The sequence below is a fragment of the Polyangium fumosum genome (assembly GCF_005144585.1).
Lineage (GTDB): Bacteria > Myxococcota_A > Polyangia > Polyangiales > Polyangiaceae > Polyangium > Polyangium fumosum.
Genome location: NZ_SSMQ01000003.1, coordinates 1 through 57,355, shown reverse-complemented (window position 1 = coordinate 57,355; position 57,355 = coordinate 1). Strand labels below are relative to the sequence as shown.

At 66.8% G+C, this 57,355-nt stretch carries 53 protein-coding genes and 1 pseudogene; 35 read left to right on the top strand and 19 right to left on the bottom strand.

Annotation, left to right across the window (positions count from 1 at the left end):
• The first annotated feature begins 134 nt into the window (after positions 1-134).
• A protein-coding gene (locus E8A74_RS04075) for an IS5 family transposase (protein WP_211365283.1) occupies positions 135-916 on the top strand; the annotation gives its coding sequence in 2 pieces (ribosomal slippage) (positions 135-480 and positions 480-916; 783 coding nt in all).
• Positions 917-924: 8 nt separating this feature from the next.
• Here the strand turns inward: E8A74_RS04075 and E8A74_RS04070 are convergent.
• A complete protein-coding gene (locus tag E8A74_RS04070; protein WP_136927587.1) occupies positions 925-2,268 on the bottom strand; it encodes a hypothetical protein in 1,344 nt (447 codons plus the stop codon).
• A 206-nt stretch (positions 2,269-2,474) separates the two neighbouring features.
• On the opposite strand from E8A74_RS04070, the gene tnpA reads away from it, so the two are divergent.
• The 4 genes and pseudogenes from tnpA to E8A74_RS55935 all read left to right on the top strand — a co-directional run bounded on the left by tnpA (position 2,475) and on the right by E8A74_RS55935 (position 4,251).
• Positions 2,475-2,807, top strand: a complete 333-nt coding sequence (gene tnpA, locus E8A74_RS55940; RefSeq protein WP_420814202.1) for an IS66 family insertion sequence element accessory protein TnpA — start codon at positions 2,475-2,477, stop codon at positions 2,805-2,807.
• Positions 2,807-3,181, top strand: coding sequence for an IS66 family insertion sequence element accessory protein TnpB (tnpB, locus tag E8A74_RS04065; protein ID WP_136927586.1), 375 nt, complete (start codon positions 2,807-2,809; stop codon positions 3,179-3,181). The genes tnpA and tnpB overlap by 1 nt, the downstream gene beginning before the upstream one ends.
• Before the next feature lie 124 nt (positions 3,182-3,305).
• Positions 3,306-4,020: pseudogene (locus E8A74_RS51860) on the top strand (IS66 family transposase); the annotation flags it as partial.
• An 81-nt stretch (positions 4,021-4,101) separates the two neighbouring features.
• Entirely contained in the window at positions 4,102-4,251 is a 150-nt protein-coding gene (locus E8A74_RS55935; RefSeq protein WP_420814201.1) for a transposase domain-containing protein, read from the top strand.
• A gap of 258 nt (positions 4,252-4,509) precedes the next feature.
• Here E8A74_RS55935 and E8A74_RS51850 read toward each other — a convergent pair whose 3' ends face one another.
• From E8A74_RS51850 to E8A74_RS04045, 3 genes are all read right to left on the bottom strand, one after another.
• Positions 4,510-4,929 (bottom strand): hypothetical protein, encoded by a 420-nt coding sequence (locus E8A74_RS51850; protein ID WP_170228844.1) that lies wholly within the window; start codon positions 4,927-4,929, stop codon positions 4,510-4,512.
• Between the two features lie 323 nt (positions 4,930-5,252).
• Complete coding sequence (locus tag E8A74_RS04050; RefSeq protein ID WP_136927584.1) at positions 5,253-5,612, bottom strand: glutaredoxin domain-containing protein; 360 nt, start codon at positions 5,610-5,612, stop codon at positions 5,253-5,255.
• A gap of 85 nt (positions 5,613-5,697) precedes the next feature.
• Positions 5,698-6,051 (bottom strand): helix-turn-helix domain-containing protein, encoded by a 354-nt coding sequence (locus tag E8A74_RS04045; RefSeq protein WP_136927583.1) that lies wholly within the window; start codon positions 6,049-6,051, stop codon positions 5,698-5,700.
• Between the two features lie 435 nt (positions 6,052-6,486).
• Between E8A74_RS04045 and E8A74_RS04040 the strand changes: the two genes are divergently transcribed.
• On the top strand, positions 6,487-7,377 hold the full coding sequence (locus E8A74_RS04040; protein ID WP_136927582.1) for a hypothetical protein: 891 nt from the start codon (positions 6,487-6,489) through the stop codon (positions 7,375-7,377).
• A 6-nt stretch (positions 7,378-7,383) separates the two neighbouring features.
• Here the strand turns inward: E8A74_RS04040 and E8A74_RS04035 are convergent, their stop codons facing one another.
• Positions 7,384-8,334 (bottom strand): hypothetical protein, encoded by a 951-nt coding sequence (locus E8A74_RS04035; protein WP_136927581.1) that lies wholly within the window; start codon positions 8,332-8,334, stop codon positions 7,384-7,386.
• 171 nt (positions 8,335-8,505) lie between these two features.
• Here E8A74_RS04035 and E8A74_RS04030 point away from each other — a divergent pair, with 171 nt between their 5' ends.
• Positions 8,506-9,579 carry an RNA polymerase sigma factor gene (locus E8A74_RS04030; RefSeq protein ID WP_136927580.1) on the top strand — a complete coding sequence of 358 codons (1,074 nt, stop codon included), beginning with the start codon at positions 8,506-8,508 and terminating at the stop codon, positions 9,577-9,579.
• A 102-nt stretch (positions 9,580-9,681) separates the two neighbouring features.
• Here the strand turns inward: E8A74_RS04030 and E8A74_RS04025 are convergent, their stop codons facing one another.
• Entirely contained in the window at positions 9,682-10,152 is a 471-nt protein-coding gene (locus E8A74_RS04025; RefSeq protein ID WP_136927579.1) for a hypothetical protein, read from the bottom strand.
• A 251-nt stretch (positions 10,153-10,403) separates the two neighbouring features.
• On the opposite strand from E8A74_RS04025, the gene E8A74_RS04020 reads away from it, so the two are divergent.
• Positions 10,404-10,865: a hypothetical protein gene (locus tag E8A74_RS04020; protein ID WP_136927578.1), complete on the top strand. Its 462-nt coding sequence runs from the start codon at positions 10,404-10,406 to the stop codon at positions 10,863-10,865.
• Between the two features lie 212 nt (positions 10,866-11,077).
• On the opposite strand, the gene E8A74_RS04015 is transcribed toward E8A74_RS04020, so the two are convergent.
• The 7 genes from E8A74_RS04015 to E8A74_RS03985 all read right to left on the bottom strand — a co-directional run bounded on the left by E8A74_RS04015 (position 11,078) and on the right by E8A74_RS03985 (position 17,843).
• Positions 11,078-11,398: an Ig-like domain-containing protein gene (locus tag E8A74_RS04015; protein WP_211365282.1), complete on the bottom strand. Its 321-nt coding sequence runs from the start codon at positions 11,396-11,398 to the stop codon at positions 11,078-11,080.
• Between the two features lie 641 nt (positions 11,399-12,039).
• Complete coding sequence (locus E8A74_RS04010) at positions 12,040-12,942, bottom strand: hypothetical protein (RefSeq protein ID WP_136927577.1); 903 nt, start codon at positions 12,940-12,942, stop codon at positions 12,040-12,042.
• Entirely contained in the window at positions 12,830-13,105 is a 276-nt protein-coding gene (locus E8A74_RS55930) for a hypothetical protein (RefSeq protein WP_420814200.1), read from the bottom strand. Before E8A74_RS55930 ends, E8A74_RS04010 begins: the two co-directional genes overlap by 113 nt.
• A 160-nt stretch (positions 13,106-13,265) precedes the next feature.
• Complete coding sequence (locus E8A74_RS04000) at positions 13,266-13,940, bottom strand: START domain-containing protein (RefSeq protein ID WP_136927575.1); 675 nt, start codon at positions 13,938-13,940, stop codon at positions 13,266-13,268.
• 285 nt (positions 13,941-14,225) lie between these two features.
• Positions 14,226-15,611 carry a PEGA domain-containing protein gene (locus E8A74_RS03995; protein ID WP_170228842.1) on the bottom strand — a complete coding sequence of 462 codons (1,386 nt, stop codon included), beginning with the start codon at positions 15,609-15,611 and terminating at the stop codon, positions 14,226-14,228.
• Positions 15,601-17,154 (bottom strand): serine/threonine-protein kinase, encoded by a 1,554-nt coding sequence (locus tag E8A74_RS03990; protein WP_170228841.1) that lies wholly within the window; start codon positions 17,152-17,154, stop codon positions 15,601-15,603. The genes E8A74_RS03995 and E8A74_RS03990 overlap by 11 nt, the downstream gene beginning before the upstream one ends.
• A gap of 272 nt (positions 17,155-17,426) precedes the next feature.
• Positions 17,427-17,843 carry a hypothetical protein gene (locus E8A74_RS03985; protein WP_136927572.1) on the bottom strand — a complete coding sequence of 139 codons (417 nt, stop codon included), beginning with the start codon at positions 17,841-17,843 and terminating at the stop codon, positions 17,427-17,429.
• A 469-nt stretch (positions 17,844-18,312) separates the two neighbouring features.
• On the opposite strand from E8A74_RS03985, the gene E8A74_RS03980 reads away from it, so the two are divergent.
• The 15 genes from E8A74_RS03980 to E8A74_RS03910 all read left to right on the top strand — a co-directional run bounded on the left by E8A74_RS03980 (position 18,313) and on the right by E8A74_RS03910 (position 35,062).
• Complete coding sequence (locus E8A74_RS03980; protein WP_136927571.1) at positions 18,313-19,203, top strand: hypothetical protein; 891 nt, start codon at positions 18,313-18,315, stop codon at positions 19,201-19,203.
• Complete coding sequence (locus tag E8A74_RS03975; RefSeq protein WP_136927570.1) at positions 19,200-19,781, top strand: RNA polymerase sigma factor; 582 nt, start codon at positions 19,200-19,202, stop codon at positions 19,779-19,781. Before E8A74_RS03980 ends, E8A74_RS03975 begins: the two co-directional genes overlap by 4 nt.
• The gene (gene bamD / locus E8A74_RS03970) at positions 19,778-20,986 is read left to right on the top strand and encodes an outer membrane protein assembly factor BamD (protein WP_136927569.1); all 1,209 of its coding nucleotides are present in this window, start codon (positions 19,778-19,780) and stop codon (positions 20,984-20,986) included. The genes E8A74_RS03975 and bamD overlap by 4 nt, the downstream gene beginning before the upstream one ends.
• 319 nt (positions 20,987-21,305) lie before the next feature.
• Positions 21,306-22,622: an inositol-3-phosphate synthase gene (locus tag E8A74_RS03965; RefSeq protein ID WP_211365281.1), complete on the top strand. Its 1,317-nt coding sequence runs from the start codon at positions 21,306-21,308 to the stop codon at positions 22,620-22,622.
• Between the two features lie 28 nt (positions 22,623-22,650).
• Positions 22,651-23,580, top strand: a complete 930-nt coding sequence (locus E8A74_RS03960) for a phosphatase PAP2 family protein (RefSeq protein ID WP_136927568.1) — start codon at positions 22,651-22,653, stop codon at positions 23,578-23,580.
• On the top strand, positions 23,577-24,845 hold the full coding sequence (locus tag E8A74_RS03955) for a CDP-alcohol phosphatidyltransferase family protein (protein ID WP_136927567.1): 1,269 nt from the start codon (positions 23,577-23,579) through the stop codon (positions 24,843-24,845). Before E8A74_RS03960 ends, E8A74_RS03955 begins: the two co-directional genes overlap by 4 nt.
• Positions 24,829-27,330, top strand: coding sequence for an efflux RND transporter permease subunit (locus tag E8A74_RS03950; RefSeq protein WP_136927566.1), 2,502 nt, complete (start codon positions 24,829-24,831; stop codon positions 27,328-27,330). Before E8A74_RS03955 ends, E8A74_RS03950 begins: the two co-directional genes overlap by 17 nt.
• 250 nt (positions 27,331-27,580) lie before the next feature.
• Entirely contained in the window at positions 27,581-28,768 is a 1,188-nt protein-coding gene (locus E8A74_RS03945) for a sensor histidine kinase (RefSeq protein WP_136927565.1), read from the top strand.
• Positions 28,765-29,565 (top strand): LytR/AlgR family response regulator transcription factor, encoded by an 801-nt coding sequence (locus tag E8A74_RS03940; RefSeq protein WP_170228840.1) that lies wholly within the window; start codon positions 28,765-28,767, stop codon positions 29,563-29,565. The genes E8A74_RS03945 and E8A74_RS03940 overlap by 4 nt, the downstream gene beginning before the upstream one ends.
• Before the next feature lie 159 nt (positions 29,566-29,724).
• Entirely contained in the window at positions 29,725-30,927 is a 1,203-nt protein-coding gene (locus E8A74_RS03935; protein WP_136927563.1) for an FAD-dependent monooxygenase, read from the top strand.
• Positions 30,928-30,976: 49 nt separating this feature from the next.
• Positions 30,977-31,642, top strand: coding sequence for a TetR/AcrR family transcriptional regulator (locus E8A74_RS03930; protein WP_136927562.1), 666 nt, complete (start codon positions 30,977-30,979; stop codon positions 31,640-31,642).
• Between the two features lie 118 nt (positions 31,643-31,760).
• Positions 31,761-32,975 (top strand): cytochrome P450, encoded by a 1,215-nt coding sequence (locus E8A74_RS03925; protein WP_136927561.1) that lies wholly within the window; start codon positions 31,761-31,763, stop codon positions 32,973-32,975.
• Between the two features lie 17 nt (positions 32,976-32,992).
• Complete coding sequence (locus E8A74_RS03920; protein WP_232379364.1) at positions 32,993-33,628, top strand: TetR/AcrR family transcriptional regulator; 636 nt, start codon at positions 32,993-32,995, stop codon at positions 33,626-33,628.
• A gap of 19 nt (positions 33,629-33,647) precedes the next feature.
• Positions 33,648-33,863 (top strand): ferredoxin, encoded by a 216-nt coding sequence (locus E8A74_RS03915; protein WP_136927559.1) that lies wholly within the window; start codon positions 33,648-33,650, stop codon positions 33,861-33,863.
• Positions 33,863-35,062: an NAD(P)/FAD-dependent oxidoreductase gene (locus E8A74_RS03910; protein ID WP_136927558.1), complete on the top strand. Its 1,200-nt coding sequence runs from the start codon at positions 33,863-33,865 to the stop codon at positions 35,060-35,062. The genes E8A74_RS03915 and E8A74_RS03910 overlap by 1 nt, the downstream gene beginning before the upstream one ends.
• A gap of 34 nt (positions 35,063-35,096) precedes the next feature.
• On the opposite strand, the gene E8A74_RS03905 is transcribed toward E8A74_RS03910, so the two are convergent.
• Positions 35,097-36,299: a cytochrome P450 gene (locus E8A74_RS03905; protein WP_170228839.1), complete on the bottom strand. Its 1,203-nt coding sequence runs from the start codon at positions 36,297-36,299 to the stop codon at positions 35,097-35,099.
• Between the two features lie 501 nt (positions 36,300-36,800).
• Here E8A74_RS03905 and E8A74_RS03900 point away from each other — a divergent pair.
• Complete coding sequence (locus tag E8A74_RS03900; RefSeq protein WP_232379363.1) at positions 36,801-37,361, top strand: hypothetical protein; 561 nt, start codon at positions 36,801-36,803, stop codon at positions 37,359-37,361.
• Positions 37,362-37,382: 21 nt separating this feature from the next.
• On the opposite strand, the gene E8A74_RS03895 is transcribed toward E8A74_RS03900, so the two are convergent.
• Positions 37,383-37,586: a hypothetical protein gene (locus E8A74_RS03895; RefSeq protein WP_136927556.1), complete on the bottom strand. Its 204-nt coding sequence runs from the start codon at positions 37,584-37,586 to the stop codon at positions 37,383-37,385.
• Between the two features lie 105 nt (positions 37,587-37,691).
• Here E8A74_RS03895 and E8A74_RS03890 point away from each other — a divergent pair, with 105 nt between their 5' ends.
• Complete coding sequence (locus E8A74_RS03890) at positions 37,692-38,519, top strand: endonuclease/exonuclease/phosphatase family protein (RefSeq protein ID WP_136927555.1); 828 nt, start codon at positions 37,692-37,694, stop codon at positions 38,517-38,519.
• Positions 38,520-38,538: 19 nt separating this feature from the next.
• Here E8A74_RS03890 and E8A74_RS03885 read toward each other — a convergent pair whose 3' ends face one another.
• Both E8A74_RS03885 and E8A74_RS03880 read right to left on the bottom strand, forming a co-directional pair.
• On the bottom strand, positions 38,539-38,988 hold the full coding sequence (locus tag E8A74_RS03885) for a hypothetical protein (protein WP_136927554.1): 450 nt from the start codon (positions 38,986-38,988) through the stop codon (positions 38,539-38,541).
• A 9-nt stretch (positions 38,989-38,997) separates the two neighbouring features.
• Positions 38,998-40,389, bottom strand: coding sequence for a hypothetical protein (locus tag E8A74_RS03880; RefSeq protein ID WP_170228838.1), 1,392 nt, complete (start codon positions 40,387-40,389; stop codon positions 38,998-39,000).
• Between the two features lie 144 nt (positions 40,390-40,533).
• On the opposite strand from E8A74_RS03880, the gene E8A74_RS03875 reads away from it, so the two are divergent.
• From E8A74_RS03875 to E8A74_RS03835, 9 genes are read left to right on the top strand one after another with little or no spacing between them, the layout of a single operon-like run.
• Positions 40,534-42,732, top strand: a complete 2,199-nt coding sequence (locus tag E8A74_RS03875; protein WP_170228837.1) for a type VI secretion system Vgr family protein — start codon at positions 40,534-40,536, stop codon at positions 42,730-42,732.
• A 1-nt stretch (position 42,733) separates the two neighbouring features.
• A complete protein-coding gene (locus E8A74_RS03870; RefSeq protein WP_136927551.1) occupies positions 42,734-44,905 on the top strand; it encodes a type VI secretion system Vgr family protein in 2,172 nt (723 codons plus the stop codon).
• Complete coding sequence (locus E8A74_RS03865; protein WP_136927550.1) at positions 44,871-45,383, top strand: hypothetical protein; 513 nt, start codon at positions 44,871-44,873, stop codon at positions 45,381-45,383. Before E8A74_RS03870 ends, E8A74_RS03865 begins: the two co-directional genes overlap by 35 nt.
• Positions 45,384-45,399: 16 nt before the next feature.
• On the top strand, positions 45,400-49,368 hold the full coding sequence (locus E8A74_RS03860; RefSeq protein ID WP_136927549.1) for an RHS repeat-associated core domain-containing protein: 3,969 nt from the start codon (positions 45,400-45,402) through the stop codon (positions 49,366-49,368).
• A gap of 9 nt (positions 49,369-49,377) precedes the next feature.
• Positions 49,378-49,980 carry an SMI1/KNR4 family protein gene (locus E8A74_RS03855; protein ID WP_136927548.1) on the top strand — a complete coding sequence of 201 codons (603 nt, stop codon included), beginning with the start codon at positions 49,378-49,380 and terminating at the stop codon, positions 49,978-49,980.
• A 3-nt stretch (positions 49,981-49,983) separates the two neighbouring features.
• Positions 49,984-50,682, top strand: a complete 699-nt coding sequence (locus E8A74_RS03850) for an SMI1/KNR4 family protein (protein WP_136927547.1) — start codon at positions 49,984-49,986, stop codon at positions 50,680-50,682.
• Positions 50,683-50,685: 3 nt separating this feature from the next.
• Positions 50,686-53,229 carry a type VI secretion system Vgr family protein gene (locus E8A74_RS03845; RefSeq protein WP_136927546.1) on the top strand — a complete coding sequence of 848 codons (2,544 nt, stop codon included), beginning with the start codon at positions 50,686-50,688 and terminating at the stop codon, positions 53,227-53,229.
• Entirely contained in the window at positions 53,226-54,233 is a 1,008-nt protein-coding gene (locus E8A74_RS03840; protein ID WP_136927545.1) for a hypothetical protein, read from the top strand. Before E8A74_RS03845 ends, E8A74_RS03840 begins: the two co-directional genes overlap by 4 nt.
• Complete coding sequence (locus tag E8A74_RS03835; protein ID WP_136927544.1) at positions 54,230-55,990, top strand: hypothetical protein; 1,761 nt, start codon at positions 54,230-54,232, stop codon at positions 55,988-55,990. Before E8A74_RS03840 ends, E8A74_RS03835 begins: the two co-directional genes overlap by 4 nt.
• A 16-nt stretch (positions 55,991-56,006) precedes the next feature.
• Here the strand turns inward: E8A74_RS03835 and E8A74_RS03830 are convergent, their stop codons facing one another.
• Positions 56,007-56,999 carry a DUF2169 family type VI secretion system accessory protein gene (locus E8A74_RS03830; RefSeq protein WP_136927543.1) on the bottom strand — a complete coding sequence of 331 codons (993 nt, stop codon included), beginning with the start codon at positions 56,997-56,999 and terminating at the stop codon, positions 56,007-56,009.
• A 36-nt stretch (positions 57,000-57,035) separates the two neighbouring features.
• Positions 57,036-57,254, bottom strand: a complete 219-nt coding sequence (locus E8A74_RS55925; RefSeq protein WP_420814199.1) for a L,D-transpeptidase family protein — start codon at positions 57,252-57,254, stop codon at positions 57,036-57,038.
• On the opposite strand from E8A74_RS55925, the gene E8A74_RS55920 reads away from it, so the two are divergent.
• Positions 57,212-57,355 (top strand): IS4/Tn5 family transposase DNA-binding protein (locus E8A74_RS55920; protein WP_136927542.1); only part of this gene is annotated, 144 nt, incomplete at its 3' end. The genes E8A74_RS55925 and E8A74_RS55920 overlap by 43 nt on opposite strands.

The following is a 57,355-nucleotide window of genomic DNA, read 5'->3' as shown; positions in this document are numbered from 1 at the left end:
TTTGCCAGACTAGAACTCATCTCATAAACCGTCCAGTAGGTTCGTCAGCTCCAATATCCCACTTGGTAGGATCAATCGAACGATCCTCGGTCCAGCCATCGGTACATTTTTGATTGCTGGCGACATATGCATGTGTGGACCTGACAGACCCTCAGTGGGCGCTCCTCGAGCCTCTTATCCCAGCTCCGCGCGTGCGCGCCGATCGTCGCGGGAGGCCGTGGAAGGATGCGCGCGAGGTACTCAACGGCATCTTGTGGATCATGCGCACCGGCGCTCGATGGGCCGACTTGCCCGAGAGATATCCGCCCTACCAGACGTGCCATCGGCGGTTCCAGCAGTGGTCGAAGGACGGCACGCTCGAACGGATCCTGTACGCGTTGGCCGGGGACTTACGTGACCGAGGGCAGCTCGACTTGAGTGAGGCGTTCATCGACGGCACGTTCGTGAGCGCCAAAAAGGGGGGCCCTGCGTCGGGAAGACGAAGCGCGGCAAGGGGACCAAGATCATGGCCATTGCAGACGGCTCTGGTCTTCCTCTCGCCGTCTGCATCGCAAGTGCTTCGCCGCATGAAGTCACGCTCGTCGACCGAACGCTCGATAGGTGCTTCCTCGCCCAGCTCCCCACGCGCCTCATCGGCGACAAGGCCTACGACAGCGACGCGCTCGACGTGCGGCTCGCGGAGGCGCGGGGGATCGAGATGATTGCGCCCAATCGCTCGAATCGCAAACGCCTCACCCAAGACCTCCGCCCCCTCCGCCGATACAAGCGCCGCTGGAAGGTAGAGCGCCTCTTCGCTTGGCTCCAGAGCTTCCGCCGCATCGTCGTTCGGTACGAGCGCCACACCGAAAACTTCCGCGGCTTCGTCCACCTCGGATGCATCGTCCTGTTCCTCAGGAGGCTGCTGGACGGTTTATGAGATGACTTCTAGTCGGAGTCGCTGTCCGTGTCGTGCTTCATGGTTGGTTTCTTCGTCGTCTTCTCCAGGGTGACGTAGGTCACCGGGGCCTTCCCGTTTTCCTCGAAGTGCTTGATGATCTCGTCTCTGGAATACCCCCGGAGCGCCGATTGGGAAGGCCAAAGGGGCCCGGATCTTGCGGTGCCGAGGAGTCCGAGGGCGATCGTACACACCGCGCAAGGCCGCTTTACCCCGCCCAGGTACCTCATGTCGAGGTTGTCCTTCCCCTTCACATGGGCCATGATGCGGCGCTCGGCGTGGAGACCGTCTCGACTCGCTTCCACCGGGTCTGGGATTTCAAATTCGAATTTTTTGATCGCCTTGAGTACATCATTCATCTCGTCATCTTTGATCGCCTTGAGTACATCATTCATCTCGTCATCTTTGAGTTTTTTCTTTGGTGCGTAGAGTTCCTCGAGCTTGTTCAGCAGCTTGCCCACGTGCCGCTTCTGGCGTTCTGTCTTGAGATCGCTACTGTTTATTTTCAGCACCGTTTTATTTTTTATGTCTCGAAAAATAGCAGCGTTCACGCTGTTGTTGTTCGACGAGACCACCACGGTCTTGGTCTTTGTGTTGTAATAGCTCTGTATTTCCTCTCCTTTGCGGTACTTGGCGAAGAGCAGCGTCGAAAGCCAGCGCAGGACCTGTTTTGGCCGATCTGGCGAGAATGAACGTTCGCTTCGTACGTGCTTATCGTCCCAATACAGTTTGTGTAATTTTGATTTTTTCTTGCTCGATTGCCATTCCTTACCTACCCGGTGCCATGTCTCACTCTGATTGGCTCCGTATTTCACCCATTCCAACTTTTGCACAGGAGTGACGGGCAATTTCTCCTCCTCTTCCTCCTCTTCCTCCTCTTCTCCCGAATCTACTCGGCTCATCATGCGCTGCACCACAAGGGCGGAGTGAGGCGCAAGCTTGGGCTGAACCATGGTGGCTGGGTGCGGAGGCGGCTCGAGCGCGGGCCCAATGGCTGGGGCTGGGTGGGGGCAGAGAGGCGCGGGGGCGAGGCGCACGCTGCGTTGGATGACCGTTGCCGGATGCGGCGGCATGGACCGCTGCACCGTCGCCGGATGCGGCGACATGGACCGTTGCACTGTCGCTGGATGCGGCGACATGGATCGCTGCACCGTCGCCGGATGCGGTGGAGGGCGCTGGATCGTGCGGTGTTGGAATACGGCCCGGGGTGCCGGCGCGGGGTTCATCACCCCCGGATGGGCCAGAGCTGGGGCGCCTATGGTCGCCGGATGGGGCGGCAGGGGTTTTGCGGGACTGTGCGGGCCGCGACCTCGCCGCGCGTGGTCATTCGCCATGCGGCGGAGGTTACTCCGGAGACGTCGGGGCGACCAAATCTCAGCGTGGATCTCGCGCCTGGGGGCGAGGGACCGCGTCGGCGCTCGTCGAGCGGCGGTAAGCGCCCGGCCAACTACATCTTGGAGCCCCTGCGCCAGCCGTTCACTCTGCCCTCGACGCATCTGGAGGACGGATGGCACGGAGGACGGCGAAGCAGTGAGCTCGGCTGGTCGCGCGCTGGAAGCGCAGCGGCCTGAGTGCGGGGGAGTTTGGCGCGAAGGTAGGGGTCGACGCGCACAGCCTGCATTGGTGGCGCTGGTCGCTGCGTAAACGCGAAGCAATCGAGGACGCGCCGACCGCGCCCACCGAGTCGGTTCCGGCATTCCTGCCCGTTCACCTCGTCGAAGCCGTGTTGCCCCGTGAGCAGGCCGCGCCTCTGGCCCGCAGCGGCGTGGAGATCGTCGTCGACGAGCGACACGCAGTGCGCGTCAGCCCGGGATTCGACGAGGAAACGCTACTGCGCGTCCTCGGCTTGCTGCGTGATTGGGAGTCGCGCTGATGTTCACGCTCCCGCCCGCGTTGCGTATCTACGTGGCCACGACGCCCGCGGCCATGCGTAAGAGCTTCGATGGCCTGTCGGCTGCCGTGGCGCAGATCATCGGCCAGGATCCCACCTCGGGCCACCTCTTCGTGTTCCGGAATCGTCGCGGGGATCAGATCCGCGTGCTGTTCTGGGACCGCACCGGCTATTGCATCATCGCCAAGAGGCTCGCACGTGGACGCTTCCATCTCCCCATGCCTGCGTCGCCTGCGGCCCGCCACCTCGAGGTCGACGCCGCCGAGCTGGGCCTGCTCCTCGAAGGCATCGATCTGAGCGACGCCCAGCGCCGCAAGCGGTTTCGGCTCCTCCCGCAGCCGCGGCACCACGCGTGAGGGTTCGTCCTCCGTAGCCGCCGTAGGTTCGCCCGGGGCTCTTCGGGCAAACCAGGGTGCGACGTTTTTGCTTGATATTCAGGCGCGCGAGGCACTCTATCGGCAAGCCAAGGAGTACGAGCGCATGGGCGTCCGGCTGTCGCCCTCGACGCTCGGCGATTGGTTGGCGTTCGCGGTGGACGTGCTCGAGTCGATCTGGCGCCGTATCGCGAAGGCCGTGCTCGATTCGAGCTACGTGCGATGCGACGACACGGGCCTGCGCGTGCTCGATCGAGACCATCCCCAGGGCGTCAAGAGGGGGCATGTCTGGGCCTATGTGGGCGCGAGTCACGTCGTGTTCCACTACACGCCGAATTGGAGTGCCGAGGGGCCGGCCGCGTTCCTGAAGTCGTTTCGAGGCTACCTGCAGGGGGACGGCTACGCGGGGTACGACAAGATCCTCGCGGGACAGGTGGGTGGCGACGGTGAAAACGATGGTATGGCGCTGGTATCCACGGAGCGTCGCCTCGGGTGCGGGATGCACATCCGGCGAAAGTTCGAGGAGGCGTCCAAGCTGGGCGACGCAAGGGGCGCCGTCGCCCTTGCGTCGATACGGCGAATCTACGAGCTCGAGCGAGACTGCAAGGAGCGCGGTCTATCGGCCGAGGAGCGGCTCGCGGAGAGAAGCGCGCGGAGCGTGCCGATCCTATCGGTGGGTCCACGAGATTCACACGCAGCAGATTCCGTCGACGCCCCTGTACAAGGCGACGCGGTATGCCATCAAGCACGAGGCCGCCTTTCGGCGCTGCTTCAGCGATGGGCGCTTCGAGATCGATAACGGCGAGGTGGAGCGGCGGCTCCGGTGGGTGGCGCTCGGGAGGAAAAACTTCCTGTTCGCCGGCTCGGACAAGGGGGCGGAGAGGCTGGCGATTGCCTACACGATGACCGGCTCATGCCACATGAACGGCGTCAATCCGCTCGCCTACCTGACAGACGTCATCGAGAAGCTGCAATCAGGCTGGCCCAAGGACCGCCTCGATGAGCTGCTGCCGAACGTCTGGAAGCCAGGCCTGGCGACGTCGGAAGGCTGACGGGCGGCGAACCGACCGTACACATCCAACGGACCAGCCCGGAGCCTCCGAGCTCCGGCGCCGGGGGCGATGCTGGGGATGCGGTTGGTCGGGCGGTTACGGGCGCTCGTCAACGTTCTCCAAGGCCCCGCAGTGGGGATTTGCGGCCACACACTTCGAGTCCATGCGCTGGAACGACGAGTTGTGGCTCGCATTCAAGGACGCGAGCAGCAGCTTGGCGCAGCCATTCGGGCTGATCCTGGTGCACCCAGAGTGCACCTATGCATCGATGTATGATTTGATGGGCCCGTAGGAATCGAGGAAGGAACCGAGACGGACATGGATGACACCATGGCAAGGGGGTTCCTCGAGCGTCCCCGCCCTCCCCGCTCCGTGCCCGAGCCCTCGGCAACCGAGCCCGAGCCTCCTCCCCATCGCGTCCGCGCGGATCCCGATCGCGTCCACACCCTCGGCAACCGCGTCCGCGCGGATCCCGATCGCGTCCACACCCTCGGCAACCGCGTCCGCGCGGATCCCGATCGCGTCCACACCCTCGGCAACCGCGTCCGCGCGGATCCCGATCGCGTCCACACCCTCGGCAACCGCGTCTTCGCCCTTGGCAACGGTGTCCGAGCGATCCCCATCGGGTGCTCTCGCCCTCGACAACCGCGTCCTCACCCTTGCCAACCGCGTCCTCACCCTTGCCAACCGCGTCCTCACCCTTGCCAACCGCGTCCGCGCGATTCCCCCTGTCCTCCTGGACCTCTACAACCGCGTCTGCGCATTCCCCCCACCGCGATCTGGCCCTCCACGCGGGCGTCGACGGAGGAAGATTCCGCCGATGAGAGCATCCGACCCCTGCTTACCTTGCGGCCCTCACCCCACAACGCCCGCTCCTTCCATGAAGGTGCGGGGCACGGAAGGCGGCCCAGGAAGCGGGGAGGCGCGGACCGATTGCGCGCAGACTTCCCCGCTCCCCGCGGGACGCGTCTCACCGGGGGTGAGATCGTGGCAAGCCGTGCCTATTTCTTGAGCTTGCCGGCCGCCTCGATTTTTTTGAGTTCACTGTGTCCGCCGACGAGGATGCCATCGATGAACACCATCGGGAAGGTTGGAAACCCTGCCCAGAGCTTGATGGCGAGGCGTTCCTTCCAACGGGAAAAGTAGCTTCCGTACTCGAGATACGTATACTTGACGCCTGCCTGGTCGAGCAATTTGCGGGCGTTTTTCACGACCGGATTTTGCGCCATGCCGACGACGACGACGGGATCACGCGTGACAGCGGCTGCGACCTCGTCGACAATGCCTCGGTGGAAAGAGGCGATGATGTCGTGGACCTCGGGGGAAACCTTGTCGCTCGGAAGGGTTGGACGAGTGCTCATGGTCACGCTCGTGTAGTCCAACCACGAGCGCTTTGCAACGTGCTTGCCGTTCGCGGTCAAGGTCGACGGGGGCGAGACTCATGAGTCATTTCCCAAGAGTGAAGGAACGCTGAATTCTTCTCGCCCAATCCTCCAGCACTTGTGTGGCCTCGCGTGCCGGAAGATATCTCAACTTGTCGAACTCGCGCGACAACGCGTCGTCCTTGGCACCCGTAAACATGACCATGGGCACGACATCGAGCGCTGCCGCAATGCGGTACACGGGTATCATCGTCGCGTTGACGCGGGCACGCTCGATGCTCGACAGGTACCCCCTGGACAAGCCGCTCGCCTCGGCGAGCTGCGCCTGCGTGATCCCCCGATGCAAGCGCAGCTCACGGACGCGGGCACCTACTCGGACACGAAACTCTTGAGCATCGCGTTTTTCTTGTCGAGGCACAGGCTGGTCCTTCCCGACGGAGGTCGTCGCCCCACCCTTACTACGCCTTGCCTCCACCGACAAACCCTTCCATCAAATCCGATTGTCCGGTCACACGGCCGTAGCCGCAGAGGCCTGGTGTCGGACTCTCCGAGGTTTGTCTCCGGCCTTGACGCGTCACAAGTCGCCAGGTAGCATCCCTGCGTGCGTATCCGCCTCTTCTTCGCTGCATGGCTCGTAACGTCGGCAACCGCCGCATCGTTCCTGGGGGCTGGTTGCTGGTACAGTGATGGTGCCCTCGGCTCCGACTGCGCGCCCGGCACGCCCCCGAAGTGTTGCCCGTGCCCCTGGCCGGAGGACTGCCCGGACGGTGCTCCCCCGCCGCTCCCCGAGTGTGTCGATGGTGGCACCGAGGCGGGCGATGGCTCGCAATCCTCGTGCACGGATGGGACGTGCGTGGTCCCTGTTCCCGACTGGCCGCCCGTGTTGCTCGCCACGGGTGCAGAGATCGACGTGCCCTTTTGTCCGGAAGACGCGCCCGAGATCGCCTTCGAGGGAAGGCCCGCGCCGGCGTGGGGGCCCGTGTGCCCGACGTGCACGTGTGATGCACCCGTAGGAGGAGGATGCCACGTGCCCACGACCTGGACCGTGACCTCCGACTCATGTGCGGGCGGCGGTGTCAATACTTCATTCGACCCGCCTGCGAGTTGGGAAGGAGGTTGTACCGCGACGAACTTCATCCCGGTAGGTCTCCAGTGTGGCGGCGTGCCGTGTGTCGGAGGGATCCACATCTCCGCGCCTACCATCGAGGAGCCGCCCTGTACGCCGCATGGCAGTGATCCTCCGCCCGGGACGGCCCATTTGGTCCCCGAAGGGTTTGGCGCGCCGTTTGCCCGCGCCTGCGCCCGTGCGCCCTGGCCGGCGTGTGAAGGAGAGGACGGGGTTTGTCTGCCCCTCTCGGGGGCGCCGTTCGCCATGTGCTTGATGCACGAGGGGGACGAGCCGTGCCCCGAAGGCTGGCCGGCCAAACGTCTCCTCTACGGACAGGTCGACGATCAGCGGCAGTGCGAGGCTTGCTCGTGTGATCCGCCGACGGGCGCGATGTGCTCCGTCAAGGTCCACGTGTACAGCGACGTGGCGTGCACGACGGAGCGTTTGGCCGTTGACATCTCGCCCGAGATGGGGGGGGATTGCTACCCCCTCATGTCCGGCGTCGCGCTCGCTGGTATCGCCGCCGAGGTGCTCGCCTATCAGCCTGGCACCTGCGAACCACACGGCAGCGAACCGGTCGGCGAGGTTTTCCTCGCGGGCGCGACGACGTTCTGCTGCCGCGAGCCCATGATCTGAGTCGGATCAGAACCAGTAGAGGAGCGACGCGCCGAAGTTCGCCGTCACCGGCTCGGTACGCCATCGCGTCGGCTTCTCTTCGGCTTTGAACCTCGGCCGAAACAGGTTCCCAGCGAGCTCCGCGTCCATTCGGATCTTCAGTCGATCGCCGACCGGATGTTCGAGGAGCCCGCGGATAGCGACGCCGAAGAAAGGAAGGCGGTCCGGGTCCGGGTACGTCCGGTTCACGGTCTCGGCCCACATGGCTCCGGCCATGACCAGTCCGCACACGCCAAACGATCCGCGCAGGTAGCAGGGGCCGAGCGTCGTCGAGGCCGTGTACACATGCACGAGCGTCGTTCCGAGGGGCCGCGTGAGCAGCGGAAACGTCGCGCGCGCATTCGCCTCGATCGTCCACCGCTCTGCGAAGCGATACCCGCCGCCCATGTGCGCGCCGCCGACGACCTCGGGGGTGATGCCGACCGCGAACAACCCTCCGGCCCCGAGGAACCATCGACGCTCGACGGGCAGGGGAGGCAAAGGAGGCTCGGTGGGCGTCGATGGCGACGGAGCTGCGGGCGGAGGCGGCTTCGGCGCGGGGCAGGGGTCGGGCCCTTTTGCAGGCGCCGGGGGCTCCTCCGGGGGCGTCTCGCGCTTCTCCATCCAGAGCGCCGCTGCGAGCGCCGCCTTGTAGAGCACCTCGTGGCAACACATCGCGGCCGGGTATTCGCGATGGATCGTGTCGAGCACCTTGTCGTCGAGGTCCTTGAACACGAGATCCACGCCGTACCCACCCGTTGACGTTCGGACGATGCGCGCCGAAAGGACCCGGGACGCAGGGGGCTCCAGGAGCGGCTGCGCGAGCACGAGATCGAGGAGGCCTTCGAAGTCCTCGAGGCGGTCGCAGGTCGGGAGCTGCTTCGCAGAGAGCTCCACGCGGTAGTGGGATGGCTCGGCGTTCGCGGGGGCATCGGCCAACAGGGCGAATGCGGGAGCCAGGAACGTAAAACCCAGTCTTGTGCGTCGTTTGGTTCGGTGGAACACGGTCTCCCGGATATTTTCGGGGTGCATGTCGATCGTTGAAGGGATTTGGGTCTCGTCGACCCTCTACGAGGGAGGGGACGTTGGGGCGACCCAAGAGGTTTTACCGTGAACCAACCCAAAAAAGAAGAATACGATGAGCTGATCACGCTCGTCCCGATTCTTTATGAGCGAGCACGAGCGAAGGGGGTTCGCGACCAGGACGCCGAGGATGTCGTCGCCAATGTTTTTGTCGACGTGTATGCACGAGAGAAGCCGCTTCCGAGCGCGCCGGACGAACGGATGAAGATCGTTCTGGCAATCCTGAGTTTCCGCGTCCTGACGCACATCAAGGAGCGCAGGGCGCTGGCACGGCAGGAGCTCGTCGAGGGGCCGGCCATGGAGTTGCTCGTGCCCGAGCCGCGGGATGCGATCACGGCTTTGGAGGAGCGTCAGCGGATCGAGGGGATCTGGCAACGGCTGCGGCCGGAGTATCGTCTTGCTATCGAGGGCAACGCGCTCGGGGAGAATGCCCAGGAGACCGCAGCGAGGATCGGCGCGAGCGTCAAGTCCGTCGAGACGTGGCTACGTCGTGGCCGCAAAATGGCCGGTTTCGAGCTGACGACGCTCGACACGATCAAGAGGCCCCGCGGCATTCGAACCGTGGTGGTTCTGGTTGGGCTCGGGAGTTTCCTCGCGGCGACGAGAGTGGCCGAGGCATTCGGGGGGTGGGTGCGCGAGTTCTTCCGTGTCAGCGCGCGCGTGCTCGGCGAACCGCTTCGCGTGTTGCCGAGCGTGGCGGCTGGCGTCCTTGCGCTGGCCATCACGCAGCCGAGGCCATTCGCTTCGGCCGATGAACCGGGGGCGGTGTTGGTGCAGGCGGAGCCGAGGCGGAGTGCGGAGGCGCCGCGGATGGAGTCGAGCGCATCTGCGCCGCCTCCGGTGGCGTCGTCGTCGTCGTCGATTTTCGCTGTGCCGACGACGACGCCGCGGTCCGGCGCGAATTCGTCCAATGGACCGAGCTCCGATGGAGCTTCGGCGTCGGATGCATGGCTCTTCAAGGCGAAGGCCGCATTACGTCGTGGGAATGCTCGACGTGCCCTGGAGCTCGTGGAGCTCGATGCACGCGAGAGACCGCATCCCGACGAGGATCGGGAGAACCTTCGCGCCGCGGCGCTCCGTGCCTTGGCCGGCCAGCGCTGACGAGCGTCGGGTTTGTCGAAAAGTTACGTTGCGCGCTCCCGGAAGGGCGCGAGGGCACCTCTCTGGGCGAGTTGCGTCCGTTGCGCCTTTCCGGGAGCGATTTTATCGGATCACGAGCATCACGAGGGCGACGGCTGCTCCGCGGAGTCGCGTTTCGTCTCGGCATGAGGAAGGGATCCCGCGCGTGGTCGCCGCCCTCGTGATGCTCGTGATCCACCCACGCCACGGAGATGCGTTCATGTCTGACGAGCGTCCCCGAACGACTTCCCCGCGGCGTTCGTCGAGCCATCGGCCGGCGTTCCGACTGCGCGAAGACTGCTCTACTTCCTTGCGCCTGGGAGATGAGGGGGTGACACGGAAGCCCAGCAGAGCGGGGGTGGAGCCATCACTCGAGCGGTCGATTTGCGCGGCGGCATAGATGACGGCGAGCGCGAGGTCGTCGAGCCTCTGGAGCTCGGCGACGTCGATGTTCGGCAGCTCCTCGGCGATCCGGTCGGTATGAGGCGCGATGGCGTCGAGGCCGCGCTTGATGTTGTGATACGCGAGGGACGCGTCGGCGCGGAAGGTGCGCACGTGCGAGGTGTTGGGGGAATGGAAGGGTGGGGCGGTTCGGGGGAGCAAAAGATTCGGTCGGCCGGAGGGGAGAGAGCGGCGGGAGGCCGAAGGTTTGGGGAGAGGGGTTGGGAGGAGGCTTCGAGGCGAGGGGAGAAGACGTCCCCGCGCAGCCCGCATGCGTCGAAGCAGCAGGCCCGGACCGTGGCCGCCCTGTCATGACGTACCCCGTCTCCCTTGACTTCGCCCGGCGAAGGAGCGAGGTGTGCAGGATGCGCGCTCCCATTTCCCAGGACAACCCCTCCCTCGCGTACCGGCTCTCCGGCGCTCTCCTCGCGATCGCCGTGCTCGTCGGCCCCGCCTCCGCGGCCGCGGACTTGATCGGACCGGCGGAAGAGGCCTGTCAAAACAAGGCCGCCGGTGATGCGTGCGCCGAGCCCGCAGGCGCGGCCGGCACGTGCGTCGCCCAAGAGGCCCTCGGGGGGCGGCAGCGGTTACGCTGCGTGGTGGGCGCGAATGCCCCGACGGGGGCGAAGACCGCGACCCCGCAGCCCGCCGACGCAAAAACGCCGGCGCCTACGCCGTCCGCCGCGCCCGCGTCCGTGACCGAGAAAAAGGGCTGCTCCGTGTCCGCTGCGGGAAGCTCGAACGAAGGCGCGCCGCTCGGGATCACCGTCGCCCTGGCCGCGCTCGCCCTTTGCCGAGCGAAGCGCCGCGCGCGGTCCGCGGGGTGAGGGGTGGACCGGCTCTGAGCATTCGTCGCACGCAGGTCGTCGAGATCCCCCTTTGTGTCTACGGGGGTAGAATCGCGTTCGCGTCGACTCGATCAGGATCGCAATCAGGCGCGAATGAGCGCGCCAGAACGCGATGACCTCTCCCAAAGCGGAGAGGCCCGATCTCCTCGAGATCGGGCCTCTCACCCATCCGAATCAGCGCAGCGCTGACGTCAGGGCAGAACGACGAGAGACTCCGTCTCTTCCTCGCCACCGTAGCGAGCGGTGATGGTGACCGTTCCCTCGTCGATCGCGGTCACGAGGCCGTCCGCGGATACGGTGGCGGTCGCCGGATCGCTCGAGACCCACTCGGCATCGCCGGACATATCCCCGTCCGCCGACCCGTCGGAATACATCACCTTCAGCGTGTACTGAAGCGTCTCGCCCTTCTTCATCGAGCTCGTGTCGGGGGTGAGATCGAGGTCCGAGACCGTCTTGTTGCTCTCATCGCCGCAACCCAGCGCGGTAACCATCGACATCGCCGAGAACGCCATGGCGAAAAGCATACAATACGATTTCATTTGTTTTGCTCCTGGGGGGATTCCCCGCCCTTTGGTGTTCTGCCATTTCGCCATGCATGTCGCGTGCCGACGTCGAAGGGTCATTTCTCGACCACGAATGTGCAACTTGTGCCCGGAAACTACGTTACGGGAATCCTTCACGGTATTTGTTGTAGGCAAGCGTCATAACAAATCCCAGCGGTTCTCCATGATAACGGCAAGGATTTGCAGGTTTCACGAAGGCGACCTTGACCCGGCGCAACGCGCCCGTGTCCTCGCTCTGCTCAGTCGGCTGTTCCCGGCGAGCGAAGGTTTGGTCGCGTACACCTGGCGAACGGTTACGTTCTGGGCGTTGACGCGAGCAGGGAATCCCGCGCAGATTCCGTGGGGAGTCCCGGCACTTGCGCCGCCTTCCGCGGCGGCTCCGCTCCCGCGATCCACGACCGGAGGTGCCTTGTGCTGAGTTCGGGCACGACGCGCACGAGCTGCGCTGGCTGTGCTATGCCGGCGCGGCGATGGCTGCGCTCGTGTAGGAGTCCACCGACAATGCGCCTCGGACATCAAGACGGGCCGATCGTGTACGGCCTCTCCCGGCAGCAGATCCGCCGCGGTTCATGTCCCGTCCGTGCTGCGCCTCAATCCTGGCAACCAATACGCTCGTCATGCAGCACGATATCGTCGATCCACGCCGTGAAGCCAGGCGGGGCTTGCTGATAGTTCGTCCAGCCGATGCGCACCTCGCTGAAAGCGTTTGGGATCTGTGAGCCCTCGTAATTGCCGGCCCCGTTCGCGATGCTGATCTGATCGACGTGCACGTCGTCGATGTAGAAGTCGTAGCTCTGCGTCGGCCCGTCGATGTGCCATTCGGCGCAATGCCACTGGTCGTCGAACATCCAGCTATAATCGCTTCCCTTGCCAAACTCGGCCCCGTTGGGCTGGACGTTGTAGAGGTACTGGACGTGAGAACCGTTGCCGTCGTTGTTCCAGCCGTCCTTGTCCTCCTTCACGGTATCCACCACGCGGACCTCCTCCGGCCCTACGGTGGGGCCGTCGCCGTAAAGCGCGACGAGGGTCGAGTGGACGAAGGCGTCGGGGACGGGGAGCGCGACCTTGTAGCGAATGCGGCCCCAATGCCCGCTGCCGAGCTTGGAGCCGTCATGATAGATGCGTCGCTCCCCGTTGACCATCGGACCCAATTTCAACGCGTGGGCGCCGCTCGCCGCTTCATCGTCGGCGACCGCGGCAGGGTCGCCGTGCTTGGTCCACCCTTGCGGGACCGCGCCGACCTCGGTGGCCTCGAAATCCTCGCAGATGATGTATTTGCCGGAGGAGCATAAAGTTTGATTCGGGCCGGAGCCGCCGGAGCCGCCGCCCCCGCTGCTGGCCGTCGAGCTACTGCCAGCGCCGCCGGTGCTGCTGCTGCTGTCACCGCCATTGCCGCCGCCGCCCGAGTTCGAATTCGAGGGATCTGAGCTGCAGCCCGCGTGGAATGCCGTCAAGAGGAGCGCGAGGCTGCAAGCGTGAACACGATGCTGCATGGTTGACCTTCGACTTTCTGTGCAAAGGGTCGATCCCTCGCCCACGCACCCGTAAGGCGCGTGATCCTACTTCCTCGACGACCTTCGGTGCCCCGGCGAGGTCGAGGCCCAGCCTTTCCGCGAGCGCTCGCGGCAGCGTCACGTAGCTCGCCCCGGTATCCACCACGAGCTGCACGAGGCCACCGCAGTCTGTCCGGGGTGGGCTTGGCAAACGGGGCGCTGCATGGGCGCCGTTTTACTGCGAGGACCCTCCGTCGAGCAAGCGTGCGAACCTGGGGATGTCGCGATCGCGTGCGTGAGGTCGCCGAGGGCGCGCTTGCGCGTCAGCGGTATTTCGGGAGCTCTTTGTTGAGCCGAACGAAGAAGTCGATGATGTCGTCCTTGGCCTGGCCCTTCCCGAGCCACGAGGGGACGTTGCCGCCGACATCGAGGTGGAAGCGGTAGACGGCGCGGGTGCCCTTGCCGCCTTCGGGGTCGAATCGCCAGGCGCCCTCGTGCGTGTTCACGCGGACCACGTCGGCCACGGGCTTCGGCCCGCGCTCGTTGGCGGCGGCGAAGCGCATCCAGAGGATCGGGCCCTCGGCGCCCCAGGTGACTTGAATGGTGTAGTCGCGATCGTCGATGACCGGGAGGTCGAGCCGCTGATAGATGACCAGAGAGTCGGCGTTGCGGGCGAGGACCTTGTTTTCCTTGAGGCGCTCTTGCCACTTCTGGTGGTTCGCGTAATCGAGCAGCGCGCGGCGCACCTGCTCGGGCGGCGCCGGGAAGCTCGCCTCGGCCGCGAACTCGACGCCGGAGCGCTTCTCGCGGCGGTGGACGCGGACGCCCTTCTCCTCGCCGAGGAGCGTGAAGCCCTCCGACGCGAGCGCGCTCGCGGGCGCCGGAGCGCGCACCTGCGATGGGGCCCCGGCCTGCGCGGGCGAGGGCGGGGGAGGCTCGGCCGACGCGTCCAAGGGCGCGAGGGCGACCAGGATGGCGAGAAAGGTCCAGCGTCTCATTCGTCCGTGTCCTCAACGTAGGTGGAACAAAGTATCCGCAGATCGAGTGTACCTCAAACGGACAGGAAAAATCACCCCATAAACGTCCGGGAGGTCCCCTTGCTCAACATTCTCCTTTGGAGGATAAATGGACCGGGCCTTCATTCCAGCGGCCGGCATATTTTTCGTGGTGGACGTACGCGGTGTGGACCTGACAGACCCTCCGTGGGTGGGCACGGAGGCTGGGGAATGTCCGTCCGGCCTGGTTTCTCCCATGGCGGGCGCGTCGCCGCGGCACGCATCCCATCAATCGAGCGAGAGATACGTGAAGGTGACCGATTGATGAAAATCATTTCGGGCGTGGCCGAACCGTAGCCCTTGATTGAACGAGATCTCGTATTGGCGTCGGTCGCCGGCGCACATGGAGATGAGAGACCATTCCGGGCCCACCGACGCACCAAAGAGCACCGGATCCTGCTGCAGATCCGCCACGAACCCAGCCGAAAGACCCGCGGCCGAGGAGAACCACGGGCTCCAGTTGACGCGGAGCATGGCCGGCACGACGACGGAGACCTGGGTCACCTGATACCTCGGATCTTCAATGAATCGGTGCATGACGGTCAGCGTGCCGCCCGTGCGGAAGTCGAACATCGGCGTGATGCCAATGTTCATCACGAAACCCGCCGCCGCGCCGAACATGACCGCGCCGCCCTCGGTATACACCGCCATTGCAGGGCTGAACGACCCGCCGAAGTGGAGACCTTTGCGGTGCCGCGCCACTTCATCCATGGGGGAGGGGCGAAACTCCACGCGTTCGGTCTTGCCGGCGGCGACGGTCGCCTGCCTTTTTTCGCGTGAGCCGCCCGGGTATTGGATTTCGACCTCGTGCACGCCCGCCGTGACGGGCACCTCCAGCGGCGTCGCGCCCACGGCTCGCCCGTCGATGAAGACGTTCCCCTCGTTCGCAGCGCTCTCGATTCGGATCTTCCCGCCGCCTTCGATCGTCTGCGCAGCCGGGGCCGGCGGCGGCTTGCTGCCGTCGGCCGGGACGAGCTTGATCGTCACCTTCTCGTTCGCGCCCTCCTTCACGTTGACCGTCGTGCTTGCGGGATGGAATCCGCTCGCAGAAGCGGTAATCGTATGGGAGCCCGGATTGACTTTGCGTGGAGCGGAGAGCGCCGCCGCCGGGATCGACGCGCCGTCCACGGCCACGACGGCAGCATCACTCGACGCGCCGTCCACCACGATGACCAGGGACGGGATCCGCGTCGTGAGCTTTTGCGCGAGCTCCGCGGCCTCTTCGCGGGCTTTGGCGAATGCCGCCGGCTCATTGGCATCCTTGGGGTGACGCGACACCTGCAACAACGTGTCGCGCGCCTCGACGAGCAGCCCGCGCTCGATCTGAGCTTTGGCGAGGGGAAGCCCCGTGGACGGGACCTGCATGATCGCGTGGGCCGCCTGATACGCCTTGAGAGCACCTGCGTAATCTCTCGTGGCAAACTTCGCGTCGCCCTCTTTCATGAGGTTTCGGGCGGTCTCCTTGTCCGCCGAGGAGGGCTCCGCGAGCGCGAGAGGCGGGGCGAGGAGAGCCGTCGTGACGAACAACGCCGCAGCGCTCGACACCCTCGCGAACCCCCGGAAGAAACGCACCAGCGTGACGCGACTCGAAATCACCGACCGTTCAGAATCCATAATCCTTCTCGGGTAGCGGAGTGCTGCGCGGAGGGCCGCCAGGCTTTGCCGACGGCTTCGGGTTCGGCCCCGGCGCGGACGCACTCGGAGCGGAGGCATTGGACACGGACGCACTTGGCGCAGGCGTGCTCGGCGCGAGCTCCACGCGGCTCGTGACCGGCGCGACCACAGGCGGCTCCTTCGGGGCATTCGTGGTCGCGCTCGCGGGCGCCGTGATTCCATCGGGCGCGTTTTCGATGGCCGGCGTCGACGCCCCGACGAAGGGTTGCACGGGGCGCCTGAGGAAAACAAACCCCAGCGCGCCTGCACCCACGAGGCCCACCACCGCCGCGACGATCACGGCCCGGCGTCGCCCCGCACCCGGCCGCGTTGACGCGTGGGCCGCCGCCTCCCCGACGTACGTCGTCGCCGATGCGGCTCCCCCGAGGGAGCTCGGATCCTTCGCCGCGTGTCGGGAGCTCCCGTCCTCGCCGTGATGCGCGGAATCGTCCGTGGAGAGGCGGGCGTCGTCGCGCGAAGCTTCGTCGTCCGACGAAAACGACCGATACCCGTTCTCGAGAACCGTGACATGCTCGTCCCGCCGTACGCTCCCTCCGACGGTGGATCCAGCCCCGGTCGATTCTCCGCGGGTGACGTGGCGTGAAGACGGGTCGGTCGCCTTATGCGGAGCACGCGTGAGGGAAGGGGACGACGTCCTCCCCAGGGCGGTATAGAGCGCGTTTGCCATCTCCCGGGCCGAGCCAAAGCGCGCCGCGGGGTCGTGCGCCAAGGCCTGCTTGCACCATTCGTCGACCTCGGGCGGGATGGTGTCCACGATCTGGCTCGGCGGGACGAAACGCCCAGCTTGCATGGCCAGGAACAATGCGCCGATCCCATTTTCGTCCGAAAAGGGGAGCTTCCCCGTCATCGCGCGGTAGGCGACGACGCCCAGGGACCAGAGGTCGGCCCGGAAATCCACGCTCTTGGCGTTGAGGAGTTGTTCGGGGCTCGCGTAGAGGATGGTCCCGACGATCATCCCGGTGCTCGTCACTTCGCTCGATTCGCCGCCCCCCGGCTTCGCAATGCCGAAGTCGAGCACTTTGACGAAAGTGTCTCCCTCCGTGTCGAGGAGGAAGATGTTGCTCGGCTTGACGTCCCGATGCACGATTCCGAGCCGATGGGCCTTGCCGAGCGCCTTGCAGGCCTGCGAGATGATCTTGGCGACCTCGTCGAGGTGCAGGGGGCCTGTTCGTTTGATGCGCGCCGACAGGTCTTCCCCATCGAGCAGCTCCATGACCATGTACGGGATCCCATCGCCCGTGATCCCGTGGTCATGGATATTTACGATGTGGGGGCTCCCTATCTGCGCCGCGCTCGTGGCCTCGCGTTGGAAACGCATCCGCGTCGCCGGGTCGCTGGCGTGCACATCCGCGACGAACTTCACCGCGACCTGCGTTTTCAGCCCGAGGTGGTCCGCGATCCACACGCTTCCCATGCCGCCCCTGCCGAGCAGGCGCACGAGCTTCACGTGCTTCGAAACCGGGTATCCGGGACCGAGGCCCATGTAGAGACGACTACCACAGCTCTCGGCCGGCAGGCTATTTTCGTTGCGCAGCCCGCTGTCGTCTGGATGACGCTCCCGAGATCCACCGGTTCGGGCCGTGGTCCGGGTCGAACGCATGGCTGTGCGTCGCCCAACAAGTGCGTGGGGCGGCAAATTTCGCTGGGGTCGTTCGGGATCGGATCGGGTTCAGGCGACCCGATCGAGGACGAGGAATGGTCCCTGCGGCGGATACAGGCGCATGGGATGGGAGCTCTGCGCCGCCGCGCGAGGGGTCACTTCTTCTTCACGGTACAGTCGTAGAGGGTGACGAAACCGGCGCCATCCTCTTTGCCTTCGATGTCCGCGAGGTCGCCGACCTGCATCCCCTCCGGATTGGGGATGTTCACGCACGAGAGCTTCATCTTCCCATTGCCCGAGAACTGCGCCGTCTTGCTCTTCGGGCTGTACGACTCGAGCTTGCAGCCGGTGAGCTTCCTCGGCGTGTGGCTCTGGCGGCCCTTCTCGTCTTGCTCCTTCTCGAAGGCAGCGACGTCGCAAACGCTGCCCGAGGCCGCCGCCGACGCGCCGGTCGCGGAGCCTGCGGGCGCAGCCGAATCCGTCGACGATTTGTTGCAGCCAACCAGGAAACCACTCAATGCGAGCGCCAGGACTGCGGGGGAAAAAGCAATCATCCGGCTGGTCGATTTCATGCTCGTCTGATCTCCTTCGGTGATCTTTTCGTGTGTCTGCGTGTCAATTACGGGGCGCAGAAGGATGCGCGGAACCCTCTCCGCCGGTCAACTGAGGCGGAAGAATGCGAACAGGCGTGTCCGTCGTCCCCGCGGCGGAGCCTAGTTCTTCCCATCAAACCGAGCAAGAAGAACACGAACAGGCGCGCCCGCCGCATCCAGCGTCGCGCGCGCGCGACGGGTCGTCGGAACCACGGCGGCCGCACATCCGTGATCTTCCCCCGTCTCCGTGGACAAACCAACCCATGCCGCCAGCGCATTCCCTTGTGCTCCCGGTTAGCTTCCACGAGCACCAGCCGCAGGACGGACCCGATGCGGGTTAGCCCTGTATCGAGCGTCACGCTTCCGAGCGAGCGGCAAGACCCTGGCGCGATTTTTCCCCGAAGGGTTCGCCGCTGAGCGGGTAAGAAGGGGTGGAGTCCTCGCTGCATTGACGCTGCCCACGACGCTTCTCGGCCTGAGCCTCTCGGCGCTGCTCCCCACCCCGGTGAGCGTGACGCCGCCGCAGCCGTGTACGCCGGCGCGGCTCGGGGCAAACGTGTCTGCCCAGCCCGAGGCCTGGCGACACGCGGTCGAGGCGTTGGTCGCGGCGACCGGCACACCGGGGCAGCCCTGGAGCTGTGTGGGCGGCCAGGTCGATCTGGTCGTCACCGTCGACGCGGCCAAGGTCACCGTGGTCGACGCGGATGGGCACGCCGTCACGCGTGAGGTCGACGCGCCGGACGACGTCAGGCCGGTCGGTGAGGCGCTCCTCGCGAAGCCGCTTCCTCCGAGCCCCGAGAGCATGCCGCCCGCTCCCACGCCGGAGGCGGAGCAGCGGCCGCCGCGTGTGCTCCTGGGCGCCCTCCTCGGACCCCGTTACGCGGGGCCGGCGCACCGGATCTGGGGTGGGGGGACCCTCATGGCCGCGGTGCCGTTCCAGTCGTGGGGCGGCGGGGTTTGGCTGCGCCTCGATGGTTTGTCGATGCCGCTCGTCGAGGGGCTGCCGCCGATGGGCGAGCTGTGCATCGGCGCCTCGGCCTTTCGCTCCATCACCCTCGGATCCATCGAGCTGCGGCCCGTGCTTCGGCCTTCCCTCGCCGTGGTGACGAGCGTGGTGCCGGCGGAGGATCTCGAAAGCGACAAGAAGTTCGACCAGGATACGCGTGTCCATTTCCGGATCGGCCTGGAGACCCAGGTCGTCGTCCCGCTCACCGACGCGTTTCGCGCTGTGATTGCCCTCGACGGCGAAATCTCACCGAGCGCGCGCGTGTGGTCGACGGGGCCTTTTCCGGCCTACACGATCGGCCTCGGGGTCGGGATCGAGATGGCGATTCGATGAGCCCGCTGGCCACCAAGCGCCTCTCGAATGCCGCCGCGCTGAGCGACGCGGAGCTGCTCCTTGCCATCGCCGAGGGCGAGCTCGGGCCGCTGGGCATCCTCTTCGATCGTTACCACGAGCCCTTGCGCCAGTTTCTCCTGCGCGCCGCGCCCAACGTCGCGGATGTCGACGATCTCGTGCAGGAGACATTCCTTACGGCGACGCGCGCGGCCGCCTCGTTCGACGGGCGTGCCTCGGCATTGCCCTTTTTGATGGGCATCGCGACGCAGCTCCTCCGGCGCCGCAAACGCACGTTCGTGCGGCTGCGCGCGCTTTACGATGCGTTTTGCGCAGCCCCCACGGCGTCGCGGCAGAGCCCGGAGGAGCACGTGAACCAGGCCCAGGAGGAGGCGCTCCTGCAGGCGGCGATCGCGCGCCTCTCCGACGAGCGGCGGATCGTGCTGGTGATGGTCGAATACAACGGCATGTCCGGCCCCGAGGTCGCGCAGATCCTGGGCACGCCGGTCGGCACGGTCTGGCGGCGCCTGCACGAGGCGCGGGCCGAGCTTCGGCGAACGCTGCAAAGGGGGGGGCGATGACGTCTCCGGAGTGCCCGTGGATGAATCTCGTGGAAGCCCTCCGGGACGGGCGGCTTGGCCCGCAGGAGGGGGCGTCGATGGAGCGCCACCTCAAATCGTGCGCTGTTTGCGCCGGCCTCGCGCGTGATCTCACGCGAATCGGGGATGCCGTACGCGCGCCGCGCGAGCGGGCGACGCAGCTCTCGCACCAGCGGGCGCGTGTTTCCCTCCTGGAACGCGCGACGGCGCTGCCGACGCCACGTGTCTCGTTCGGAAAGGCGCGGTTCGTGCTCGCGGCGGCGACGCTGGGCATCGCGGGGGCGTTTGGCTTTTTTGGCGGGCAATGGACCGCCACGACCAGCAGGGTCGCCCTCGCGCTGCACATGAGCGTGCCGCCGCGCCTCCAAAGCGCGTCCGAGCCGCAGGTGCGCCCGTCGGACGACGCACGTTTCACGCGCAATCGAAGCGCGGGCCTCGACGAGGTGATCCTCGAAGACGGCGCCCTCGACGTGGCGCGGAGCCGGCTCGCGGCGGGGGAGCGGTTCGTCGTGCGCACGAAAGACGCGCAGATCGAGGTCCGCGCGACGGCATTGCGGATCGAGGCCAAGGAAGGCCGGATCCGCAGCGTGGCCGTGGAGCAAGGGACGGCCGAAGTTCAGTATGCGGGATTCACGGCGGTGATTCCGGCAGGCGGATCGTGGCGGGCGACGGGCGACGCGGCGGTCGAGGCGGCCGACAAGGAAAAATCCGCGGCGATACCCGCGCCGGAACCCACGTCGTCCGCGGTCGTCCCGAGCGCCCCGGCGAAAGGAAAAACGTCATCGCGCGCCGCGGCTGTGCGTGGCTCTCGGGGAATGTCGGACCCCTCGTCGGACACCCCGAACGAAAACGTCATGGAAGAGAGCTCCTGGACAGGGACGCCCCCTTCCGCGCCCACCTTCGCGCCTCCGCCGCCCGTGCGTGTCCCTTCGGCCGCGTCGCGCGCGTTTGCCGACGCGATGGCTTCGCTTCGGCGCGGCAATTACGCCGACTGCGCCGACAAGTTCGAGCAGTTCGTATCGACGTACCCGGCGGACGCGCGGGCCGACGAGGCGGATTATCTGCGAGCCGTCGCGCTCCAGCGCGCCGGCCGTACCGCGGAGGCCGTCGCCGCCGCCAAGCGATACCTCGCGACGCGGCCCAAGGGGGCGCATCGCGCCGACGCGGAACGCATGGCAGGAAACTAACGCGGGTCGCCTTCGAGAATAGCTGTTTTTCGACGAAGGGTCGGGCGCGGAGCGGGCAAGGAGGGGCGTGGGGGGACGGACGAGCGACCCCCATGCCGAGCAAGCGCCCTGAAGGTCATCCACGCCTCGGTCCTGTCATGCAGGACCGAAGCAACACCGACGCGCCGGAGGTTCCTGCGCGCCATTGGGTTCGTGGTCCAAAAGGCCGGGCTCGTCGGATGGATCAGGCCGCTCGTCGGATCGAAGTGCCCAAGCGCCGCGTCAGCCGCCCAAAATCGAACGTGCGCAGCTTCCCTGCTGCCGAGAACCGAGGAGAGCCGTGAGAGAACGCCCGCAGACGATTCGCCCCGCCACCGGCAAGCTCGCCGTCTTGCTCCCTGGCCTCGGCGCCGTGGCCACCACCTTCATCGCCGGCGTGCTCCTCGCCCGCAAAGGGCTCGCCAAGCCGATTGGCTCGCTCACGCAAATGGGCACCATTCGCCTCGGCAAGCGCACCGAGGATCGCTTCCCGCTCGTCCGCGACGCCGTCCCGCTCGCGTCGCTCGACGACCTCGTGTTCGGCGCCTGGGACATCTTCCCCGACAACGCGCTCGAGGTCGCGCGGCACGCGGAGGTGCTCGAATCGCGCCACGTCGACGCGGTGGCCGCGGAGCTCGCGCAAATCAAGCCCATGGCAGGCGCTTTTTACCCGGAATACGTGCGCCGCCTCCACGGCACGCACGTCAAGGCGGCCCGGTCCAAGGCGGAGATGGTCGAGCAGGTCCGCGAGGACATCCGCGGGTTCATCGAGCGCCAGGGGGCCGAGCGCGCCGTGGCGATCTGGTGCGGCAGCACCGAGGTTTACATCGCCCCCGGAGACGTGCACCAGAGCATCGCGGCCTTCGAGGCCGGCCTCGCCGCCGACGATCCGAGCATCTCCAGCTCGCAGATTTATGCCTGGGCGTGCCTCAAGGAGCGGGTCCCCTTCGCCAATGGGGCGCCGAACCTCTGCGTCGATTTCCCCGCCGCCTGGCAGCTCGCGCGGGAGATGGGCGTGCCCATCGCGGGCAAAGATTTCAAGACGGGACAAACGCTGATGAAGACCATCCTCGCCCCGGGGCTCAAGGCCCGCAGCTTGGGATTGCAGGGGTGGTTCTCCACGAACATCCTCGGCAACCGCGACGGCGAGGTGCTCGACGATCCGAACTCGTTCAAGACGAAAGAGGTCTCCAAGCTTGGCGTCCTCGAGCAAATCCTCCAGCCTCCGCGTTATCCGGATCTCTATGGCAACATCTACCACAAGGTCCGCATCGAGTATTACCCACCGCGCGGCGATGCCAAGGAGGGCTGGGACAACCTCGATATCTTCGGGTGGCTCGGGTATCCCATGCAGATCAAGGTCAACTTCCTCTGCCGAGACTCGATCCTCGCGGCGCCGATCGTGCTCGATCTGGCGCTCTTGCTCGACCTCGCGTCGCGCGCGTCGATGCGGGGGACGCAGGAGTGGCTGAGCTTCTATTTCAAGAGCCCGATGACGGCGCCGGAGCTCTACCCGGAGCATGACCTCTTCATCCAATCGATGAAGCTCAAGAACACGCTGCGGTGGATGATCGGCGAGGAGCTGATCACCCACCTCGGCAACGAATATTACGACTGATCCCGGCGGCGACGTGGCGAGGCGAGTGATGAAGCTACGGCCGACGGGTGACGGGAGCACATGGGTATGGGCGTCCCTCGGGGGCGCCCCGCTCCTCCTCCTGCTGATTCACGCGACGCTGGGGCTCCGGCCCGAGCACTTCTTCTTCGTGGGCATGTTCCTGGTCCTCGTATGGGCCGGGCCACGCGCGCGGCGGTTCGCGGCGATCGCTGCGCCCTTCGTGCTCACCGGGCTCGCCTATGATTTCCTGCGCCTCTTCATTCACCTGCGCGGCGAGGTCCACGTGGCCGATCTCCTCGAAGCCGAGCGCTCGCTCTTCGGCGTCGGCACGAGCGCGGGGCGGGTGCCCATTTCGGAGCTCGTCGCGCGCGCGACGCACCCGGCCCTCGATGCGCTCACCGGCGTCGTGTACCTCCTTTACCTGATCCAGGTCTTCGCGGTCGGGGCGTACCTGTACGTTCGTGATCAGGAGCGCATGCAGCGGCTCGCATGGGCCTTCGCGGCTGCGAGCTTGTTCGGCTGGATCATCTGGATCGCCTGGCCGGCGGCGCCGCCCTGGTACGTCGACCTCTACGGCGCAGGTCCCGCGGTGCTCGACGCGCCCTCGAATCCCGCCGGGGGAGCGCGGTTCGACGCCCTGTTCGGGGTCCATATCTTCCACACGTTTTATGCGCGCAGCTCCAACGTGTTCGGGGCCATGCCCTCGCTGCACGTGGGATATGCCGTGCTCCCCGCGCTCGTCTCCTGGTCCTTGGGCGGCCGGCTGCGCGCATTCACCGTCGCCTGGGCCGCGGTCATGGCGTTCTCCGCCATGTACCTCCGGCACCATTACATCCTCGACATCATCGCCGGCGTCATGGTGGCCTTCGCCGCCGATCGCGTGGTCCTCTTCGTGCAGCGCGCGCTGCTCGAACCGGCGCCGCGCAAAAACGGCGCCTCCCCCGAGGTCTCGGTATGAGCGTGCTCTCCGACTGGTTCACCGGCAGCCTCTCGGCCGCCCTGCGCATCTGGACCGCGGCCGCGCCCGCGCTGCTGCTCATTGCGTATGCATTGATTGGCCTCGCCGCTTATGTGGTGCGCACCCTGGCCTGGGGCCGCTTCCACGACGAGGAGGCCGACGGGCGTGGGCTCGGCGGGCTGACCACCGCGCGCGCGCGCCACTTCTTCGCGTGGCTGATGCGCCCGCTCTGGCAGGGGCTCGCTGCCGCGGGCGTGCCTCCCAATGCCATCACGACGCTGGCGGTGGGCCTCGCGGCGGGCGGGGGGGTCGCCATTGCGGCGGGCCGCTTCGCGCTCGGCGGGTGGCTTTATGTCAGCGCGGGCGCGCTCGATTACCTGGACGGTCGGGTCGCGCGCGCCACCGGACAGGCCTCGCCGAGCGGCGCCGCGCTCGACTCGGTGCTCGATCGTTATTGCGAGTCGGCCGTGCTGGTGGGCCTCGCCTGGTATTACCGCGAGAGCTGGGTGCTCTTGCCCTGCCTGCTCGCGCTCACCGGCTCGCTCTTCGTCCCTTATGTGCGCGCCCGCGGCGAGGCGCTCGGCGCCACCATGAAAGACGTGGGCTTCATGCAGCGCCCCGAGCGTATCCTCGTGCTCGGCCTCTCGGTCGCGCTCAGCCCCATCCTGGAGGCCATTATCTCCCCAGAGGACCCGCGGCCGCCGCATTGGATCGCGGCCGCCGGCGTCACCCTCATCGCGCTGACGTCCCACGCGACCGCATTCCAGCGGCTCGCGTTCCTGGTCCGCGCGCTGAGCGGCAGCTTGCCGCGCGACGACCGCCGTTCCTTGCCTCGGACCATTGCCGTGAGCGCGCTCGCCACGGCGCTCGACTTCGCCGTCGTGCAGATGCTCATGATCGGGACCGGCGCGCCGCCGCCGCTCGCCACGGGCGTAGGCTGCGTGGCCGGTGGGATCGTGGCCTTCACGCTCTCGCGCGTGTGGGCCTTCGCGGCCGAAGCCGGCCCGCGCGGAAGCCAGGCCATGCGCTTCGTGTTCGTCTCCGGGTCGAGCGCTGCCCTCAATGCCGGCGGCGTCGCCGTGCTCCTCCTTTTGCCTGCCATGAATGACCGCCTCGCCTGGGTCCTGACCCGCCTCGTCGTGTTCGTCACCTGGAACTACCCTCTGCTCCGCGACCACGTATTCGCGCTCGGGCCCGCCGTGAACGACGTGAATGACGACGTCCCCCTGAGCGACCCGAGGGAGCGTGATGTCAGCCGCGCCTGATCCCGACGGCGACGCGCGCCTCGGCCCCGTACCCGCCGCCATTCGCGCGATCCTCGCGCGCGTGGCGGTCGCCGCGTTTCGGCGCGCCGGCCTCGCCATCGTGCTGGTCGCTCTCGCCGCCGCGCTGGGCACCTGGTCCGCCGGCCGGCTCAAGCTCGATCCCGACATCACCCAGCTCTTGCCGCCCAGCTACCCGAGCGTGCAGGGCATCGAGGCGCTGCGGGCGCGTTTCGGCGGGGTGGGGTACGTGGTGCTCCTGGTCGAGGGCGGGGACCAGGCCGCGCGGCGGCGCTTCGCGGACGAGATCACGCCCCGCCTCGAAAAGCTCGAGACGGTGCAGTACGTCGACCACCGCTTTCCGGCGGAGTTTTTCGAGGACCGCGCCCTCTATTTCGCGGATCAGCCTGACCTCGCCGCGCTTCGTGATCGCCTCGCCGCGCGCCAGCGCTGGGAGATCGAGCGCGCCTACATCGACATCGACGACGAAGAGCCGCCCCCGGTCGACGTCGCGGACTTCGAAGCCAAGTACAAGAAGCGCCTCGAAAACACCGGCGGCGCGCGGCGCGGGCCTTACCACGAGGACGAGACCGGCAAGACCCTGGCCGTCCTCGTCCGCCCGATCCGGCTGGCCTCCGACCTCACCTTCGCAAAGCAGGTCGTCGCCGACGTGAAGCGCGTGCTCCAGGAAGCACAGCCCACGGCCTACGCGCCGGATCTCCGCGTCGAGCTCACCGGCCGCTACCCGAAGCGCGTCGACCTCCAGGCGGTGCTCGGGCGCGACCTCGCGCTGACCTCCTCGCTCGCGCTTGGCCTCGTCATCGCCTACCTGGCCTTCCATTTCCGGCGCTTGCTCGCCATCGGCCTCGTGCTCGCGCCGCTCTATGCGGGCCTCGCGCTGGCCTACGGCGCCGCGGGCGCGCTCTTCGGGACGCTCAACATCCTGACCGCCTTCATCGGCGCCATCCTCGTGGGCATCGGCATGGACCACGGCGTCCACCTCCTCGGCCGCTACGAGGAGGAGCGACGCGCCGGCGCGGCCGACGAGGAAGCGATCCGTCGCGCCTTCGGCGAGGCGGGCCGCGTCTCGCTCGCCGCCGCGTTGACCACCGCCGCGGCGTTCGCCTGCCTCACCTGGACCGACTTCCGCGCCTTCCGCGAGTTTGGCCTGCTCGCCGCGCTCGGCACGTTGTTCGTCCTGCTCGCCTACGTCACGTTGCTCCCCGCTCTGCTCGGCGTGCTCGCGCGCCACGCGCCACGCCTCGCGCCCGTGCGCGCCGGCGTGGAGCTCCCCGGCGTGCGCTTCATGCATCGCGCGGCCCCGCTGCTCTTTTGGGGCCTGGTCGTCGCGTGTGGCCTTGCGCTCACCCAGCTCCCCCACGCCCGCTTCGACGCCGATTTCTCCCACCTCGACGACGCCGACCTGCCGAGCTTTCGCCGCGACCGCGAGGTCAACGCGCTGCTCGGACGCTCGCAGACCCCGATGGTCGTGCTCGCCCGCAGCGAGGCCGAGGCGCGCGAGGTCTCTGCCGCCGTACGCGCGCGCATGGACGCGCTCGGGCCCGACGCCACCATCGGCCTGATCGCCACGCGCGCCGATCTGCTCCCGACCGACCAGGAGGCGAAGCGCCCGCTCTTGCGCGACATCGCCCGGATCACCTCGCGCATTCGCCCCGAGAGCCTCGACGCGGACACGCGCAGCCGTCTCGAGCGCCTCCAGCGTATGGCCGCGGCCGAGCCCTTTGGCCCCCCCGACCTGCCGCCCGCGCTGCGCCACACCTTCGAGCCCCACCCCGGCGCCGAACCCGTGCACTTCGTCCTGCTCTACCCGACCGTGAACATGGGCGAAGCCGCCGGGATCAAGCGGCTCGCGGCGCAGCTCCGCCGCATCGATCTGCCTGGGGGCGAGGCGCTCGCGGCCGCCGGCGAGCCGATGGTGCTCGCCGACGTGCTCGAGACGATCGAGCGTGACGCCCCGCGCATCCTCGTGGTCACCGGCGTGTTTGTCCTGATCGTTCTTTACATCACGCTCGGCCGTTTCCGGCTCGCGCTGCTCGCGCTCTCGCCGGCCATCCTTTGCCTCGCGGTGACGATCGCGCTGCTCCCCGTCTTCGGCGCCACGCTGAATTATCTGAACATGATCGTATTGCCGATCCTCCTCGGGATCAGCGTGGACGACGGCGCGCACCTGCTCGCGCGCGTGGACGCGGGCGAGCCGCTCGAAAAAGTTTGGCAACATACGGGTTGGGACGTCACCGGCGCCATTCTCACCGACGGTTTTGGCTTCGGCGTGCTCGCGCTGGCGACGCATCCAGGTCTCGGCAGCGTCGGCACGCTCTCGCTGCTCGGCCTTGGCGTGAACCTCGTCGCCTGCGTGGTCATGCTCCCGGCCGGGCTCGCTCTGCTTCATGCCTGGAAAGCGCGGCCTCGCGCCGCCGAACGTGCATCCGAGCCTTCGACGGCGCCGCCCCCGCAAGCCGACGCCTGATCGTCGCATTGCAACAAGGCCGGGCCTTCGTCGTGCCCGTGACAACGAATACGACATCGATGCCGCATCGCTCGTCCTGCCAAACCACGATGCGTCACGGTGTCCAGAAACGAGAAGCCGGGCCAACCGGGGCCCGGTCCGGCGCTGAGCGGCTCGTCCCCGGCAGGGCACGGCTCGTCCGGGGAACACGGCCACTTGTCCGATCCACGTGTTCCCTGCGCGGGACGGCCGGTAGCTGTATAAGTTGCATATGAGCGTTCCCGAGCCCGAGCTGTCCAGAGGCACGCCTTCCGCGAGCGATTTGCCCCCCTATGTGTATTTCTTCGGCTGGAAGCGCTTCGTGGCGACGACGGCCGTCATCTTGGCCATCTTCTTTTGGCCTCTCACGCCCTCCGACCCGCAGAGAAACAACACGGCGAACCTGCTCTTTTTGACGACGGGCGTGCCCGCGCTCCTGCTCGCGCTCTCGGGGGTCTTTCACTGGGCCACGCGCCGGCGCCTCAGCTCGGCGAAGACCCTGCTCGTGAGCCTCGCCGTTGCCTCCATCGCGGGCACGATGCTCATCCTGGGCTTCTGGTTCGTGCAGCAGTGGTTGCATATCCCGCAGCCCCCCGGGCCCCCCGCGACGTATCCGCGCGTCATCCGGTTTGGGATCACGTTCGGCCTCTTCATTTGCGCCATATGGGCGCTGGCGTTCTTGTATCCCTTCGCCACGGAGGATGCCCGGCGGCGCGCGTTCGAGGCCGAGAAGCTCAAGCTCGAAGCCGAGAAGCTCAAGCTCGAGGCCGACAGGCTGCGGACCGCGGGCGAGCTCGTCCGGCTGCGCGCGCAGCTCGAACCCCATTTCCTCCTGAACACCCTCAACGCCATCGCGGGCCTCGTCACGCAGGACCCGCGCGAGGCCCGCCGCCTTCTCGCTTGCCTGGCCCACCTCTTGCGCGACGCGCTGCACGATGTCGACGAGATGCGGACGCTGGGGGAGGAGATCGCATGGCTGCAACGTTATGCCGAAATTCTGGAATCGCGCCACGCAGGGATGTTGCGCTTTCAGTGGGACATCGCGGATCGAGCCACCGATGTCCTCTTGCCCCCGCTGCTCCTGCAGCCGCTCGTGGAGAATGCCGTGAAGCATGGCGCCCTGCGACGAGATGGGGGCGGAGAGGTGCGGGTGTGCGCGGCGATCACGGAGAGCGGTGACGGGGCCTCGCGGCGCCTCGTCTGCACGGTCGAGGACAATGGCCCCGGCATACCGGCCAAGCCGACGCGCTCGGGGGCATTGGGTCTGCACGCGGTGCGCCGGCGCATGGAACTCAAATACACGGATGCGAGCCTGCAGATTGAATCATCGGCCGACGGGACACGATGCACCGTCGAGCTCCCCTGCGTCCTTCTGCACGCGCCGCGCACGATGAGCGCGAACCTGGAGGTTTCTCGATGAATACGGTTCCCGCGGCGGGGGATGCCTACCGGCTCCGCGCGCTCGTGGTCGAGGACGAGTGGCCGGCCCGCAATTACCTGGTCGAGCTCATCGAAGCGTCGAGCCTCGCCGGGGTCGTCGGCGCCGTCGCAAGCCTGGGCGAGGCGCGGCAGGCATTGCATCTCGCGGCGGGCGGAGCCGAATTGGACGTCGTCTTCGTGGACATCGCGCTCACCGGCAGCGACGACGCCACGGGGCTCGATCTCGTGCGCGCCTCGGTGCACGATCCCCGCCGGCCGATGTTCGTGCTGGCCACGGCGTTCAAGGAGCACGCCATCGAGGCCTTCGCGCTCGGCGTCGACGATTACCTGCTCAAGCCCTTCACGCAGGAGCGCGTGGACCAATGCTTGCGCCGCCTCCACGCGCGCAAGCGCCCGTCGCCGGCCGCGGGCCCGCTGCGCATCGTCGCGCGCCGGGGCAAGAACCTGGTTTTCCTCGAACCCAGCGAGGTCTGGGCATTCGAGGCCGCCGATCGGCTCACCTCCGTGCACACGCCCCACGGCACGTTCGACCTCGACCTGTCGTTGGCGTCGATCGAGGCGTCCTTCGGGCGAGCGCTCACGCGTGTCCACCGAAACTGGCTCGTCAATGCGGCCTACATCAAGGAGCTCGAGCGCGACGGGGGCGATACGCGCATTTTCGTCGGCATAGGCATCGGCCCCGAGCGGCGCGGCGTGTGCGTGCCCGTCTCGCGCGACCGCGCCCAACCCGTGCGCGATATGCTGCTCGCCAGCGCCACCGGCCTCCGCCGCGGCTGAACCACCTCGTCGGCGCCGATCACGCGCGCCGGGGCGCTCGGGAGGGCGCTCCTGGAGCCGTTTCGTGTTGTCCTTGATCTTTGCGACGGTCCGTCGTAAAAAGACAAGCGAGCGGAAGGCGCTTCAACGTGGCCTGGCCAACGAGCGTAGGAGCTTTCCATGAGCAGACAGCGTTCAGCCTTGGTGGTCGGACTTGGCGTCGCCGGCATGGCATCGGCGATTGGATTGCGGCGAGCGGGATGGCAGGTGACCCTGATCGAGCGAGCGCCGCAGCGTCGTCTCGGCGGCTATTTCATCGGGCTCTTCGGTACGGGCTTGAGCGCCGCCAAGCGGCTCGGCGTCATGCCCGATCTCCACACGCGCACGCCGAAAAACGCGAAGACGTGGGACGTGACGCGCGCCGGCGATCGACACAGGATCAACGGATTCCTCGATCAACCGGGTGATCCGCAAGGCGTGCTCCGTGGCGACATCGAGGCCGCGTTGTTCGAGAACCTCGGGGACGTGGAGGTGCGCTACGGAACCGTGCCCACCGCCATCGTCGATATCGGAGGCGGCGCCGTCGTCACGACGCAAAGCTCGCGGACGGGCAAAGCGCAGGACGAGCGATTCGATCTCGTCGTGGGCGCCGACGGGGTGCGCTCGACCGTGCGGCGCCTCGTCTTCGGCCCGCACGAGCGTTACCTGAAGCCCCTCCACGCGATGATCTGCGCGTTCCAGCTCGACAAACAAGTGCCGTATTTCCCGATCAACGATGGCATCGTGCTCGCCGAGCCGGGCCGCTCGTTGTGGGTGTTTCCGTTCGAGGATCGCCCGCCGACCGCGCTGTTTTCCTACCGCACCCGCGATATCGACGCGCAGTTTCGCGCGTCGGTCGGGACCGTGCTCCGGCGCGCGTATGGGCCCGAGCCCTTCGGCGAAATCCTCGACCACGTCTTCGAGCAATTCGACGGTTCCAGGGACTTCCTCTTCGACTCCGTGAACCAGGTGAGCATGCGCTCTTGGCGTTCCGGTCGCACGATCCTTTTGGGGGACGCCGCGTGGTGCTTGACCCTCTACTCCGGCATGGGCGCGTCGCTCGGGCTCGCCGGTGGCTCGCTCCTCGGGGAGCTCCTTTCGCGACATCCCCACGAGATCGACGCTGCGCTCCGCGCGTGGGAGGAACGGCTGATGCCCTTTGCCCGCCAGCATCAGCGGTCAGCGCTGATCAAAGCGCAGTTCTTCACGCCGAGCAGCCCGATCATCGACATCCTCTGCAAGGGTTTGATGCGGCGGGCCCAGGGCAAGAAACGTTCGGAAGGCGCCCCCACCGCCCTGGAGCAGTTCCTCTCCGGACCGGTGAACGTCGAATTTGCCGCGTAGAGCATCGATCGGTTTGACAACCGCTCGATGTTCTACGATGACGACATGAATGCCCAGGATCGACGCGCCCACGATCGCCGAACATCGGGACATCATCTGGAAACGGCTGCGCGACAGCTTCCTTGAAGCGATCGAGGCGGAAGGTTACGCGTCCTTGTCTCTCGCCGGCGTGGCGAGGCGCGCCGGGATTGCGCGGAATACGATCTACAACTACGCGCCCACGAAGGACGCGCTGCTCGTCGCCGTCGTGAAGTCCGAAGTCGAGCCCTTCGTGGCCGCGCTCGTGGAGGCGTCCTCGGGGATCGACGACCCCGAAGACCGGCTCGCGCTCGTCGTTCGCCGCCAGTTGGCGGCCCTCGTCCCGGGCGTCCGCGGGCTCCCGATCGTCAACATGACGGAGACCATGTTGCCCGCGGAGGTGAGCGCATCCCTCACCGCATGCTTCGCGCCCGTGCTCGCGATCGTCGCGGGTATCGTGGAGCAAGGCATTGCAGCGAGCGTGTTCCGTCCCGTCGCCGATGTGCCGCGCCTCGTGGATATGATGGTCGGCGTCATGGTCGCTGCGCGCCGCGCGATCCTCGCGGGGGAGCCGCCGGACTTGATCGCGGACGAAACGACCGAATTTTTGCTCGGGGGCCTGCGGGGACGCAAGACCCGCGGCCGGGCTGAGCAGAAACACGCCAGCGCCGAAAGGCCTCCCGCCACCCCCTCCTGACGACGTTTCCTGCGTGGCGCCCGCCTCCGGCGGCCTCCCCGCATCGGAATTTCACGTCCTGATTTAAGTCACTTGACTTCATAAGTCGCGTGCCTTAGAATCGTGGCTGGAGGTCTTGATGAGCACTGATAGCAGTGAGCAGGTCTTGGATTATCCGTTGCGCGCCCCCACGGCCGTCGACCCGCCGGAGGAGTGGGCGAAGCTCCGCCAGGGTTGTCCGGTCGCCCATATTCGGCTGCCGAGCGGCGACAAGGCGATGCTGATCACGCGTTATGACGACGTGCGCCAGGTGCTCTCGGATCCGCGGTTTACCCGCAACCTCGCCGAGGAAGGCGCAGCGAGGATCACGACCAACGAGGGCGGCAGCGTGTTCGAGAACAAGGACGCGGCCGAGCTCTCGGGTGGCGAGCAGCACGAGAAATGGCGGCGCTTCATCATGCGGTGGTTCACCGTCAAGCGCATCTCTGCCATGCAGCAGAGCATCGAGACGATGGCCCATCAGCTCATCGACAAGATGATCGCGAAAGGCCCGCCCGCCGACCTCGTGAGCGACCTCGCGTTCCCCTTGCCGGTGTGGGTGATCGCCGAGATCCTGGGCATCGCCGTGGACGACCGAGACAAACTCGCCCACTGGTCCAATTCGATGCTCACCATGACGCAGTTCACCCAGGAGGAGGTCGACAAGGCCCAGATGGAGTTCGTCCATTACCTCATGGGCCACATCGCGAAGAAGCGCGCCGAGCCCGGGGATGATCTGCTCAGCGATCTGATCCGCGCCGCCGACCAGGGCGAGCAGATCAACGAAAAGATCCTCCTGATGACGGCGCAAGGCATCCTGGTGGCCGGGCACGAGACCACCTCGAACATGATCGGCAAGATGATGGGCATGTTGCTCTCGGATCGGAGGCGCTGGGAGCAGCTCGTGGCCGAGCCCTCCCTCGTCCGCAGCGCGGTGGAAGAGGTGCTGCGCTTCGACGCGAATGCGGGCTTCGGGCTCCCGCGCTTCATCAGCGAGGAGATCGAGCTTTCGGGCACGAAGGTGCCGAGCCGCTCGACGATCATTTGCAGCATGGCCGCGGCGAACCGGGACGAGAAGGCGTTCGAGCGGGCCGACGAAATGGTGCTGAACCGCTCGCCGAACCCGCACCTCACGTTCGGCGCGGGGGCCCACTCCTGCGTGGGTCAGGCGCTCGCGCGGACCGAATTGCAGACGGTGCTGAGCGTGCTCCTGCGTCGTTTGCCCTCGCTCGATCTCGCGGTCGCGCCGAGCGAGCTGCCGCGCCGCGAGGGCCTGCTCGTCGGCGGAATCGAGAAGGTCCTGGTACGCTGGTGAGCATGGCCAGCTCGAGAATGAGACATTCGCACGGAAACGATACGCGAGAGGTCATCCTCGACGCGGCGGAGAAGCTCTTCGCCGAGCATGGGGTGGCGGCGGTTTCGAACCGCCAGGTGAGCGAGGCGGCCGGCCAGGCGAACAACTTCGCGGTCGGTTATCACTTCGGCACCAAGAGCGATCTGGTGCTCGCGATCGTGCGGCGGCATGTCCCCTTCATCGAGCGGCGGCGCGAGGAGATGCTGGCGGAGATCAAGGGTTCGTCGGACCTGCGCGATTGGCTCGCGTGCCTCGTGCGGCCGACCGTCGACCATATCGCCTCGCTCGGGACGCCGAGCTGGTTCGCGCGTTTCTACGCGCAGGTCATGACGGACCCTGTTTTGCGCAAGCTCGTGACGGACGAGATGATGGCCACGCCGGCCATGCAGAAGAGCATCGCGGGGCTCGGGCGGTTCATGCCGATCTGGCCCAAGGGCGTGCTGGAGGAGCGCGGCGACATGTGCCGGCAGCTCGTCGTGCACATGTGCGCGGAGCGCGAACGCGCGTTGCAAGCGGGGAGCGCCACGCCGCGGGCCACGTGGGACGCGGCGGCGGTAGGGCTCGTGGACGCGCTGGTCGGCCTCTGGACGGCTCCGGTGACCCCGACGAAATGAAACGAAAGCGGAGAGACGCATGGAAACCAATTCGAAGCTCAAGGTGATCGTGGACTATGACAAATGCTGCGGCGCGGGCCAATGCGTGATGGTCGCGCCGAAGGTCTTCGATCAGCGGGACGATGGCATCGTGATCGTGCTCGACGCCGAGCCGCCGCCCGAGCAGTACGGGCCGGTTCGGGAGGCGGCGGCCGTTTGCCCTGGCGCTGCGATTCGGCTGGGCGAGAGCGCGTGATGAAAACCCCGTCGCGCGTGCTTGTCGTTGGCGCGTCCCTGGGAGGCCTCTCCGTCGTGGAGGCGCTCCGGCGTGAGGGGTACGCGGGCGGGGTCACGCTGCTCGGGGCGGAGCGGCACCTGCCTTATGATCGGCCTCCGCTCTCGAAAAAGGTCCTGTCGGGCGCGGTGGAGCCGGAAAAGACATTTCTGCGCTCGGAGTCCGCGGTGGCGCAGCTCGACGCGGAGGTGATCCTCGGAGATCCGGCGGTTCGTCTGGACCTCACGGCGCGCGAGGTGCACACCGCGGCGGGCCGGGTCTTGCGCGCGGACGTGATCGTGCTGGCGACGGGCATCGAGCCGCGGCGTCTTCCTGGGCAGGAGAAATGGGCGGGCGTGCACGTCTTGCGGACGGTGGACGACGCGGTCGCCCTCCGCGCGGATCTGCTCGAGAACCCGCGTTTGGTGGTGGTCGGTGAGGGCGTGCTCGGGACGGAGATTGCGGCGACGGCGCGGAGCATGGGCCTCGCGGTGACGCTCACGGGCCCGCAATCGGCGCCGCTCGCGGGCCAGCTCGGGCCGCTCGTGGGCGGGGTTCTCGCCAAGCTGCACGTAGAAAAAGGCGTCGATCTTCGGCTCGGCGTGGCGGTGAAGCAGCTCGTCGGCGGCGACGACGGGCGCGTCGCCGGTGTGCTCCTGGAGAATGGCGAGATGTTACCTGCGGACAGAGTCGTGGTGGCGATCGGCTCGCGCCCCGCGACCGGCTGGCTCGCGGGCAGCGGATTGGACATCTCCGACGGCATCGTATGCGACGCGCGCTGCCGCGCGGCGGAAGGCGTGTATGCGGTGGGCGACGCGGCGAGCTTCCATCACGAGGGCCTCGGGGTGCGGCTGCGCTTGGAGAACCGCAGCAACGCGGTCGAGCAAGCGATGGCCGTGGCCGCGAACATCGTCGGGAAGGACGAACCCTACACGCCGGTGCCGTTTTTCTGGACGGACCAATACGAGACGAAGATCCAGACGTTTGGCATCCTCTCGCCGGAGGCCGAGGTGGCCGTGGTGGAGGGGGATCCCGAGAAGCGTCAGTTCGTCGCGTTGTACGGGAAAAACGGCAAGGTGATCGGGGCGCTCGGGTGGAATGCGATCAAGGCAATACGAGCGTACCGGCAGTTCGTCGTGGATGGGAAGCCGTGGGCGGAGGTGGGGGTCCAGGCTTCCTGACGCTCCGAAACGGCCTCTTGCCGCACCAGGGACGTCAGGCGGCAGCCACGTCGACGGAGCACTGCGCGCCGGGCTGAAATCTCACACGCAGATGCTTGAGACCGTTCAGATGCACCGCTCCACCATGCTCGAGCGGCGCTGTGTCGGCCCGTTCCAGATGAAGACACCGATCGAGGATCACGTCCAGCGCGGCCCGCATCTCCTGCCGGGCCAGGGCCGCGCCGAGGCAAAAGTGGATCCCATAACCAAAGGAAAGATGCGGGTTCGGATCGCGGGTGATATCGAATTGGTCCGGATACGAAAAAACATTTTCGTCGCGGTTTGCGGTGGCCGCGACGTAGAGCAGCCGATCTCCCTCTTCGAGCGTGTGCCCTTCGAGATCCACCGTGCGCGTCACGACGCGCGGCACCATGTACATGGGCGGATCATAACGAAGGATCTCCTCCACGGCCGTGGGGAGCAGGCGGCGGTCACGCCGGAGCTTGTCCAGTTGATCCGGATGGGCGAGGAGCCAGCGAATTCCTTGTCCGATCCCGTTCGCCGTGGTGCCGTGGCCCGCCGAGACGAGGAGCATCGTCAGCGAGAGGACCTCCTCCGTGTCCAGCCGTGCTCCTTCCACGTCGGCGTGAACGAATCGGCTCAGCAGGTCCTCCATGGGTCGCGTGCGGCGATCCTCGATTTCCGCGAGCAAATACCGGCGCATCTCCAGGAGCGGGCCCCGGTGGTCGGCCTCTTTCTCTCGGGTCACGGTCGGGGCGGCGGCGGCCGCGATGTAATGCGACCAGCGGAGGAAATGTTTCCAATCGTCGCGGGGAAGGCCGAGGATTCCCGCGATGACCATCAGGGGCAGCTTGTCGCTGATGTCGGCGACGACATCCATGGCGCCGGCCTCGATCACCTCGTTCAGAACCCGATGGGCGAGCTCGTAGGTACACCGCTTCAGCCTCGCGACGGTCTGCGGCGTGAATGCGCTCGCGGCGAGAGCACGCAGGCGGGTGTGGTCCGGGGGATCCAATCCCAGGAGCGCCGGAGCCGACGTCGCATCCTTGAATACGTTTTCGATCCCGTTCCGACAAGAGAATGTGTGCGGATCGGTGAGCACTCTTCGGACGAGCCGGTGCGAAAGGACCAGGTACATCTCCCTGGACGGCTCGAAGTGGACCTCGCCTTTTCGCGCCAGCTCCTGATAGTAGGGCAGACCGCTCGAATGGGGCTCGCTGAAGGTCGATGAGGTCATACATACGCTTCTGTGGATGTTTGGTGGACCACGCTCATCGAGCTTCAGCGCACGCGAGCCGCGTATCTTAGCGCAGCCGCGCATTGGCGAGCAACGCGGGCGCCGGCGAAAGGGCGGCTCGTGCACGATTACGACGCGGCGGCGGGGCGCCTCGGAGGGAAAGGATACGCGTAGGGCCCGGCACGTGGATGGCCACGTGGGCGAAGGCCAACTTGGGCGATCCTGTGGATGCTACGGGACACGGAGCGTGCATGCATTGCTCGTGCAACCCGGCGGATGGCCGTTCATTGCCAACCGATCTCGGGCCACCGATGCCCTGCATAGGCCACGCACCGTAGGGCCAGCCAAAGCATTGGCACCCGCGGGGCCGAACATGATCGTCGAAGATTTCCTCCCTCCCGGGCCTCGGAGGACCCACGCCGCGGGCCGCGCTGCCCGAGAGGGCGCGGGAAACGATGCCCTGCCGAAAAGTTGGCCCACGGCGCGCTTCTGTTGTCATGCATGTGGCAGGTGGATCTGCGCGCGCTCCCGCCCGATGTCCTGCTCGTCCTCCTCGCGGCGGCGGCGCTGCTCGCTTTGGTGCAGACGACGCGTATCGTTTGGCGTGGCTTCTGGCGGCGGCGCACGATCGCGATTCGTCGGGAGCGAGGCGCGGCGGGCGAGCTTCGCGCCGAGGGCTTGCTCCGGGATCTCGGCTTCACCATTCTCGGTCGGCAGGTGGCCGTCACGTATGGCGTGCGGGTCGACGGGGATCCCGTGGCGATCGATCTTCGCGCCGATTACCTCGTGGGCTGGGGCGACAAGCGTTTCGTGGCCGAGGTGAAGACGGGCCGCGCTGCGCCGCGGATCGACACACCCGGCACGCGCCGCCAGCTCCTCGAATACCGCATCGCCTTCGACGTGGACGGGGTCTTGCTGGTCGACGCCGAGGCCGAGCGTGTGCACGCGGTGGAGTTTCCTCTCGGCGAAAGTGAATCCCCGCGCCCCTCGCGCCTGGCCTGGCTGCTCGCGGGCGCGGCGATCGGCGCGGTCGCCGCGGCGGCTGCGCGGTTCGTGCTCTGAATCAGGCGTTTCGCCCGCCTTTCAAGCCGGGGCCACGAACACGGTCGCCAAGAGCTCGCCTCCGGGGGCAGCTTTGTACATCACCCGGATGACGCGATACTTGGTCTCCTGCCCGCCCTGTTCGAGCAACAAGAGCTCCCCTTCACGCGGGATCGTGGGCCCCCGGAAAACCTGTATCAGCTCCCAGGATTCGTGGCAGATGCGGTGCAACGACGAGGACAACATGACGTGCGCCGGAGGCTACCACGTCTTTGCGACGGCGGGGATCCCTGCTGCTTGCTCGGCTCGGCGGGGTCTGGTCGACCCTCCTGGAGGGTGGTAAGGTATGCCATGTCGAAGGCGCCGAGCCCCGCCGTCATCCCGCCTCACGCCTTCGCGCGTGCGCAATGGCAGGCTGCCGGGCCTGCGAGGCCCATGGCCGCCGGCCCCTTGAAGATTCTCACGTGGAACGTGTGGTTTGGTGCCCACAAGTCCCGCGTGCGTCAGGACGCGCTTCTCGCGGAGATTTCGCGCCGGAGCCCCGACGTGATCTTGTTGCAGGAGGTCACCCGCAAGCTCCTCGCCGCAATCGTGGATACTCCCTGGGTCCGCGCCGGTTATCAGGTGTCCGACGTCGACGGCAGCACCTTCAGCCGTTACGGCGTCTTGCTGCTCTCACGTATCCCCATTCGTCGCCTCGTCATGCTCGATTTGCCGACGGAAATGGGTCGACGCCTCCTCTCGGCCGAGCTTTCCTGTGGGATCACCGTGGCAACGGTCCACCTGGAGAGCACGTCGGAGTGCGTGTCGACGCGTGTTGCGCAGCTCGGGATCATCCAGCCTTACCTCGCGGCATCGAGCCCCGATGTGGTCTTCGCAGGCGACATGAACTTCGCGCCGGATGCCGCGGCCGAGAATGCCGCGCTCGACCCCACGTTCGTCGATGTCTGGCCTGCCTTGCACGGAGATCGTCCGGGCCACACGGTCGACACGAGCATCAACTTCATGCGTTACGTGATGCACGCCGAGCATTCCCACAAGCGCATCGACCGCGTGTTCTTGCGCAGCCGCGCATGGTCGCCTCGCGCGGCGACGCTCGTCGGCGTCGAGCCGATCGACGAAGAGGGCACGTTCGTCTCCGATCACTTCGGAATCGAGGTCGAGTTCGCGCCTGCGTGAAGGAGCCGTGCTGCGGGCCTCAGTCCCAGATATGAGGCGCTTCGAGTTTCGAGACGTTCCCTTGCGGATCGTAACGAACCACGAGCGAGGCCCGCGGCGGGATTGGGATCGAGGGGAAGACGTCCACGGAGAGCCTCGTGCAAGGCGCGACGATCTCCCGCAGAGAGACGAGCTTCTTCTGAAAATCGGCCGTGTCGACGCTCTCGTGCCGCTCCTCGTACGAAAACGTCACACGATCACCGCTGACGGTCGCGGTCAGGCACGGCTTCTGATCGTCGTGCCGAAATGAAACATAGGTGCGACCGGTCGGCGCGAGGGAGAACGGGATCACCGGGGCGCCCACCGCGAATTGCTGGAACATCGTCTGCGACGCCTTCTCGATCTGTTGCATGCTGACGTGGACGGCTGCGATCGAGACCCCGAGCAATACGAGCAAGACCCCCGCACATCCGAACGCGAACTTTTTCATCCGTCGCCCTCAACGTTCGGAGAACATCCGATAGAGCCGCTGCCACGCCTGGTAGAGCGCCGGATCCCTCCGGAGCCGCTCCTTCCACGCCTCGTCCACGGCCTTCCTCGCGTGTGGCTCCGCCAAACCATACCGCGCAAAGATCCGTTCGGCCTCGTCCGGCGACGCTGCGAGCTTCGCGCACAGCTCCGCGTGGGCTTCGAGGGATAGCTCGGGCGGCATCGCGCCCTCGAAGGGGGCCGTCGCCGGTCCCGTGTCCTCGTTCGTCGAATCATCCTCTTTCGGATCAAAGGGCAGCGCTTCCCCGGGAACGAAGGCCGGGAGTGGCTGCGTGACGGCCCTGGCCTGGTTCTTCGTGGCGGCCTTGCCTTTCGTTGTCTCCTGGAACGGCAATACCTCGCGCGGCGCGATGAATCCGACGGGCAACGTCGAGCCCAGATCCAAGCCCTTCGTGTCGCCCGTGGCCAGCGTCGCTTCACGCTGGAAGGGAAGAGGATCCGCCGGAATGAACTCCTGCGCGGGGAGCGTCTGCGCGAGCCGATCCACGGGCTCCGCCTCCGCGGGCTCCGGCGCAAACGATACCAATGGCCGCGGTAGCGGGAGCTTTTGGAACGGCATCGAAGGCGCCGCCGCAAGGGAGACCGGTGGCAGCGTATCCACGGGCAAATCCGGATCGGGCGCCGGTGGTTGCGGCGGCGGCTCGATGGCCATGGATGCGATTAGCTTTGCGTCTCCCTCGTGTGGCAGCGGCGCGAAGAAATCGGCCGGGGCCGCCTCGGGCGCATCGTCGTCCTCGCGAACGTCCTCGTCGTCGATCGGCGCCTCGTCCTCCGGAAGATCCACCATCTCCCCCAGCGGGGCCGGCGGATGCAGAATGCCTTGTCCCGGCCGAGGCGTGGGCACGTCGCCGGGCGTCGCCGCAAGCAAACGATGCGCATGCTCGCGGAGGGACGGCTCCTCCATCAATCGTTTTGACCACAAACGATGTAGCGTGAACACGTCGGCGAGGCGGAGCCCGAACCCGGCGAGCCAAGGCACGGGCTCCTCCTGCGCGGCGAAGTGCCTGGCGAAATCGAGCCACGCGCCGAGCTCCTCGTCGAGCGGCGGGATGGGCCTTCGGTAGCGTTCTGCGGCTTCCGCCTGGCACGTGTCGAAGAGATGCAGGAGCTCCTCGGCGTCGTCCTCCGCCAGGCGCTCGTCCCACGCGGCCTCGGCCTTGGCGTGCCGCGCCGGATCCACGCCCTCGTTTTGCAGCACGTCTTCGAGTGGCCAGCCCGCCGCGAGGCCCGCGCGCACGCCGGCGAGCTGCGCGAGCGCCACGCCCGCGAGCCGCGGATGCGCGCGCGGGTGCTCGCCCGAGGCGTCGACGGAGGGAGTCGTCGCGGGGGAAGGCGTTTGCACGTGGACATTCTAGACACGCCGCGCACGCGCCGACCAGCGCGAAGCACAATACGTCGTTTTATTGCGCCCGTATTGAATTCGCTCGTCGGCATTCTATCTTGTGAACACGCGAAGGATCCGCGAAGATGTGCACCGAGGTCGACGGTGACGATCGAACTCCAGCTCGTAAGTGACGCCCTCCCCGTAGGCACCCGCATCCTGCGGGCGCGCGGCGTCGAAGCGATGAACGAGCTGCCCGCGTGGACCCTCCACCTCGTCTCTCCTGACGAGCCGATCGACATCGAAGCCATCGTCGGCACGCCCGCGACGCTCACCTGCGCCGACACGCTCGACGGCTCGACCCGCGCGATCGAGCTGCTCGTGATCGACGCCGAGGACGAGGGCGCGGATCGCGACGGGTCGCATTGCGTGTTCACGCTCTCTGCAGCGATGTTCGCCCTCGATCTCCGCAGCGGGTACCGCATCTTCCAGGAGAAGACCACCGAGGAGATCGTCCGCGAAGTGCTCACGGACGCCGGCATCCCGGCCGATCGCATCCTCACGCGCCTCGCCGGCGGAGGCTACGAAAAGCGCCTCTTCTGCGTGGCGTACGGCGAGACAAACCTCGCTTTCGTGCAGCGGCTCCTCGCCGAGGAGGGCATCAACTTCTGGATCGATCATGTCGAAGGCACGGGCAGCGTGATCGTGCTCGGCGACGCGCTCGGCTCGCACGACGGCGTCGAGCCTTCACCCGTCGTGACGTTCGACGACAAGAGCGGCCTCGCCGGCGCGCGCGGGTTCGTCGAGCTCGAGATCGAGCAGTCGATCGTGCCCACCTCCGTGCACGTGCGTGACCTCGACGTGCGCCAGCCCGACGTGCCCGTGGATGGGCATGCAGGCGAAGGCGCGCTCTCGTACTTCGAGTACCCCGCGTGCGTGCTCACGGCGCGTGGCGCGAACGATCGCGCGAAGGCGCGCCTCGAACAGCTCCGCCGCTTCGAGGTCGTGGCGAAAGGACGCAGCGAGACGATCCGCCTCACGCCCGGTCGCCTCCTCGACCTCGAGGGCGCGGCCGACGGGTGGATGAACCAGCGGTACCTCCTCGTGCGCGTGGAGCATGCGTTCGACGCTCCCTCACGCAGCGGCGCGACGCCAACGAAGTACGAGAATCGCGTGACGCTCGTCCCGGCCGCGAATCGACCGTTTCGACCCGCGCTGCCGGCGCGCCGCCCGAAGGTCGAAGGCGTCGAGCCTGCGTTCACGACGGGGCCGAACGGCGAGGAGATCCACGTCGATGATCTCGGCCGCGTGAAGATCCGGTTCCCCTGGGATCGCGCGGGGACGCTCGACGATCGTTCGTCGTCCTGGGTTCGCACGCTCCAGATGAACATGGCCGGCGTGATGCTCCTGCCGCGCGTCGGCTGGGAGGTCCCGGTGGCGTACGTGGACGGCAACCCCGACCGACCGTTTGTCCTCGGACGTTCGTACAATACGACGGCGATCGTTCCCTATGGTTTGCCCGGCGCCGCGGCCACGACGACGTTGCAATCCGCGACCTCGCCCAGCGACGGCACCACGAACGAGCTGCGGATCGGCGACGGCGCAGGCAGCCAGGAGATGTTCCTGCATGCGTCGCGTGATCAAACCGTGGTCGTCGGCGGCAGCGCGACGACGCGCGTCTCGGCGAACGAGACGCATGATGTTACGCTCGCGTACAAACTCGCCATCAACGGCTCCCAAGCGCTCACGATCGGCGGCTCGCAGACGGTCGATGTCGGCACCGACATGGTCACGGCGGTGAAGGGCGCGCGGTCGGAGATGATCGGCGCGGTCGAGCACATCAAGGTCACCGCGAACCGCGTCGTCAGCGCGCAGGGCGCGTACAACGAGCTCATCGGCGCGGCGTACGTGATTCAGTGCAACCAGTCGAACACGAAGGTCGACGGCGCATTCACGCAGCTCGTGGGCGGGAGCATGTCGCTGAACGGCGGCCTCGGGTACGGGGCCTCCGTCGCCGCGGTCAGCAACGAGGTTGTGGGCGGTTCGCGCACGATCACATGCGCAGGCGGGTATGGCGACAACGTGCGCGGCGCGAAGACGGTGACGGCAGGCCCGACGACCGAAAAGGCCGGAAGCCACATTTCGACGGGCGGGAAAGCGACCGGAACGGTGCAAGTGGGCGGAAGCGCGACGATGAAGGCCGGCGCGGAGCTCGTGCTCGAAGCGCCTTCGATCACGATTGAAGTCGGCGGCTCGCTCACGGCCGGCGCGCTCGTGATGTCGGGCGGCAAGGTGCAATCGAAGAAGGGCAAGACGAAGCTCAAAGGCACGATCACCCGGAAGTCGGGCACGAAGGTGGGGTGACATGCCGCTCGATGCATTCGCGCAACTGGAGATCGAGGGCATGGAGGGGCCCTTGCGTGTCGTGCAGCTCTCGGGGCGCGAGGCGATCTGCGCGCCGGCCTCTTTTGACGTGGTGTTGGATGCGTTCGGCGGAGATACGAATACAGTGTCCGCCGCGCCGGAGTCGCTGATCACGAAGCCCGCCAAGATTTCGTGGACGCTCCTCGACGGCGGCGAGCGTGTCTTCGAGGGGCTCGTGGATGCGGTGGAAGCGCGGGATCGGGGCTACAACGTCCGCATCGTGCAGACGCTCGCGCTCCTCGCCGACACGAAGGATTATCGCGTCTTCCTCGACCAGGACGCTGTGGAGATCACGCGCGAGATGTTCTCCGAGGCGGGAGTCGAGCTGGACGTCCGCGTTTCGAGGTCGCTCGACAAACGCGCGCAATGCGTGCAGGCGTTCGAGAGCAACCTGGATTTCGTGCGGCGGATCCTCGCGGAGGAAGGAATCTCGTTTTTCGCGCCGTTCGGGAGCAGGGACAAAGTCGTCCTCGTCGATGGCCCCTCCGGCTTCGAGGATGCGCCCGTTGGACCCTTGCCCGTCAGGGAGCGCGCGGGGCTCGACACGGGCGAGAGCGTGTACGGCGCGCGGCTGCGAAAGAAGATGGTGCCGCAGCGGGCGCGCCTTCAGGATTACGATTTCGAGAATCCCGGCCTCGATCTCACTGCGGAGACGAAGGTCGACGGCGACGCGCTCGAAGTGTACGAGTACCCGGGTCAATACCGAAATCCGGCGTCCGGTTCTGCGCTCGTGAAGCTGCGCATGGAGGAGCTTCGTGCGCGGCGAAAGGTGCTCACCGCGGCGACGTCGTGCAGGGCGCTCTCGCCGGGTCATGTCGTCGAGCTCGAAGGGCCAGAAGGATTGCAAGGGCGCTGGCTCCTCCTCGCGGTCGAGCATCGAGCGAGCGATCGGGTGGCCGAGGGCAACGATCGTTATGAAGCCTTCTTCGAGGCCGTGCCGATCGACGCCCCGTTCCGGCCGGCCCGCACGCCGGCCCCGCGCGTGGGAGGAATTCAAACCGCCACGGTGACCGGACCCGGCGGCGCCGAGATTCATCCGGACAAACTTGCCCGCACGAAAGTGCTGCTGCGTTGGGATCGGCGACGGGCAGAGGACGACACGAGCTCGGCGTGGACACGCGTCGTGTATCCTCCGACCACGGGCGGGTTTTTCCTCCCACGCGTCGGCTGGGAGACGGTGGTGAGCTTTCACGCCTCCTCGGCGGACGAACCACTCGTCCTCGGGCGGCTCTACAATGGAGTGGCGCAGCCGCCGAACGGCCTTCCGGGCGAGAAGATCGTCACCGCGTTCGGCTCCTCGACCACGCCGGGGGGCGGGAGCGCCAACGTCGTCAGCATGAATGACACGGCGGGCGCGGAGGGCCTCGCATTCAAGGCGTCGCGTGATTACAACGAACGCACGGAGAACGACAAGGTCACGGTCATCACCGCGGACGATACGTGGACCGTGGGCGCTACGCGCAAGGTGATCGTGGGCGAAGTGCACGACGTCGGCGTGGCGGGTGCGCAGAGTTCTACCGTGGGAGGGAATCGCACGGTGAACGTCAACGCGAACATGTACATCCAGGCGGCCAGCGAATCCGTTATGGTGGGCGCCGCACGTATCTTCGACATTGGCGGCGACTCGACGACGAGCTGCGCCACGCTCACGCGGATGGTCGGCGCGGCGAAGGCGGAGACGGCCATCGAGCACGCGAAGCGGCAAACGACCGGCGCGGCGACGGTGATGGTCGGCGGCTCGTGCAACATGCTCGCGGGCGCCAATTACGGGGTCAACGTCATGGGGGCGCGCTCCGAAATGGTGGCGGCCGCGAAGACGATCAAGGCGAGCAAGTTCGCGCAGGAGGTCAAGGGCGCGCTCGTCGAGACGCTGGCCTCCCGCAAGGTCACGGCCGGCGGGGATCGGGTCGAGGATTTCGCCGCCACGGCGCGTTACTCGATTGGGGGTTCGGCCAAGTTGCAGGGGTCGAACGTGGTCGTGAAAGCGACGGGTCAGATCAAGATCAAGGCGGGCGGGGCCACCGTGACCATCACGCCCGGATCCATCACGATTGACGGTGAATTCAAGGGGTCTGTCGATGCGCAGGACGACGGCGACGAAAACTACGAATGACAGCGCGCCTCCGGCGTCGAAAACGAAGCCCGCGGCGCGCGCGAAGAAACCCGCGCCCGCCGCGCTCGGGCCCGGCCTCTTCGTCGGCAAGATCGAGTTTGCCTCCGATGGCGGCTATCGCGTGCGTACGGCCGACGGGAAGCGGGTGACGGCGGTGCTCGCGGATGAGGTCGAGCCGGCGTTTGCCGAGGAATGCCTCCGGACGGGGCGCACGGTATTCGTCACGGACACGGAGCGGGGCCCCACGGTGCTCGGCGCGCTTCAGACGTCCCGCGGGCTCGTGCGGGAGGCGAGCGGCCTCGTGACCCTTTCTGCGCAGGATCTTCGGCTGCGGGCCGATCGGAGCATCACGATCGAATCGGGACAGGCGGCGTTGCGGCTCGAAAAGGCAGGGATTTTGCGGGCGGAGGGGGAGCGGATGGTGGTCGACATGAGTTCTCTCGTGCGATTCCTTTCGGCATTGGTGGAGTTGCCCTGAACCGAGGAGCGCGGGAATGGCCACGACCGTCAGGGGAAAAAACGTCGCGACGACAGGGAGCGGGCACGTGGCCCCGGGTCCGCCCGCGACCAGCATGATCCCTCCGCCGCCGCCCACGGGGCCAGTGGCGTCGCCGTTCCTGTACGTGGCGAAATCGTCGACGGCGAAGAGCGTTTGTCAGCAGATCACGTGCGGCGGTGATCCCGTGCTGAAGAAGGGCAGCACGATGGATATCGAGACGCCCGCGAACTTGCCGGCGAATGCGCTGCCCATCAAGGACATCGTCACGCACGCCGTGCTCAAGGTCGCGAAGACGATCTCGGGCTCGAAGAGCGCGAGAGGCTCGAACGTCGAGCTTTGCGTGACCGGCGACGACGTGGTGCTGAACCTCCTGTCGAAGGATCTCGAGGTCCACCAATCGAAAGGGAAGTTCATTTCGGGCCTCTCATTCACGAGGGCCATGAACGCGAAGAGCGAGAAACACGCGGCGAAGGTGTACGTCGCCGCGGAGCCGGTCGCCGTTGCCTCGGGGGACGTCGTCGATACGCACGTCGACTACGAGCTTCACGGCGCCATTCCGGTGCGCTTTGCTCGCCATTATGCGTCGAGCCGCGCGACGGAGGCGACACCGCTCGGGCGAGGCGGCTTCTCGCACGGGTTTCATCAGTACGTGGTGGTCGAGAAGGGGAAGGCCGTCGTGCGCGGGGAGGATGGGCGAGACGTCGTTTTCCCTGCGCTGTCTCCGCGAGAAAGCGCCTTCCATCGTGGCCGGCGGAGGGAGCTCGCGCGGAGCGCGGACGGCAAGAGCTACGTGCTCCAGGTTCACGACGACGGGTACACGCTCACGTTTTCGCCGGTCACGCGTACAGGCCCCGCCATGCTCCGGTCCATCGAGGACGCGTGGGGCAACCGCGTCGAGCTCGTATATGCGGACGAACGATTGCGATCGGTGGTCGATGCGATCGGGCGTGAGCTCCGGCTCTCCTGTGATTCGTCCGGGCGTATCGTGCAGCTCGACGTGGTCGCGCGGGGAGCGATTCATGCGACGATCCGGTATGCGTACACCGACGCGGGAGAGCTCGCGAGCGTCACCGACCCCCTCGGGTATACCGAGCGGTATGCCTACGATGGGCGCCACCGGCTCGTGGAGAAGAGGGCGAAAAACAACGTTTCCTGGCGATATGCGTACGACCCGCAGACCGGCCGCTGCGTCAAGGCGTGGGGGGATGGAGGGCTGCACGGCTTCGAGTTCACGTACGACCTGACGCAGGGGACGACGACGGCGCATGGAAACCCGGCGGCGCGGGTCTTCACGTGGAACGAGCATGGTGCAGTGCTCGAAGAGCGTAGCTTCGACAGTGCGTACGTCGACGCAAACGAATACGACGATGATCTCCTCGTGATCGCACGCAAGAATGGCGGAGGGGAGACGTTCTCGTATGAGTACGACGCGCGCGGGCATCTGGTCAAAGCCACGGATCCAGCGGGCAATGTCGCCACGTGGGCGTACGACGGCGATCGAATGATGGCCAAGACCGACGCCGCAGGGCTCACGACCCGGTACACGTACGATGGACGCGGCGCGCTGATTCGATACGAGGAGCCCTCGGGCATAGTCTTTTCGCTTGCGTATGATGGCCGCGGTCTTCTTACCGCCATGTACGGCCCCGATGGGACCCTCCTCGAGATTTCGCACGATGCAGAAGGAAACATCAAGCAGCTCGAAGGGCCGCTCGGGGAGGTGACGCAGTACGAGAGTGATGCGCTCGGTCGCCTCGTACAGAAGACGGATCCGACGGGCGCGGTGACGCGGTATACGTGGGACGCTTTGAGCCGGTTGATGTCGGCCACGCTGCCCGATGGCGGCCAGGTCTCGTTTACCTACGATGCGCTCGGGTGCCCCGCGACCTATACGACGGAACGCGGGCATACCGTCGCGCTCTCATTTCGTGGCACGGGGCAGGTCGCGGGTGTCGTCGAGCCGGACGGCGGCGCATGGACGTTCACGCACGACGTCGACGAGCGGCTCCGGTTCGTCCGCAATCCCAAGGGGGAGCAACACGAATTCCTCTACGACCGTGCCTCCCGCGTCCGCGAGGAGGTGACGTTCGACGGGCGCTTGTTGCGTTATTTTCACGCGCGCACCGGTCGGATGACGCGCGTCGAGTACCCGGACGGGACCTGGCGGAGCTTCGAATACGATCCCGGCGGACGCCTGGTCGTCGAAGACTCCCCGCATGGCACGCGCACCTTCGAGCGAAACGAGCTTGGCGAGATTCTCGTAGCCGTCGTCGAGGAGACGTGGGGCAAGACGGTCGTGGAGTTCGAGCTCGACGAGCTGCACCGCATCGTGGGGACGGCGGTGAATGGGCGCGCGACGAAGTACGAATACGACAAACGGGGGAGGCTCGTGGCGCGTGTCCTGCCGCATGGGAAACGCACGTCGTATTTTTATGATCTGGCGAGTCGCGTGGTCGGCATCGATCACGAGGGCCACAAGGTGCTGCTCGTACGTGACCCGCGCGGGCGTGAGGTGCGCCGGCACGTCTACGAGGCCGGGCTCGACGTCATGACCACGTATGGCCCGCAGGGGTGGCCCATCGATCGTACGGCTGCGGTGCGATCGGGGACGGGACAGCCGAACGTCGTTTCGCGACGTGCGTGGCAAGTCGGGCTCGGCGGGTTGCCCATCGCGATATACGATCTTCACTGGGGTACCGTGCAATACGAGCACGACGTGTGTGGTCGGCTCACGTCCGTGCGTTCGGGAGCACGCGCGGAGGTGCTCGAATACGACGCCGCTGGTGCGCTTTCGCGGTGGGCCGCGAGCGGCACGCAATCGGCGCCGTGGGCCGTTCGCCAGGGGAACGTGCTTTTGCGTACGCCCGACCTCGAATTCGGCTATGACGACAACGGTCGGCGTATCGAGGAGCGAACGCTCCGCGACCATCGGCCGGACGGCCAAAAAGAGACGAAATACTACTGGGACGCGTTTCACCAGCTCCGGGAGGCCGAGCTCCCGAGCGGGGAACGGCTTCTCTTCACATACGACGCCTTCGGCCGCCGCATTCGGAAGCAGGTCATCGGTCCGGCGCCCGAGGACGGGGGCATGCCGCAGGCGCGGGTTGTCGAATACCTTTGGGACGTCAACACGCTCGCCGCGGAGGTGACCTCCGAAGGGGCGACAAAGGTGTTCGTGGGGCAGCCTTTTTCGCCGGTGCCCGTGCTGCACGAGGAGGACGGCAAACCATTCTTCTACGTCACCGATCACCTCGGCACGGCAAAAGACCTCATCGATACGCGGGGCGAGGTCGCGTGGACGGCGGAACACTCGGTGTTTGGCCGTGTGCTCCAGGAGAAAGGCAATGGTGCCGGAGGGCGCCCCACGGCGAGGACCCCGTTGCGGCTCCTCGGTCAATATGCCGATGACGAGACCGGCCTCACGGCGACGCGGCATCGCATGTTCGATCCTCGCGTCGGTCGCTGGCTGAGCCCCGATCCGCTCGGTTTGCACGGGTCTCCGGACCTGTTTGGTTTCGGCGGCAATCCGACGACCACCATCGATCCTTTGGGTCTTGCCCCTTGTCCGGGGCTCGGATACGTCAAGTTCACGACCGACGCCAATGGTTACATCAACGGCATGCAAGCCAGGATCACGAAAGAGATGTGTCAATCCGGGCTCGGCACCGATGCGTACGGCGCGATTCTCCCGCCCGGGTGGATCAGCCCGGGGTACGACCGCGCGCACCTCTGGCCGAACCGGATGGGCGGGCCGGGCGATTGGGAGCAGAACCTCGTCACGATGAAAGCCGCAGCGAACCAGACGGACATGCGGATGTTCGAGGATCGCGTGTTTCAAGCTGCGCAGAATGGGCCGGTCGACTACAACATCTCCATCACGAACTACGGCAACGGTCGGCCCAAGTCGGTCACGCTCAGCGCCAACCCCAGCAGCGGCAGCCCGTTCAGCCTCCCGCTCCTTTGAGGACAAACCATGGCAAGCTCGATGGCGTCTCTCACGAAGTGGCTGCTTCCGCCGAAGAAGTCCGAGGAGGCTCCGGCGAAGAACGACTGGGCGCCCGCGGAATCGCTCCTGGGGACGGAGCTACCCGGAGATTACAAGCAGTTTGTTGGGACGTACGGCACCGGCTGGATCAACAAGTACCTGCATGTCATGAATCCGTTCTCGGCGAAGCTGCCGTGGATGGAGCGAATGCAGCTCATGCTATTCACGCTGCATCTTGTGCGACGGAACGCGCAGGTGCCGGGCGCGCGTGATCTTCCGGTGCCGTTCGGGGAGATCAACAACCTGCCCTATCCCGTGTTTCCGGAGCCCGGGGGGTTGCTGCCGTGGGGGTATACCATCAACGGCGACGCGCTCTGCTGGCTGACGAAGGGCACGCCGGACAAGTGGACCCTCGTCGCGGATTCCCGCGGCCAGTACGCGGAGTTTGCGGGGCCGATGTCGGCGTTTCTGTATGATGTCCTTTCAGAGCGTATTTCCTGGGGGATCTTCCAGGCGGGGGTGAACGAGGAGCCGGTTCGGCCGACGTTTGCATTGCACGAGGTGGCGAGGCGCGCGGGGAAGGGGAAGTAGGCCATGTCGATCGCCAGCGTGACCAAGCTGCTCCCCAAGCCGGCGCGCCCCGAGGGCGCGTCCGCCAAGTTCGGATGGGCCGAGGTGGAGGGCCTCTTCGGGCATGGTCTTCCATCGGATTACAAGGCCTTCATCGAGGAATATGGGGCAGGTTGCCTCGGTGGTTTCGTTTGGATTCTGAGTCCATTCGCCGAGGAGCTGGGCGCGCAGCTCGGCAGGCAATCGCTCGCGCGGCTCGAACACCTCGCGCTGCTCGGGAGTGATTCGCGGTTCCAGATGGAGACGAGTGATCCGGTGGTCGCGCCGCTGCTGGCGAAGCAGGCGGAGCGGCGCGCCGCGCTCGCGGCCTATCCGCCCCGCGGGCAGAAATGGATCGCCTGGGCCGTGCTCGGGGACGGCGGCGCGCTTTATTGGCTGGGTGTCGGCGCGCCGGATCGTTGGAAGGTCGTGTATCTCGGGCCCCCGGGGGAGGATGGAATTTGCCCGATGCCCGTGGAGCTCGGCGGATCGACGAGCGCCGTGCTCGCGGCGCTGCTTTCGGGGAAAAGCCAGCTTCCGGGGGCGCCCGAAGGGTTTCCGGGGGCGCCGCTGGGGTATGTGCCGGTCTCGAAGAAGAAGCCGCCGAAGTGGAAGGCGCCTGCGCCCGTGCCGGTGAACAAGGCCATGATCCAGGTCGTGAAGCTGAAGAAACATCGGAGGTAGGCCGTGCACAACGTGCGGTTTCTCGTCGACGGTGCCGAAACCCTCTCCTGTCGTAGCCTGCGGGGGACGGAGCGGCTCGGGCAATCCACCGAGCTGGAGTTCGACCTCTTTTCGACAGAAGGCGTCGCGCCGGCCGATGTCGTGGGCAAACCCTGCGCGGTGGTGCTGGAGGGAGGGATCGGGGCGCGCATCGTCGGGGGAATCGTCACGCGGTTTTCTGCCGTGGCCACGGCGAATCCGAACGGGGAGCGGCGCTATCGAGCCACGGTGCATTCGCGCCTCGCGGCCGTCGAGCTCCGGACGCGGTCGCGCATTTTCCAGAAGATGACGATTCCCGACATCGTGAAGAAGGTGCTGCTCGAGGCCGGGTACGATGGGAGGCAGGTCGAGCTCCGGCTTTACGAGTCGCACATCGAACGGGAATACGTCGTCCAGTATGCCGAGAACGACGCGGCCTTCGTGCGGCGCATGTGCGAGGACGAGGGGCTCGTGTTTCGGTTCGATGCTGACGAGGAGGGCGTCGAGCGGATCGTGCTCGAAGACGCCACCACGTATTCGCTCGCGGCGCTGGAGGAGCCGCTGCCGCTGGTCGACGTGTCGGCGCTCGGCATGTTCGAGATAGCAGCCTTTGACGCGCGTATCCTCGCCAAACGCAGGCCCGGGAAAGTGACGCTGCGCGACTACAACCATGAAAAACCGGACCTAGCGCTCTCCGCGACGTCGAAGGCCGGCACGGACGTGGAGCAATCCGTCGAAGTGTACGAGGGGCCAGGCGGATTTCGCGAGCCGGACGAGGGGGACGCGCGCGCCAGGCTTCGGCTCGAAACCCTCCGCGCGGATGCCCTGGAGCTCGTCTTTCGTACGACGGCGGTCGCCCTCACGCCCGGTTTGTCCTTCACCATCGAAGCGCAGGGCGATTATGCGGGCAGCGCAAAACCGGCTGGAAAGTATACGGTCGTCGCGGTGGAGCACCAATGGACCTTCGGGGATGCGCGCGTGGCGGTCGAGGTGCGCGCGCTTCCGCGGGATACACCGTACCGGCTGCCGCGTACGGCAGCGCGGCCCCGTCTCACCGGTGTGCAGAGCGCCTTCGTCACGGGGGCCGCTGGCGAGGAGATTCACACGGACGCGCAAGGGCGAATCAAGGTTCAATTTCCGTGGGACCTCGAAGGCAAGGGGGACGAGAAGGCAACGCTTCCGATTCGCGTGATGCAGCCGAACATGCCTGGCTCCATGGCGATCCCGCGCGTGGGCTGGGAGGTGCTCGTCGCGTTCGAGGACGGTGATCCCGAAAAGCCCGTCGTGCTCGGCAGGACGTACAATGCGAAGTTCGCGCCGCCGTACCAGCTCCCCGCGAACAAGACGGTCACGGCGCTGCAGACCTACAGCTCGCCGGGCAGCGGCGGAACGAACTCGATTCGCTTCGACGACGCGGCCGGCAGACAACACGTCTTCGTTCAGGCCCAGTTCGGCAAATCCGTCAGCGTGTCGAACGACATGGTGACGCAGACGGTGAAAAACGAGAATGTCGGAATCACGGGCTCGCAGACGCGTACGGTCGGCGGCAATGAAAATGTGAGCGTCACGCAGGCGTATCGCACGGCGGTGGGTCCGCAATCGGCGACCGTCGGCGGGAAGCAGGAGATCTACGTCAAGGGCCATACGATCGTCGGCGTCGGGAGCGAGTCCGTGCTCGTCGGCGCGGCTGTGCTGGAGAAGGTGGGCAATCCGGTCAATGGCCTCCTGAACCTCGCGAAGGCCGCCGCGATGTCGGGCGCCGGGGCGCTCGGGCAATATGGGCAATTTCTCGCGGCGGGCGGGGGGTTGGCGCTTTCCGGGTACGAAGGTTACAAACACGGAGGCGCGGCCGGGGCGATGAAAGGCGTGGGGCTCGGCGCGGTTGGAATCGCGGCCGGCATGATTCCCGGCGGGGAGGCCATTTTCGCCGTGGCGCAGGGCGCGGCGCAGCCTGCACCGTGGCGCGAGGGGCCTCCCCCCAGCGGCGACACGGCGGGCGGAGGCGGCGGCACGGGCGCGAGCGACAATGCGGGCGCCGGCGGCCCCGGCCCCGGGCATCGAAATACGTCGGTGAAGGGCGCGATGACCGAGATCATTGCCGGCGCGAGCGCCATCGTGACGCCCGGGGACATCGGTTGGTATACCGTGGGGCCTTCCTCGTTCCTCATTGGAGGTAGCTACACGACGAAGACGGCGCGCGGCGGGGTTTCGGTGCTGGGTGCGTCCAGTGAAACCCTCGGGAGCCTGAAGATCGACGTCAAGGGCGTGCTCGCGCGGGACGTGAAAGGGCCCGTGCGCACGACGATTGCGGGGGCGCTCACGAGTCAGGCGTCCGGGAAACACACGATCAAAGCGGGTGGCGCGCTGACGATCGAGGTGGGCGGCAGTTTGACCTTGCAAGGGGGCAAGGTGTCGTTCAATTGCGGGGGCGCCACGATCACCGCGTCGGAGAGCGGCGTGCTCATCGAGGCCGGCACGATCACCATCCACCGCTCCTCGAAGCAGAGCGGCGTGACGGGACACACATGAGCTTGGCCATCGTCGGGGGAGGCATGGTGTCGCCAATCGCAATGACGGCGCGGCAGCATGCGTTTTTCGCGGCGGCGGGCGTCCCAGCGCCGTCGCCTTCGCCCTTCGTGCGGGATACGGGCGAGCGGATCGACGTGCGGTATTGTCGATGGTTGGGCGCGGTCGAGCCGCTTCCTTCCCGGCTCATGCAAATGGCGCAACGAGCCATCGAGGAGGCGACGGCGGCGCTCGTGCCCGAGGTGCAGGTTTCCCTGCTGGTGGTGACGTCCGCGCCGCGGCCGGGGCTCTCGACGGAGCTTCTGGCCGATACGGCGCGGGCGATTGCGCGGCAGCGTCGCCTCGGTTCCATGCAGCGTTACGAGGGAGAAGCCGCCTTCTTCGACGCGCTCGTGGATGGGGGCAACACGCTGTCGAAGCCGGGGTCGCAGGCGGTTTGTATCGTGGCTGTGGATTCGGCGGTGAATGTGGACATTCTCGCGGACGCCGTCTTGCGTCCGCCGAGCCCTTGGGCGCGTGCGCCTCTGCCGCATTCGGAAGGCGCGGCCGCGGTGGTGCTCATGTCACCGCCGAACGCGCGTCGTGTCGGCATTCCTGTGATCGGCGCGCTGCGGGGCGCCACGACGGCGATGGGGAACACGCGTGATGACAACGACGAGCCGGCGGACGGCGTGGCCATGACGCAGGTGCTTTCGAGCATGCCGAGCACGGAATCGATCGCGCACGTGTTCGGGCAATCCTGCACTGACGATTTGCGGGCGCAGGACTGGTACTTTGCATCGGCGCGCGAGAGTGCCCGGTTTGGCACGGCGTGCGTGTTCGAGGGGATCGAGGACCACGTGGGACGCGTGGGCGCCGCGGCCGGCGCGATGAACCTCGTGTACGGGCTCTCGGTTTTGCGGCACGAGACGTCGGCGCTGCGCGCGCCGAGCGATTCGTTCCTGGCATGGGCCATCTCGCCGGATGGCACGCGTGGCATTGCGGCGGTCCGGGTGGGGGCGCCATGACGACGTTCGAGGAGGTCCTCCGCGGGCCGATGCAAGAAGCCCTGGACCGGGCGCTGGCGCTGCCGGACCATGCCTGGAAGGCGACGCTCGTTCGACCGTTGACGGCGGCGCTCGACGCGGCCGAGGCGACGCGGTTCGCGGAGCTCGAGCGCCTGGTGACGGCGGTGCAGACGGTCGCGCAACACGCGACCCTGCTTGCTGCCAATGGGTACGTCGACGCGGATACGTTGGACGTGTTCGCGGCGGCCCACAATGCGTGCCTCGTCGCGCGCGGGCTCGTGTATCCGCCGCAGCGTGCAGGGGCGCCGCACAGGGCGAATGCGGGCGTGCTCGTGGCTGCATGCGAGAGGCCGACGCTGCGCGAGGTCGAGCGTGATTCGTTTGACTCGAGCGTGTGGGGGGCGCAGGCGTCCGCACAGGGGGCTGCCGAGAATGTCGAGGCGCCGACGGACGAGCTTGATCTCCCTGTTCCGCCGAAGCCGCTCGTCGCCCTTGAAGAAGGCAAGGGGACGCCCATTTCGGAGGAATCTTTCTACGCGGATGTCGTCGCGTCGTGCATGGACCGTGCGGCAATGCTGGCGCGACATCGCACGGAGAGACCGCTCGAGTTCCGCGGCGAAGTCGAAGAGCGCCTCTTGCAATGCGTGGATGCAATTGCGTCGATCGGGGGGCCGTGTGTTCGGCTCGTTCTCGACGCGTGGAAACGCTCGCTCGAATCCCCGAGTCCTTGGAGCACGTGGGCCGCGGTGTTCACGCTCGCGTGTTTGTCCGGGGGCGATACGCTCGACGCCATGGCGCACGGTTTGACGGCGCTTCCGCCGACGGCGACGGACCACGCGCGCGCGGCCGCAGAGGCTCTCCTGGTCGCGCCGCATCCCGAGCGGAATGGCGTTTGCCGGACCTTGCTCGTCTCGCCGCATCCGGTCGTGCGCGCCGTGGGGGGGCTCGTGCTCGGGCGGCAAAACGTGCTCGGGGTCGACGAGATTCGCGCGTTTCTTCTCGATCCGAATTCGCCCGTCGCAGCGGCGGCCGCCGAGGTGGTGGATGTACTGTCCGCCGAGGACGCGGCGCGCCTCGTGCCGCTGCTCGGGAAGTGCCTCGGGCATCCTGCGCCCGCCGTGGTATGGGCGGCTGCGCGGACGATGCTTCGCGCGGGTCACCAGGAGCCGTATTTCGAGCTGCGTGACGGCGGGCCACGCGCGGCCCGGTTGCAGCCGTTTGGCGCGGAGATCTTCGTGCTCGCGGGCGACGTATCGGATCGCGCCGCGCTCGCGGCTTGTCTCGCGCGGACGCCTCCTTCCGCGGCGACGCTGTCGGCGCTCGCGCGATTCGGGCATGCGGGGACCTGGTCCTACCTTCTGCGGCAGCTCGCGAACGAGGAGCTGGCGGACGCTGCCGAGGCTGCGCTCGTTATGCTGTTCGGCGAGCGCGTCGCGCCTTCGCTGCGTCAGGATGCGGGGGCTTGGCGGAAGGCGATCGAGGCGATGCGCTTGGATTCGAGCATTCGATATCGCAGCGGCGAGCCATGGACGGCGGAGCGGGTCGCCGAAGCGTGCGCCTCGGGTGCGCTCGATCGGATCGCGCTCGAACGGCAGCTCGATGAGCTGGCCGTGCGCGCGGGGATTCACGCGCCCGCGAATGGAGCCGCATGGGGGAAGGAACTCGATCGCGCGCTCGCCGGGCTCGTGCATGCGGCGCGAGAGCGAGATCACGCCGCGATGCGGGGGACGTGGTGGCAGCCGCGACGCGCCGTTTGAGAGGAACGCCTCGAACTCAAAAGCTCAGATCCACCTGAAGCTCCCGCAACACCCGCTGCCCGCGGCCGATGCGGAACGCCTTCCGCGCGACGATCTCGAAGCGCCGTTCGTTCGGATGCACGACGAGGGTATCGATGACGGGACGTTCGACGACCTTCTCCCCACCGTCGAAGCGCCCTCGCACGACGACGGGGAACGCAGGGATCTCGAACGACATCACGCCGTCCTCGTGCATGCCGAGAACGGAGACCGTGTCCCCCGGTGCAAGCGGCGACTCGAACTGCAAATCCGGGTGCGCCGCATTGTTGTGCCGGATGTCAAAGTCAACCGGCATGAGGGGTATTCGTGTCTTTTGCCATGCCTCATCGAACGTCCCGGCCCAGGCTCGGCGCGGGAGCCAATGTGTCATGATAGGACCGAGGCCCACGGGCGGGTGTTTGTCTCCGGCATCTGTGTGCGGGCGGAGCGGGTGCTCGATTTGTGGAGCGGGGCGGTCGAGCAGGTCTCGTTTGCGCTTGGCGACGCCCACGCCGGCCGGGTTTCGCTCTTCGATGAGCGTGAGGTCCTCGCTCATGCCCCCATAGGCGCGTTCGTAGACGATCGGCATGCGCTCGAAGGGAACGGCAGGACCCATGACCACGCCGGCGATGCCCTGGGTGAAGCGCCGCTCGCCGTGGACGCGGAGCTGGACCGTGCGGTCTTTCACCCTCACGGCGACGTCCATCGATTCGACACGGCGCTTCGAGACGGCGTCGCCAAGGACGATGACGTCGGCCCCGTGTTTTTCAATGCAGAGGTCCGATGGGAGCACGATGCTGCCGTTCGGGTTTTTGGCGTCGAGCGGAATGTCGTTCGGGCGCAGCGGGATGGGGTCGTCCGAGGGGACGATACGTCCGCCGGGGAGAATGTCGAACGTCGCTTTGACGACCGCGACGACGAGGGCGTGGCCGTCCGGGCCGGTCGTCGGGACGTCGAGCGCGACATAGGGGGTGGCGTTGCTGAAGGTCATGCGCGGCGGGTCCTTGGCGCGTTCATTTTCGCACGCTCAGGGCTTTATCGTCACCTTCGTGCCGACGGGGACGATCGCGTAGAGCACGTCGACGTCTTCATTGGCGAGCCCGATGCAGCCGTCCGTCGGGCCCCAGACCTGCCCGAGCCCTGAGCATTGGTCCCATCTCCGATCGGTACATTCCCCCCCTCTGACGACATTTAGCGAGGGAGATGTTGGATGCAGAGGTGGCCTCGTCGGCGGAAGCGTGGGCACAGGAGGAGTTCGGGCATGCGGACCTTGGAGACAAGCGGCGGACCCGGCGACTGACGCGCATGGCCGCCCAGGCGGTGCAGTGTCCGTCGGGCAAGGTCAGT

Coding starts and splice junctions, on each gene's coding strand:
- E8A74_RS03835 (WP_136927544.1), top strand. CDS start 54,230: ATGACGACGTTCGAGGAGGTCCTCCGCGGGCCGATGCAAGAAGCCCTG.
- bamD (WP_136927569.1), top strand. CDS start 19,778: ATGACGTCTCCGGAGTGCCCGTGGATGAATCTCGTGGAAGCCCTCCGG.
- E8A74_RS04015 (WP_211365282.1), bottom strand. CDS start 11,398: ATGGCGTTCTCGGCGATGTCGATGGTTACCGCGCTGGGTTGCGGCGAT.
- E8A74_RS03910 (WP_136927558.1), top strand. CDS start 33,863: ATGAAAACCCCGTCGCGCGTGCTTGTCGTTGGCGCGTCCCTGGGAGGC.
- E8A74_RS03945 (WP_136927565.1), top strand. CDS start 27,581: ATGAGCGTTCCCGAGCCCGAGCTGTCCAGAGGCACGCCTTCCGCGAGC.
- E8A74_RS03900 (WP_232379363.1), top strand. CDS start 36,801: ATGTGGCAGGTGGATCTGCGCGCGCTCCCGCCCGATGTCCTGCTCGTC.
- E8A74_RS03870 (WP_136927551.1), top strand. CDS start 42,734: ATGCCGCTCGATGCATTCGCGCAACTGGAGATCGAGGGCATGGAGGGG.
- tnpB (WP_136927586.1), top strand. CDS start 2,807: ATGTTCACGCTCCCGCCCGCGTTGCGTATCTACGTGGCCACGACGCCC.
- E8A74_RS55935 (WP_420814201.1), top strand. CDS start 4,102: ATGACCGGCTCATGCCACATGAACGGCGTCAATCCGCTCGCCTACCTG.
- E8A74_RS03960 (WP_136927568.1), top strand. CDS start 22,651: ATGAAGCTACGGCCGACGGGTGACGGGAGCACATGGGTATGGGCGTCC.
- E8A74_RS04050 (WP_136927584.1), bottom strand. CDS start 5,612: ATGAGCACTCGTCCAACCCTTCCGAGCGACAAGGTTTCCCCCGAGGTC.
- E8A74_RS03850 (WP_136927547.1), top strand. CDS start 49,984: ATGTCGATCGCCAGCGTGACCAAGCTGCTCCCCAAGCCGGCGCGCCCC.
- E8A74_RS03895 (WP_136927556.1), bottom strand. CDS start 37,586: ATGTTGTCCTCGTCGTTGCACCGCATCTGCCACGAATCCTGGGAGCTG.
- E8A74_RS03975 (WP_136927570.1), top strand. CDS start 19,200: ATGAGCCCGCTGGCCACCAAGCGCCTCTCGAATGCCGCCGCGCTGAGC.
- E8A74_RS04010 (WP_136927577.1), bottom strand. CDS start 12,942: ATGCAGCATCGTGTTCACGCTTGCAGCCTCGCGCTCCTCTTGACGGCA.
- E8A74_RS03925 (WP_136927561.1), top strand. CDS start 31,761: ATGAGCACTGATAGCAGTGAGCAGGTCTTGGATTATCCGTTGCGCGCC.
- E8A74_RS03855 (WP_136927548.1), top strand. CDS start 49,378: ATGGCAAGCTCGATGGCGTCTCTCACGAAGTGGCTGCTTCCGCCGAAG.
- E8A74_RS03920 (WP_232379364.1), top strand. CDS start 32,993: ATGAGACATTCGCACGGAAACGATACGCGAGAGGTCATCCTCGACGCG.
- E8A74_RS03915 (WP_136927559.1), top strand. CDS start 33,648: ATGGAAACCAATTCGAAGCTCAAGGTGATCGTGGACTATGACAAATGC.
- E8A74_RS03940 (WP_170228840.1), top strand. CDS start 28,765: ATGAATACGGTTCCCGCGGCGGGGGATGCCTACCGGCTCCGCGCGCTC.
- E8A74_RS03890 (WP_136927555.1), top strand. CDS start 37,692: ATGTCGAAGGCGCCGAGCCCCGCCGTCATCCCGCCTCACGCCTTCGCG.
- E8A74_RS03860 (WP_136927549.1), top strand. CDS start 45,400: ATGGCCACGACCGTCAGGGGAAAAAACGTCGCGACGACAGGGAGCGGG.
- E8A74_RS03950 (WP_136927566.1), top strand. CDS start 24,829: ATGTCAGCCGCGCCTGATCCCGACGGCGACGCGCGCCTCGGCCCCGTA.
- E8A74_RS03955 (WP_136927567.1), top strand. CDS start 23,577: ATGAGCGTGCTCTCCGACTGGTTCACCGGCAGCCTCTCGGCCGCCCTG.
- E8A74_RS03830 (WP_136927543.1), bottom strand. CDS start 56,999: ATGACCTTCAGCAACGCCACCCCCTATGTCGCGCTCGACGTCCCGACG.
- E8A74_RS03840 (WP_136927545.1), top strand. CDS start 53,226: ATGAGCTTGGCCATCGTCGGGGGAGGCATGGTGTCGCCAATCGCAATG.
- E8A74_RS04020 (WP_136927578.1), top strand. CDS start 10,404: ATGCGCGCTCCCATTTCCCAGGACAACCCCTCCCTCGCGTACCGGCTC.
- E8A74_RS03885 (WP_136927554.1), bottom strand. CDS start 38,988: ATGAAAAAGTTCGCGTTCGGATGTGCGGGGGTCTTGCTCGTATTGCTC.
- E8A74_RS03995 (WP_170228842.1), bottom strand. CDS start 15,611: ATGGATTCTGAACGGTCGGTGATTTCGAGTCGCGTCACGCTGGTGCGT.
- E8A74_RS03930 (WP_136927562.1), top strand. CDS start 30,977: ATGCCCAGGATCGACGCGCCCACGATCGCCGAACATCGGGACATCATC.
- E8A74_RS04000 (WP_136927575.1), bottom strand. CDS start 13,940: ATGAGACGCTGGACCTTTCTCGCCATCCTGGTCGCCCTCGCGCCCTTG.
- E8A74_RS04070 (WP_136927587.1), bottom strand. CDS start 2,268: ATGGCGAATGACCACGCGCGGCGAGGTCGCGGCCCGCACAGTCCCGCA.
- E8A74_RS03905 (WP_170228839.1), bottom strand. CDS start 36,299: ATGACCTCATCGACCTTCAGCGAGCCCCATTCGAGCGGTCTGCCCTAC.
- E8A74_RS03985 (WP_136927572.1), bottom strand. CDS start 17,843: ATGAAATCGACCAGCCGGATGATTGCTTTTTCCCCCGCAGTCCTGGCG.
- E8A74_RS03865 (WP_136927550.1), top strand. CDS start 44,871: ATGCGCAGGACGACGGCGACGAAAACTACGAATGACAGCGCGCCTCCG.
- E8A74_RS03990 (WP_170228841.1), bottom strand. CDS start 17,154: ATGGGCCTCGGTCCCGGATACCCGGTTTCGAAGCACGTGAAGCTCGTG.
- E8A74_RS03935 (WP_136927563.1), top strand. CDS start 29,725: ATGAGCAGACAGCGTTCAGCCTTGGTGGTCGGACTTGGCGTCGCCGGC.